43 protein-coding genes, 2 tRNA genes, 1 other RNA gene and 2 pseudogenes are annotated in these 48,934 nt (G+C 38.7%); 19 read left to right on the top strand and 29 right to left on the bottom strand.

Going from position 1 to position 48,934, the window contains the following annotated elements:
* Positions 1-526 (bottom strand): annotated as a pseudogene (locus QQK09_RS17070) (signal recognition particle-docking protein FtsY); the annotation flags it as partial.
* A 97-nt stretch (positions 527-623) separates the two neighbouring features.
* Between QQK09_RS17070 and rsmD the strand changes: the two are divergent.
* On the top strand, positions 624-1,229 hold the full coding sequence (gene rsmD / locus QQK09_RS17075; protein ID WP_284205378.1) for a 16S rRNA (guanine(966)-N(2))-methyltransferase RsmD: 606 nt from the start codon (positions 624-626) through the stop codon (positions 1,227-1,229).
* A 2-nt stretch (positions 1,230-1,231) separates the two neighbouring features.
* Entirely contained in the window at positions 1,232-1,495 is a 264-nt protein-coding gene (locus tag QQK09_RS17080) for a DUF1145 domain-containing protein (RefSeq protein WP_284205379.1), read from the top strand.
* Positions 1,496-1,547: 52 nt separating this feature from the next.
* Here QQK09_RS17080 and QQK09_RS17085 read toward each other — a convergent pair whose 3' ends face one another.
* The 14 genes from QQK09_RS17085 to QQK09_RS17150 all read right to left on the bottom strand — a co-directional run bounded on the left by QQK09_RS17085 (position 1,548) and on the right by QQK09_RS17150 (position 14,574).
* Positions 1,548-1,784, bottom strand: coding sequence for a YecH family metal-binding protein (locus tag QQK09_RS17085; protein ID WP_284205380.1), 237 nt, complete (start codon positions 1,782-1,784; stop codon positions 1,548-1,550).
* Positions 1,785-2,974: 1,190 nt separating this feature from the next.
* A complete protein-coding gene (locus tag QQK09_RS17090) occupies positions 2,975-3,289 on the bottom strand; it encodes a YdbL family probable chaperone protein (protein WP_284205381.1) in 315 nt (104 codons plus the stop codon).
* 83 nt (positions 3,290-3,372) lie between these two features.
* Positions 3,373-3,546, bottom strand: coding sequence for a YnbE family lipoprotein (locus QQK09_RS17095; protein ID WP_284205425.1), 174 nt, complete (start codon positions 3,544-3,546; stop codon positions 3,373-3,375).
* Positions 3,547-3,578: 32 nt separating this feature from the next.
* Complete coding sequence (locus tag QQK09_RS17100; protein ID WP_284205382.1) at positions 3,579-5,576, bottom strand: intermembrane phospholipid transport YdbH family protein; 1,998 nt, start codon at positions 5,574-5,576, stop codon at positions 3,579-3,581.
* A gap of 6 nt (positions 5,577-5,582) precedes the next feature.
* The gene (locus tag QQK09_RS17105; protein ID WP_284205383.1) at positions 5,583-6,542 is read right to left on the bottom strand and encodes a KpsF/GutQ family sugar-phosphate isomerase; all 960 of its coding nucleotides are present in this window, start codon (positions 6,540-6,542) and stop codon (positions 5,583-5,585) included.
* Between the two features lie 250 nt (positions 6,543-6,792).
* Positions 6,793-7,413, bottom strand: a complete 621-nt coding sequence (locus QQK09_RS19330; protein ID WP_348532718.1) for a DUF6515 family protein — start codon at positions 7,411-7,413, stop codon at positions 6,793-6,795.
* A gap of 470 nt (positions 7,414-7,883) precedes the next feature.
* Positions 7,884-7,960: transfer RNA gene (locus tag QQK09_RS17115), tRNA-Pro, on the bottom strand.
* Positions 7,961-8,042: 82 nt separating this feature from the next.
* Positions 8,043-8,396 carry a DUF5329 domain-containing protein gene (locus tag QQK09_RS17120; RefSeq protein ID WP_284205385.1) on the bottom strand — a complete coding sequence of 118 codons (354 nt, stop codon included), beginning with the start codon at positions 8,394-8,396 and terminating at the stop codon, positions 8,043-8,045.
* Positions 8,393-8,761, bottom strand: coding sequence for a hypothetical protein (locus QQK09_RS17125; protein ID WP_284205386.1), 369 nt, complete (start codon positions 8,759-8,761; stop codon positions 8,393-8,395). Before QQK09_RS17125 ends, QQK09_RS17120 begins: the two co-directional genes overlap by 4 nt.
* 201 nt (positions 8,762-8,962) lie before the next feature.
* Positions 8,963-10,165: an enoyl-ACP reductase FabV gene (gene fabV, locus QQK09_RS17130; protein ID WP_284205387.1), complete on the bottom strand. Its 1,203-nt coding sequence runs from the start codon at positions 10,163-10,165 to the stop codon at positions 8,963-8,965.
* 71 nt (positions 10,166-10,236) lie between these two features.
* Positions 10,237-11,442 carry an FAD-dependent monooxygenase gene (locus QQK09_RS17135; RefSeq protein ID WP_284205388.1) on the bottom strand — a complete coding sequence of 402 codons (1,206 nt, stop codon included), beginning with the start codon at positions 11,440-11,442 and terminating at the stop codon, positions 10,237-10,239.
* Positions 11,439-12,680, bottom strand: a complete 1,242-nt coding sequence (gene ubiH / locus QQK09_RS17140) for a 2-octaprenyl-6-methoxyphenyl hydroxylase (RefSeq protein ID WP_284205389.1) — start codon at positions 12,678-12,680, stop codon at positions 11,439-11,441. Before ubiH ends, QQK09_RS17135 begins: the two co-directional genes overlap by 4 nt.
* Positions 12,673-13,989 (bottom strand): Xaa-Pro aminopeptidase, encoded by a 1,317-nt coding sequence (gene pepP, locus QQK09_RS17145; RefSeq protein WP_284205390.1) that lies wholly within the window; start codon positions 13,987-13,989, stop codon positions 12,673-12,675. The genes ubiH and pepP overlap by 8 nt, the downstream gene beginning before the upstream one ends.
* Positions 13,990-14,004: 15 nt before the next feature.
* On the bottom strand, positions 14,005-14,574 hold the full coding sequence (locus tag QQK09_RS17150; RefSeq protein WP_284205391.1) for a UPF0149 family protein: 570 nt from the start codon (positions 14,572-14,574) through the stop codon (positions 14,005-14,007).
* Positions 14,575-14,716: 142 nt separating this feature from the next.
* Here QQK09_RS17150 and QQK09_RS17155 point away from each other — a divergent pair, with 142 nt between their 5' ends.
* The 7 genes from QQK09_RS17155 to hemB all read left to right on the top strand — a co-directional run bounded on the left by QQK09_RS17155 (position 14,717) and on the right by hemB (position 20,461).
* Positions 14,717-15,019 carry a cell division protein ZapA gene (locus QQK09_RS17155; RefSeq protein WP_284205392.1) on the top strand — a complete coding sequence of 101 codons (303 nt, stop codon included), beginning with the start codon at positions 14,717-14,719 and terminating at the stop codon, positions 15,017-15,019.
* Positions 15,020-15,129: 110 nt separating this feature from the next.
* A non-coding RNA gene (gene ssrS, locus QQK09_RS17160) (6S RNA) lies at positions 15,130-15,313 on the top strand.
* A gap of 162 nt (positions 15,314-15,475) precedes the next feature.
* Positions 15,476-16,078, top strand: a complete 603-nt coding sequence (locus QQK09_RS17165; RefSeq protein ID WP_284205393.1) for a 5-formyltetrahydrofolate cyclo-ligase — start codon at positions 15,476-15,478, stop codon at positions 16,076-16,078.
* 75 nt (positions 16,079-16,153) lie between these two features.
* The gene (gene rpiA, locus QQK09_RS17170) at positions 16,154-16,810 is read left to right on the top strand and encodes a ribose-5-phosphate isomerase RpiA (RefSeq protein ID WP_284205394.1); all 657 of its coding nucleotides are present in this window, start codon (positions 16,154-16,156) and stop codon (positions 16,808-16,810) included.
* 400 nt (positions 16,811-17,210) lie between these two features.
* Positions 17,211-18,440 (top strand): phosphoglycerate dehydrogenase, encoded by a 1,230-nt coding sequence (gene serA / locus QQK09_RS17175; RefSeq protein ID WP_284205395.1) that lies wholly within the window; start codon positions 17,211-17,213, stop codon positions 18,438-18,440.
* A gap of 190 nt (positions 18,441-18,630) precedes the next feature.
* Entirely contained in the window at positions 18,631-19,410 is a 780-nt protein-coding gene (locus tag QQK09_RS17180; protein WP_284205396.1) for a TatD family hydrolase, read from the top strand.
* Between the two features lie 31 nt (positions 19,411-19,441).
* A complete protein-coding gene (hemB, locus tag QQK09_RS17185) occupies positions 19,442-20,461 on the top strand; it encodes a porphobilinogen synthase (RefSeq protein WP_284205397.1) in 1,020 nt (339 codons plus the stop codon).
* A gap of 98 nt (positions 20,462-20,559) precedes the next feature.
* Here hemB and QQK09_RS17190 read toward each other — a convergent pair whose 3' ends face one another.
* Positions 20,560-21,708, bottom strand: a complete 1,149-nt coding sequence (locus QQK09_RS17190; RefSeq protein WP_284205398.1) for a Wzz/FepE/Etk N-terminal domain-containing protein — start codon at positions 21,706-21,708, stop codon at positions 20,560-20,562.
* Positions 21,709-21,762: 54 nt separating this feature from the next.
* Positions 21,763-22,782 (bottom strand): tRNA (adenosine(37)-N6)-threonylcarbamoyltransferase complex transferase subunit TsaD, encoded by a 1,020-nt coding sequence (gene tsaD / locus QQK09_RS17195; RefSeq protein WP_284205399.1) that lies wholly within the window; start codon positions 22,780-22,782, stop codon positions 21,763-21,765.
* Between the two features lie 207 nt (positions 22,783-22,989).
* Here tsaD and rpsU point away from each other — a divergent pair, with 207 nt between their 5' ends.
* From rpsU to epd, 7 genes are all read left to right on the top strand, one after another.
* Positions 22,990-23,205 carry a 30S ribosomal protein S21 gene (rpsU, locus tag QQK09_RS17200; RefSeq protein WP_015464331.1) on the top strand — a complete coding sequence of 72 codons (216 nt, stop codon included), beginning with the start codon at positions 22,990-22,992 and terminating at the stop codon, positions 23,203-23,205.
* A 24-nt stretch (positions 23,206-23,229) separates the two neighbouring features.
* Positions 23,230-23,673, top strand: a complete 444-nt coding sequence (locus QQK09_RS17205) for a GatB/YqeY domain-containing protein (RefSeq protein WP_284205401.1) — start codon at positions 23,230-23,232, stop codon at positions 23,671-23,673.
* A 242-nt stretch (positions 23,674-23,915) separates the two neighbouring features.
* Positions 23,916-25,667, top strand: a complete 1,752-nt coding sequence (dnaG, locus tag QQK09_RS17210) for a DNA primase (protein WP_284205402.1) — start codon at positions 23,916-23,918, stop codon at positions 25,665-25,667.
* A gap of 84 nt (positions 25,668-25,751) precedes the next feature.
* A complete protein-coding gene (rpoD, locus tag QQK09_RS17215; protein WP_284205403.1) occupies positions 25,752-27,605 on the top strand; it encodes an RNA polymerase sigma factor RpoD in 1,854 nt (617 codons plus the stop codon).
* Between the two features lie 407 nt (positions 27,606-28,012).
* A tRNA-Ile gene (locus tag QQK09_RS17220) sits at positions 28,013-28,089 on the top strand.
* Positions 28,090-28,422: 333 nt separating this feature from the next.
* Positions 28,423-29,277: an SDR family oxidoreductase gene (locus QQK09_RS17225; protein ID WP_284205404.1), complete on the top strand. Its 855-nt coding sequence runs from the start codon at positions 28,423-28,425 to the stop codon at positions 29,275-29,277.
* 235 nt (positions 29,278-29,512) lie between these two features.
* Positions 29,513-30,529, top strand: a complete 1,017-nt coding sequence (gene epd, locus QQK09_RS17230) for an erythrose-4-phosphate dehydrogenase (protein WP_284205405.1) — start codon at positions 29,513-29,515, stop codon at positions 30,527-30,529.
* A gap of 265 nt (positions 30,530-30,794) precedes the next feature.
* On the opposite strand, the gene QQK09_RS17235 is transcribed toward epd, so the two are convergent.
* The 4 genes from QQK09_RS17235 to QQK09_RS17250 form a co-directional block, all read right to left on the bottom strand.
* The gene (locus QQK09_RS17235; protein ID WP_284205406.1) at positions 30,795-31,037 is read right to left on the bottom strand and encodes an HP1242/YdcH family protein; all 243 of its coding nucleotides are present in this window, start codon (positions 31,035-31,037) and stop codon (positions 30,795-30,797) included.
* A 334-nt stretch (positions 31,038-31,371) separates the two neighbouring features.
* Positions 31,372-32,790 carry a siroheme synthase CysG gene (gene cysG / locus QQK09_RS17240; protein ID WP_284205407.1) on the bottom strand — a complete coding sequence of 473 codons (1,419 nt, stop codon included), beginning with the start codon at positions 32,788-32,790 and terminating at the stop codon, positions 31,372-31,374.
* Between the two features lie 189 nt (positions 32,791-32,979).
* The gene (mdh, locus tag QQK09_RS17245) at positions 32,980-33,921 is read right to left on the bottom strand and encodes a malate dehydrogenase (protein WP_284205408.1); all 942 of its coding nucleotides are present in this window, start codon (positions 33,919-33,921) and stop codon (positions 32,980-32,982) included.
* A 182-nt stretch (positions 33,922-34,103) separates the two neighbouring features.
* Positions 34,104-34,868, bottom strand: coding sequence for a transporter substrate-binding domain-containing protein (locus tag QQK09_RS17250; RefSeq protein ID WP_284205409.1), 765 nt, complete (start codon positions 34,866-34,868; stop codon positions 34,104-34,106).
* A 159-nt stretch (positions 34,869-35,027) separates the two neighbouring features.
* Between QQK09_RS17250 and argR the strand changes: the two genes are divergently transcribed.
* Together argR and QQK09_RS17260 are read left to right on the top strand one after the other, a co-directional pair.
* Complete coding sequence (gene argR / locus QQK09_RS17255) at positions 35,028-35,480, top strand: transcriptional regulator ArgR (protein WP_284205410.1); 453 nt, start codon at positions 35,028-35,030, stop codon at positions 35,478-35,480.
* A gap of 108 nt (positions 35,481-35,588) precedes the next feature.
* Positions 35,589-35,960, top strand: coding sequence for a type IV pilin protein (locus tag QQK09_RS17260; RefSeq protein WP_284205411.1), 372 nt, complete (start codon positions 35,589-35,591; stop codon positions 35,958-35,960).
* A 56-nt stretch (positions 35,961-36,016) separates the two neighbouring features.
* Here the strand turns inward: QQK09_RS17260 and QQK09_RS17265 are convergent, their stop codons facing one another.
* From QQK09_RS17265 to QQK09_RS17285, 5 genes and pseudogenes are all read right to left on the bottom strand, one after another.
* Positions 36,017-37,939 (bottom strand): transglycosylase SLT domain-containing protein, encoded by a 1,923-nt coding sequence (locus tag QQK09_RS17265; RefSeq protein ID WP_284205412.1) that lies wholly within the window; start codon positions 37,937-37,939, stop codon positions 36,017-36,019.
* A gap of 48 nt (positions 37,940-37,987) precedes the next feature.
* Complete coding sequence (locus tag QQK09_RS17270) at positions 37,988-39,574, bottom strand: ABC transporter ATP-binding protein (protein WP_284205413.1); 1,587 nt, start codon at positions 39,572-39,574, stop codon at positions 37,988-37,990.
* Positions 39,571-40,620 carry an ABC transporter permease gene (locus QQK09_RS17275; RefSeq protein WP_284205414.1) on the bottom strand — a complete coding sequence of 350 codons (1,050 nt, stop codon included), beginning with the start codon at positions 40,618-40,620 and terminating at the stop codon, positions 39,571-39,573. The genes QQK09_RS17270 and QQK09_RS17275 overlap by 4 nt, the downstream gene beginning before the upstream one ends.
* Position 40,621: 1 nt before the next feature.
* Positions 40,622-41,701 (bottom strand): microcin C ABC transporter permease YejB, encoded by a 1,080-nt coding sequence (locus tag QQK09_RS17280; RefSeq protein WP_284205415.1) that lies wholly within the window; start codon positions 41,699-41,701, stop codon positions 40,622-40,624.
* Positions 41,698-43,505, bottom strand: a pseudogene (locus QQK09_RS17285) (extracellular solute-binding protein). Before QQK09_RS17285 ends, QQK09_RS17280 begins: the two are co-directional and overlap by 4 nt.
* A 295-nt stretch (positions 43,506-43,800) precedes the next feature.
* On the opposite strand from QQK09_RS17285, the gene hpf reads away from it, so the two are divergent.
* A complete protein-coding gene (gene hpf / locus QQK09_RS17290) occupies positions 43,801-44,211 on the top strand; it encodes a ribosome hibernation-promoting factor, HPF/YfiA family (RefSeq protein ID WP_284205416.1) in 411 nt (136 codons plus the stop codon).
* Positions 44,212-44,312: 101 nt separating this feature from the next.
* Here hpf and tyrA read toward each other — a convergent pair whose 3' ends face one another.
* From tyrA to QQK09_RS17305, 3 genes are all read right to left on the bottom strand, one after another.
* Entirely contained in the window at positions 44,313-45,440 is a 1,128-nt protein-coding gene (gene tyrA / locus QQK09_RS17295) for a bifunctional chorismate mutase/prephenate dehydrogenase (protein ID WP_284205417.1), read from the bottom strand.
* A gap of 10 nt (positions 45,441-45,450) precedes the next feature.
* A complete protein-coding gene (locus tag QQK09_RS17300; protein ID WP_284205418.1) occupies positions 45,451-46,518 on the bottom strand; it encodes a 3-deoxy-7-phosphoheptulonate synthase in 1,068 nt (355 codons plus the stop codon).
* A gap of 776 nt (positions 46,519-47,294) precedes the next feature.
* Positions 47,295-48,318 (bottom strand): IS630 family transposase gene (locus QQK09_RS17305; RefSeq protein ID WP_284205419.1). Its coding sequence is split into 2 segments (ribosomal slippage): positions 47,295-47,865 and positions 47,864-48,318, totalling 1,026 coding nucleotides; the frame shifts between segments, so codons are not numbered across the junction.
* Between the last annotated feature and the right edge of the window lie 616 nt (positions 48,319-48,934).

Raw genomic sequence — 48,934 nt, forward strand, 5'->3', positions numbered from 1 at the left:
CTTCTAATTTTTCTGCTTCTAAACGTTCAGCTTCCGCTTTCTCCGCAGCTAGTTTCTCAGCCTCTAATTTTTCTGCCTCTAAACGTTCAGCTTCCGCTTTCTCCGCAGCTAGTTTCTCAGCTTCTAACTTTTCTGCTTCTAAACGTTCAACTTCTGCTCTCTCTGCAGCTAGTTTCTCAGCCTCTAATTTTTCTGCTTCTAAACGTTCAGCTTCTGCTTTCTCTGCAGCTAGTTTCTCAGCTTCTAATTTTTCTGCTTCTAAACGTTCAACTTCTACTTTCTCTGCAGCTAGTTTCTCAGCTTCTAATTTTTCTGCTTCTAAACGTTCAGCTTCCGCTTTCTCTACAGCTAGCTTTTCAGCTTCTATTCGTTCTGCTTCTAACCTTTCAATTTCTAGCTTTTCATTAGCTAGTTTTTCTGTCTCTAAATTCTGAGCCGCTAGCTTTTCAGACTCAACGGTTTCCTCTGTCTTTTCTGCAACTGATTTTTTTCCAAACCAGGAAAAGAAGCCTTTTTTCTTTGTCATTAATTAAAAACCTTACTCACGACTACCTGACCTGCTAAAATAGCAAACCTTAAAATTGTTCACTATATTAACATCATATCCTCGGACTAAAAATTATATGAGTCGAAATCAGCACACTAAATCTAATGAAAAAAGCAGAAAATCGATCAAAGGCGGATTTATTCGACTGATCTCAGGAAAATGGCGCGGAAAAAAACTACCCGTCAAAGATATTGAGGGATTACGCCCAACGACAGATCGTACTAAAGAGACACTTTTTAACTGGTTAATGCATGATATTAATGATGCATCTTGTTTGGACTGCTTTAGTGGCAGCGGTAGTTTAGCATTCGAAGCTTTATCGCGTTTTGCACAAAAAGTGACGTTACTTGAAATGGATAAAACCGTTGTTAAACAATTACGGGAAAATATTACTGCTTTAAATGCGGATAATGCGAGCATTATTGAGGGAGACTCCCTTCGCTATCTCAGCCAAGTAGCAACAGAGCAATTCAATATTGTCTTTATTGATCCTCCTTTTAACAAAGGGTTAGTTCAACCTTGTTGCGATGCGTTACAAGCAAATAGTTATCTTGCACCTGATGCGCTGATTTATATTGAATGTGAAGTTGAATTAAAGGACTTAAACCTTCCAACCTCTTGGCAGCTTTTAAAACAGAAAAGTACTGGTCAAGTAACGTACCAATTGTATCGCCAAGGATAAACATGAACTACTTTATTACTTTTGCGAAAGCATTAATGATTGTTATATGGGCACTATTACTGAGTAATCTGTTTTTTCCTTTTCCAGGTAAAGCAGAAATAGTATTTTATCTATTGCTCGGATTTGTTATTTTTATGCATTTAATTCAGCTGCTAATGATCTATGGAGCTTTTTCAGAAAAGTTAAAATTGACTAAGTTAGAAGCGGGTCAGATTTTTATTTTTGGCGTATTTAAGCTGTGGCAGATAAAAGGACGATTGCTGTAATAATAGATGTGTAACGGCTTAAACCGTTGCACATAGATATAAATAGAGGTGCTTAGCAGAGATGCTCTTCTGGCATACTAACGCCCTCTTCAGACTCAACAAATTTTCCCTTCGACGATAAGAACTCAATAAGGTCGTCAGCAGTTAAATCACTACCCATACAAGTATGAAAACGAGCATCTTCGCCGAATTTAGTTGCGATCTCCGCTTTCAGTGCAAGCTTAGTGTACGTTTTTTCTGATGTAGCCATCATTTCCATCACTTGATGACCGTGAATTGATTCACTCATTTTATACCTCTCTATTGTTAATTAGCCTCACTATAACCTAGTGAAATAGTAGGGTATTGACTTAAAACAAATAATGCCCTTGTGTAATAATATTCTGGTGGCGTTTATTGATAATACCAAGTCCATTAATTTAGTGTTCAAATATTGCGCCGGAAAAAGACGTTAGTTCAAGGCGCAAGTTGCGGCTAATGGTTATTCCCTTGGCAAAACTTGTAACGTAGAAATAACGTCTTTTAACCAGCAAGATTGACCAGATAATTAATGGATTTGGTATAACCAATGATTAAGGAAAAACCATGATAAAACAGAAAATAATGCGGATTGATAATGCAGTTTGTTATAAACAATATAAATGAAAAAAGGCGAAAACCGTTAGGTATTCGCCTTTTTATTAGTCTTAATATTCATTCCCTTGAGAGTATCCACGCCCTTGTGGTTCCTTGACAATTGCTAATCTAAGCAGTTTCCCATTTCTTGTTCCCTGAGAGTGTCCTTGATCCCTATTAACAATCCTATTGCAGCCGCTTCTACCTTGAAGGTGTCCCTAATCTAATCCTTTAGATTGTCCATTCATCTCTATCAGCAATATTCTATTGCATCTTTCTTACCGTCAATGGTTGAGAAAGTATCCTTGATTATTGCTCCAAGCATTTCCTAACCCATTCCTTCTGGGCTTCCTTAATCCGTTGTGTAATTGAATCTATTACACTGCTTTTATCCTAAAGCATCCCTAAAACAGCTCCGAGCTTCAACCCCTTTACCAATCCCTCTGGTATTCCTGCTATCCATAATACAATCTCTATTGTATTCCCTCTTCTGAGGAGATCCTTAATGCGCTTATCCTAAACCCGTTAACGCTGGCTTCCATTTAATTCTAAAGCGCTTTATCCCTTAACTTGTGAACAATTATATAGGGCGATTACAGAAGCAGAGGCTATATATTGAATTCACTATTTGAGAAGTGTAAATATTATAGGAAGGAAGATATTTTAAATAAATAAAATCAAATAGATAAGAGTTTATTATTTTTCTTTGTTAGTGATAACAAACAATATAAAAAGGGAAAGTCTTACTGGAAAATAGTCAATCTCTTACAAATAGCACTATTTTTTGTATGGATAAATGAGAATGTAATAAAAGAGTGCCCAATGACACTCCTTTATTGTGATTATATTTGAAAAAATAACAGGTTATTTAACTACCCATTGCCCTGAAGCGTTTTGAATATATTGCCCTGCCGCGGTTTTTTTAATGGTCTTTTCACCAGCAAGCAATGAAACTTGATCTAGGGTCATGCCATTTTTTTCTGCTATCTGTGAGTATTTAGCAAGACGACGCAGATTTATCTCTTTCACTAACGTTTCTACTTCTACAGAGCTTTCAACGACACCTAATAAACCATTCGTTTGTTCACCAATTAATCCCAGCTCTTTGGCATCTGGTAACTCAATTGCAACACTGGAAAAACTTAATATTAGGGTAAATAAGATTAATAATTTTTTCATTTCTAGATCTCTCTTTTATCTTTATGTAATTTGTAGAATTTACCTACCGAGCATATTTATCGCTAACGACAAATTTATAACCTTTAAAATAATCCACTCTCGTCATCAAATAGATCATCTAACTCTTTATCTACTTTGACACGTATTTCATGATCTATTTTTACATTTAGGTTAATTGTAATGGGCTCACTGGGCATTGCTAATTCGACACGAGGGGTACATGCAGATAACAAGAATAACCCTGTTAATATCGACATTGTTGATAAATAAGTTTTTCTTTTAACTGGCACTAATATCTCTCCTTTATATCGCGCACTAACTGCTCATTAAAACGTAAGCTTTGTAATAGTTTTAGAATATTCTCTTTGTGTGAGTAGTTAAAGTTGACCGGCTGGGTTCCGCTGACTGTTGGACTTATGCCTTTAATCTCAATATCTAAATCACTCTCACCATCATCAGTATAACCGATTCTTCCTTGCATGGTATCAAACTGAAAATTTGATAATAACTGCATGGTAAATGAAAAGGCAGGGTTACCACGCCCCATCGCTTTAATTACGGTATTTTCAGGTACCTTAATATATCCACCTGGTGCACGGGCAAAAATTATTCCATCATTAATTTCAATACCGGCTTCCGTTAACTTTAATGGCAACATTCCATCAACTATCGCCTTGCTTTCTATTTCAGGATAAGCGCTGTATTTGATCACTTCAGGCAGACTAATACCGGATAGATTTAGTATTGTTTGGCTAGGAGCAATAAGCTTAAAATCATCTAGATCTAAACGCCCGCCTAGTAACCGTGCTTTAAAATGATGCACTATTGGCTGTCCAGCATTCAATTGAGCATCAACCGTTAATGCTTGAATAGGGATGCCAACAAACAAGTTATTAATATCAAGCCGTTGTGTATCTTCAATAATAGTGACTTTATGAGATGCATCTATACGATAGTGTAAATGGCTATTCAGCTTGACTCCATCAAATAAAAGTAGCTCTTTTTTTCCTGAGATATCATCAGAAATTAATCGGCTTTCGACAGATAGCAGCGCATGTCGCCTATTATACTGAGCAGATAAATCAATTATCACCTCTCCGGTCTCAATTTCTACTAATGCTAAAGCATCTAGGTAGTTCTTTGACGCATCAGATAATTGCTTTAGGTTAATACTATTTTTTGTAATTTGTAAGTTAGCGACCGCTTCACTTAACAGCAAGCTTCCACGCAGTTTCTGGCTTAACAGCGTGATAACCCAATCTACTTGTAAATTACTGCCGTCGTTCTCTGCATCTAATTGCATTAACAGAGGGGGCAATTTTTGTTTGTCGATGCGTATTCGTTTACTTTTACCACGTTCAACACTAGTCAAAATATGGCTACTGCCAATGCGAATATCTACCGGTAAAGATACAACTTCCGAAGTAGAATAATCAAACATTATAGGGCCACTATTTTTCAGTTTAATATAACCAACCTTCCAGACTTTCTTGTCAGAAATAGGTAATGCAACTTGCTGTGCATTCAACGCCAAATTTGAGAGTGTTAATTGGGTGTTTGCTAGGTCAAGATCACCATCTATGGATAATGAAGTTGTCTCTGATAAATCTTGAGCTAGCCCTTTCCATTCAAGATTAAACTGACCTTTTTGCCACTGTTTAAGCGAACTTTGATAGTGCACTATCAATTTCCCACTTAAGTGACGACTTTGAGTAGCGCTGAACTGGATATAGTAAGGTAGTTTTGAAACATTAACCGTTGCGTCTAAAGTGAGTACTTTACTTTTAAAATCAAACTTTAATTCACCACTAAACAGATCACTATTAACTATTACAGAGAGGTTTGAGTCATTATTTTTAATCGCCAATGAGGCTGAAAACATTGATTTAAGATGTTTTGAAAATAGCCTAATGCTATCGAGTTGCAATTCAAAATTGGGGAGCATTGAAAATTGCTTTAGCAACTGTGTTAGCTGTTTATCTGTCTCCTTCGGATTAGTTGGAGCAGACGCTTTACTCACTTCCCCCGATGTACAATCTAAGTCCCAATTAAGCAATCCAATTCGGCTGTTTATTAAATTGCCTGCTTTGCTCACCTGCAGGTCATTAATTTTATTTTGAGGGCAGCCTTTGTCTGGCTGTAAGCTTTTCATATTCGCCGATAACAACGGCAACCAAGCCAAGCTTTGGATCGAACCAGTATTACTATTTGACTGTACAGAATAGCTTGATAGCAACACCACTAAAAAAACAATAAAAAAGGCAACTCCTTTGCCTGTATTAATCATTTGAGGTTATTGTCCCCACTCAATAATACCGTCAATCTGTTTGCCATCGTCACTGACGATCAACCATTTGATATGCTTTTCACGCATCAACTCTTCCGCTTCTGATAGGCGTGTATGAGAAGAGATAAAGCAAGGGTTTTTATTCATCAAGTCACTCGCAAGTGTATCATTGATCGTTTGTCCCGATATCAAGAAGCGACGTAGGTCACCATCGGTTACAACGCCCTGTAATACGCCATTATCCATCACTAAAGCAAGTCCCGTGCGTGTTTCGGTCATCACGAGTAACGCATCCGTTAAAGAGGTATCAGTATTAACGAAGGGTAAATTTTCGCTACGCATCTCATTTTTCACGAAAGTCAGCAGACGTCGCCCTAAACTACCGCCAGGGTGAAAGCGTGCAAACTCCATCGGTGTAAAGCCTTTCTCTACCGTCGATACAGATGCAAGAGCATCACCGATCACTAAAGTTAGCGTAGTCGAAGTAGTAGGTGCTAAGTTATTAGGGCAGGTCTCTTTTTCAACACTCGCATCTAACACTACATCCGAATTTTTTGCTAATGAGGAATTAACCCCACCCGTAATAGAGATAATTTTATTACCAAAACTTTGCAGTGAAGGGATGATTTTCAACAACTCATCGGTTTCACCACTGTATGAGATAAGCACCATCAAATCTTGCGGTGTCACCATGCCTAAATCACCATGAAATGCTTCACCGGGGTGTAAGAAAAAAGAGGGAGTCCCTAATGATGCTAAGCTCGCTGATATTTTTTTACCAATATGCCCTGATTTTCCCATACCGCAAATAATCACTCGCCCTGTGCAGTTTTTAATCAACGCCAATGCTTGAAGGTATTCATCACCTAACGCTTTACTATGTGCCGAGATAGCAGCGCTTTGCACATCAAATACAGTGCGAACTTCAGCCAATAATTGTTCATTCGAAAGAGAGAATTGAGTCATAAAAATTCCTTAAAGTCAGTACACCTAAGTTTACTGATCTTTATTTTTTTGAAAAGAGATAAAGGGGATTTTATAGAAATAGGTAGGCAATAGGTAATTAATTGCTCGTGATAAGGGTAATAGTTAATATTACCCTTTGGCATAAGTTTCTGATCTATCTTGTTAGTTACAATAGTAGATAGCGATGATCTATTCAAAAAGAAATAATTAGGAAGAATAAACTCCCTAATATCAATAAATTCAATGACTTTTAGACTTGCGGTGCAACAATAACAAACTGATTTGTATTCGCGATTGGTGCGTACCAATCTCCGTTATAAACATAGTAAGTTGTACCTGCAATCACTACTGTTTGTGCATTCTGAGGCACAGCATTCACGACAGAGCCCTGATTAGCCCCCACCTGATTTGTAACAACAATAGGTGGTTGTACATAATCATAAGTATCATTATTACGCTTGTAGTATACATTGTCTATCAACGCATAACTTATGCCAGCAATCATCATAAGTTTTGCAGCTTTAGGAAGGCGATGGCGGTTATATGAATGGTGTGAAGGCTTATGCACTATAACAACTGGCTTATGGTTAGGCCTGTGAGATGGTTTATGAATCACAGTGGCTGGCCTGTGGTTAGGCTTGTGAGATGGTTTATGGATCACAGTGGGAGGCCTATGGTTAGGCTTGTGAGATGGTTTACTAGACGGCCTATGTCCTGATTGGTGCTGACTTGCATACGTAGGCGCAGATAGTGTAATGAATAAGGCGAAGCTTACTGCATATTGTAATTTTTTTGTAAGTGTTTTTTTTGTAAGTGTTTTGTTTTTAAATAACATGCTTTCAATCCAATTGCGCAGGAATAAAAACAACATTACCCAACCAGTCTAGATCGTATAATTAGCTTTACTCCTACTTTAATTTAATAAAATCAAAGAAAGCCCTAACAATACTCTTCCTATAAGTTCAACTGGCTGACCGCGTCATTTTACTACACATATTGTATTATTAATAGTCAGATTAATATCACGTTTTTGAGTGAAAATATAAAATAATAAAACGCAAGAAGGCGAAAATAAAAAGTATGCTAAATACTAGAAAGGTTGAAAGTAAAAATAAAGGTTTTAACTGAAGACTGATAGCTAACCGCTGACAGCTTAAAAAGAGATGGTCTGTATGACAGAATTTAAACCTAGTGAATAGCCCCAGGGTTCTTAAAATAGACGCTACATTAGCGCTTGTAGAAAAAAGGAAATGTGGTCGGTATGACAGGATTCGAACCTAGTAAATAGCCCCAGGGTTCTTAAAATAGACGCTACATTAGCGCTTGTAGAAAAAGAAAATGTGGTCGGTATGACAGGATTCGAACCTGTGACCCCTGCTCCCCCAGAGCAGTGCGCTACCAAGCTGCGCTACATACCGATTTGATAGCTATTTTAATAACTTATAAAAAGGATGCAACAAAAATAATGCCTTTAACATCACTTTATTGCACCTTAATCCGTTATTTTTCAATTAACTGCGTTCGATATTTAAGCAATTCTTGATTTAACCAATCAGCGCTAAACTGTGGAGCTTCATCGCCGCAAATAATGGTGTATCTTTTTCCACTCATCATGCTTTTGGTTGCTGAGTATTTAATAAAATCTTCGGCACTTTTTATCTTGTTATCATAATAATCATATTTATTCTGAATATGATCTCGTGCATCGACACCATTGTAAGCCGTGCCATTACGATGATAACTACAATCTGTTGTTTCTACAAAATTAAGAAGGTGGTTGATCTCTTGTACTGTATTCGCAAATACCGCTGTACTTGAAAACAGCAGTACTAATGAAAGTAAAAGCTTATTCATTCCTGACAATCACTTACAGAGTAACCTGAACCATTTTCGGTTTTCAATGTAGCCACATCTTCAAAACCTAAAGCCTGTGCATAAGCCACTTTATCGGTTGGAATCGCATGCACATTAATATCTACCGTTGCACCACCACATACAGAAGCAACACCAACATCAGTTAGTTGCCCACACTGTGTTTTACTCACATCAATATTATTATCAGTGAGTAATCTTGCCGTTTGTACACCTGTTTGCCCTTCTAATTCACACTGAATAGCACCAGTGTTAATGTATACCATTGATTCTGGTTGTTTCTCTGTTGTCGTTGAGCAAGCTGAAATTAATAGTGCGCTTGATGCTAATAATAATATTTTTTTCATTGTTTTTTCCTTTCGAAATATAAAGTAAACCCAATCGATTAATAGATAGAGTTAGTTCTAATAGTTTGGTCATTTATTATTTTACTACTGATAAATGAATATTATAGTGTGCATCCTGCACTTAGTTTTTTAGTTTAGTGCCTTAGAAACAAAAATACCCACGTAAGCGCAGGTATTTTTTAGGTTTAATTCAAGCGTAATCTAAACGCTTAAACAATCAAACTCAACTAATGTATCTACATCCGCTTCATAATCAACACCGTCGATACCAAAACCGAACAGTTGTAAAAACTCATCTTTGTAATCTTGATAATCAGTTAATTCAAATAGGTTTTCTGTTGTGATTGTTGGCCACAATTCTGTACATGCTTGTTGAACTTCATCACGAAGTTCCCAATCATCAAGACGTAAACGGCGAGCTTCATCTGTTGTTGCAACGCTGCCATCTTCTTTATAAAGTTGCGTAGTAAATAGACGGTGAATCTGTTCCATACAACCTTCATGTAAGCCTTTCTCTTTCATAATTCTAAATACCATAGAAAGATATAAAGGCATGACTGGAATAGCCGAACTTGCTTGTGTTACAACACTCTTTTGAACTGAAACGTAAGCTTCACCATTTAATGGAGCAAGTTGTGCTTGAATTGCTGTAGATGCACGATCTAAATCTAATTTTGCTTTACCTAGCGCACCATCCCAGTAGATAGGCCATGTAAGTTCAGTACCAATGTATGAGTAAGCAACCGTTTTAACACCTTCCGCTAATACACCCGCTTCACCTAAGGCACTTAGCCAAATTTCCCAATCTTGACCACCCATAACAGTAACCGTATTTGCGATCTCTTCATCACTAGCAGGTTCAACTGACGCTTCAATAATGACATCTTTATTAGTATCGATAGCCGTTGATACATAGGTGTTACCAATTGGTTTTAGTGCAGAACGAATCACTTCACCTGTATCTGGCATTTTACGTACTGGTGCCGCAACTGAATATATAATCGCATCAATTTGACCTAAGTCTTCTTTGATTAACTCAATCACTTTTGCTTTGGTTTCGTGTGAGAATGCATCAGCGTTAATACTTTTTGCATAAAGGCCATCAGCTTTTGCTTGTTTTTCAAAAGCAGCACTGTTGTACCAACCCGCAGAACCAGGTTTACGCTCTGTAGCAGGCTTTTCAAAGAAGATACCAATTGTTGAAGCATCCGAACCGTATGCAGCTGCGATACGTGAAGACATACCGTAACCAGCAGAAGAACCAATTACTAATACACGTTTAGGACCATTGTTGATTTTGCCCTGCTGTTTAGTGTATTCAATTTGCGCTTGTATGTTTTTTTCACAGCCAACAGGATGTGTAGTTGTACAGATAAAGCCACGAATCTTTGGTTTAATGATCATAATTTAATCTCTTCTTTTTGAATAATTTTTATAAGGCACGTATATAAGTGCGTGTAATATACACTGTTTTATTAATGGTTCAAAATAGCAGGTAACTCACCGCTTAATCCCATCGCCTGTTTGATAAACTGTTTTTTCAGTGGGCTAATATTATCGGCAAATAATAGTGCTAAATCACGTACGGTTTTTTGTACTGGATTATCGCCATGAAAGAGCTGTTTTAATAGTTCCATTGAGGCAACCATCTGAGCAGCTTCTGTTTTACGCCAACGCTCAAATTGACGCAGGTTTGTATATAAACCGATATCTTTCTCTGCAGCACGATTTTCCATAATAGATTGCGCCAAACTTACTGCATCTAATAACCCAAGGTTGACCCCCTGTCCCGCAAGAGGGTGGATGGTATGAGCGGCATCACCAATTAGTGCAATGCGATGTTTGGCAAAGTCGCGCGCATAACGCATGGTCAATGGAAAGCTATGACGCTCGCTCTGTAATTCACAAAAACCTAAGCGATTATCAAAAGTGCGAGTCAGCTGTTTATTAAATTCACTTTCCGATAATGCCTTTAATAATGTCGCCTTTTCCGGAGAAACTGACCAAACAATTGAGCAAAGGTTTTCTTCAAACAGTGGCAAAAATGCTAATGGTCCATCGGGGGTAAATACTTGTCGCGCACAGTGTTCATGGGCTAAATCGGTTTTGATGGTTGCCACCAGCGCATGATGGTTATAATCCCAATGGGTAAGTGGAATATCTACTTTATTACGCAACCATGAGTTGGCACCATCAGCACCAACCACTAGTTTAGTAGTGATATTTTTGCCGCTGTCTAATGTCAGCCAAGCTTCTCCATCGCCCATTGCAACATTAGTTAACTTATCAGGTGCATAAAAAGTCACGTTATGTTGTGCTTTGACAACATTTAATAACGCGTGCTGGATCTGCTCATTTTCAATAATGTAACCCAACTCAGTTGCATCAACCTGTTGTGCATCGAATTCAATTTTACCAAAACTGTCTTTTTCCCAGACATACATGCTGCTGTAAGGGGTAATACGTTTAGCATTGATATGTGGCCACGCCCCATTTTGTTCAAAAATAGTTTTACTCGCAGCACTAATCGCACTAACACGAGATGCAGGTAATTCGCTTAATTCCGATGCTTCACTATTTTCAATAATGGCAATATTAACATCACTTTTAGCGAGCGAGGCAGCAAGCGTAAGCCCAACCATTCCACCACCAATAATGGTTAGATCATAGGATAACATCATGATTTTTTGTTCTCACTTATAAATAGGTTAAATTGCCCTTTCGCTTGTTTGACGATCGGAGTGCCAAGGCTCGGGAATAGAGAGATAGCTTGCAGTGCAATCGTGCGCCCTAATACTAAAGGCCAATCATTATTACTAAAGATACGTACAATACTGTCGGTCATAGTAATGGTTGTATTATGGTCGCGCTGACGAGCAAGCCAATAACGATCTAACATAGAAAATTCGCCAAGCTGTTTGATATCATCTAATTGTGCAATCACCCCCGCTAATACACTTAAATCGCGCATACCAAGGTTAAAACCTTGCCCCATCACGGGATGTAAACAGTGTGCAGCATTACCAATAGCAACACCACGATGGGTAATCGGCCTATCTGCTTTACTGAGTTTTAATGGATAACTATCACGTCTGCCCGCTTTCATGAATATACCAGCACGAAAACCAAACGCCTGCTGAAGCTTATCCAGAAAACCTTGTTCATCGAGTTCAAGCAACGCATTAAGGTCACTGTTTTTTATCGACCAGACTAATGAGTAACGGTTATCAGAAAGCGGTAATAGTGCTAAAGGCCCCGCTTCGGTAAAACGTTCATAGGCGCGGTTTTGATGAGTCTTATTAACGCTAATATTAGCGATAACAGCTGAACAGCCATAATCCGATTGTGTACTATGAATCGAAAGTAACTGATTGGTGTGACTATTTGCGCCATCTGCTGCAATACATAGTTTCGTTTTTATATATTGTTGCGTAGATCGATCACCTGATAATTCACAAACAATATGATCTACCTGCTTCGTGGTATTAATGAGCGCACTATTATAGAAACGTTTAATTTGTGGATACAAGGCTAACTGTTGTTGCAGCGCCATGCCGACGTTTTGTAACTCAACTACATACCCAAAGGGTTGCCCCGATTGTGGCGGCTCAAGATCAACAATACCCAAGCGGTGTCGATCAGAAATATGAATATCGTCGATAGGTTGTGCACTTTGGGCAATAGCAGACCACAAACCAAGTTGTTCTAATAATTGACAACTGCCAGCACTTAGCGCAATGCTGCGCGCATCAAACCCTGGGTGAGCCCCCTTTTGTAGTTGCTCCGGATTATTATCGATTAATATGATCTCTATTGTTGGCGACTTTTTAGCAATCGCTAACGCTTGTAAGCAACCCGCCATGCCAGCGCCTACAATAATGATATCCGTCTCAAGATATTGCTCAGTCGTTTTAGACATGTTGTTTTGCACCCGCCATTAATGCCTCAATCTCATCAATTGTTTTAGGTACATCTGCACTTAATACATCCGCACCATGTTCAGTGACAATTAAATCATCCTCGATTCGAATACCAATGCCTTTCCAGCAATCATCTACATCAGCATCTTGGCTAATATACACACCCGGCTCAATCGTGATTGCCATGCCAGGTACTAACAAACGCGGTGATTGTAGCGAACCATATTCGCCAACATCATGCACATCAAGACCTAAATAGTGGCCAATGCCATGCATATAGAATGCCTTATAACTTTCATCTGCAATGAGGGTTTCACGCTCACCGGCTAATATTCTCAACTCCAATAACCCATCTACTAACTGTTCAACCACTTTTTTATTGATATCACTCATCGCAACACCAGGTTTGACTTGGTTGATCGCAGAGATCTGTATGTCTAATATTAACTGATAAAGCTGCGCTTGTTGCTCACTAAACTTGCCATTAACAGGAAATGTTCGGGTAATATCTCCCGCATAACCTTGATATTCGGCCCCCGCATCAATCAACACTAAATCACCATCCCGAAGCTGTTGGTCATTCTCTGTATAATGCAAAATACAGGCATTATCCCCCCCGGCAACGATACTGTTATAAGCCACTTCTCGTGTGCCTTGAAGTGCAAACTCATGCCTAAGCTCAGCTTCTAATTGATATTCCCACATACCTGGGTAACAACACTGCATCGCACGGCTATGTCCCGCAGCAGATATCTCGGCTGCATCCGCTAATAATTGTGCTTCAGCCTCTGATTTGATTAAACGCATCTCATGCAATATAGGCAAGCAATCGACATAACATTTAGGCGCTTTTAATCCTCGTCGTTCACCTGTTCGTAATTTATTGATCACGGTTTTTAGGCTTTTTTCTAATGGTTCAGAATTAAACATAGGGTAATAAAGCGTATCGATACCATTAAGCAGTTCACCGAGGTGATGCTCAAACTGATCGATGATATAAGCTTCATCCATGCCTAACTTAGCAACGGCTCCACTTTGCCCTAAGCGATAGCCATGCCAAATTTCTGCATTTTTATCTTTTTCACGGTTAAATAAGATAGCTAATTCAACATTGGCTTTTTTAATTAACACTAACAACGCATCGGGCTCATTGAAACCGGTAAGATAAAGAAAATCACTGTTTTGTCGAAAAGGGAATTCACAATCATTGTTACGGATAAGATCGTGGGAAGCAGCAAAAATAGCGAGACTATTATCCTGCATTTTTTCGATAAATTGTGTTCTTCGTAACTGGAATTGGCTGATCATAAATATACGTCTAATTTAGTGAATAGTTTTAGAGGTAGGCGTACTCGGCTTACGTGAAAATTGATTGAAACAAAGCATTGCACCGATACGTAAATACTCCACAATCTCAGCATACGCAATTTCAAACTCTTCATCTTCTTGTTCGAAATCAAGACTGACTTGCGATATATCACGAATATCTTTAATTAACTCTTTTATCTCTTCCGTTGATTGGTCTAATGCCTGTTGAACCATACCAAAACCAACCAAAAACCCTTGTGACCATTGCGACATAGCATCACAGCGATCATCAAGTGGTTTATCATCATCGGGTAGTAATAGTGAAAAACCTAACCCATCATCAGTGACCTGATTGACTACTTGCGCATGAATCGCTTTAGCAACGTTTTTTGCTTTAGGTGGTAACCCCATCCCTTCATTGATCACATCATTTAAATGGGTAAGCCAACTTTTGGAGTCAAGCTCAATACCACCACAGATAAAACCAGATAATATACCGTGAAGTTCTGAAGCGCTGGTAAACAGCTCTGCTTCTTCTAAAATTTCAGTTATTTGGGAAAAACTTGGCAAAGGCTCGATACTCATCAGCATTACTCTATAATTGTTAATAATGAACAGAATACTACTATTCCGCGGCTATTGTCGCTAGTAATTACTTGAAAGTTGCTAGCTAGCTAGCTATATTAGTCTCTATTTTTTAAGACTTATTTTCTTATACGGGTTGGTTATGACACATCTTGATATTTCTATTTTAGGACAACAATACAAAATGGGTTGTCCTGATGGTGAAGAGGAGAACTTAGAAAGATCTGTTTTACAGTTTAATGACAAACTGAAAAGCATGAAACAGGCTGCACCAAGCCGTCGTAATGAACAATTAATAGTCATGGCTGCACTAAACTACTGCCATGAGTTGAACGTTGAAAAAATGAAAAATGCGCAGTACACCCGAGAATTAAATGAGCGTATCCAACTATTGCAAGAGACCATTGAACAAGCTTTACTGCCAATTACAACGAATAAAGAGTAAATTTAATACACTAAAATTATTTTAGTAAAACTCTTCTCAACGTCAAATCAACACCTGTGTAAAATAACAAAAAAGACTTTTCAAAGCAGAAAAATAAGCGTAAAGTTATTTCAACCCTCGGGTATACGCTGATCTTGACTAAGTCCCTGAGCCGATAAGCAATACCCCGGTGACTCGGCATGAATGCTATTGAGCAAGCTCGGCTTGTATCGAGAAGCCTACGGCAAACACTGAGACACCACCCTTGACCTTCGGGTTCAAGGTCCAAGTCAATAACGATACCCTTGGGTTACTCTACACATAAGCTATTAGCGGTCAGCTAGTAGTTATCAGTTAAAAGCAAATACTTCTCCCTCAACTATTTATATAAAACTTCATATTCGCGTCGTCAAACTATTCATTCGTTTATATTGTTCGTGTTACTCTTTTATTTTGTATTCGCAAATAAGCATTAAGATGAATAATACTTTTAATCGTGATCAAATTCGCCAACAGGTTCGTGCTGCAAGGCGGGCATTGTCTGTTCAACAACAAATGATGGAGGCTGAAAAATTATTAGTGCGTTTGATTAAATTAGAAAAAGTGCAGCGTGCGAGTAGCATAGCAATCTCATTAGCTTTTGATGGTGAAATCGATACACGCCCATTTATAAACTGGTGCTGGGAAAACAATAAACAGGTTTATCTGCCCGTCGTTGATCCTTTTAATAAAGGCCATCTGCTATTTTTGCATTACACAGTAAATACTGAGATGGTGTCTAATAAATATGGTATTTCAGAGCCTAAATTAAACCAGTTGCAAATTTGCCCTATTTCTCAGCTAGATATCATTTTCACACCATTAGTTGCCTTTGATAAACAAGGCAACCGGATTGGTATGGGTGGAGGTTATTACGATCGCATGCTTGCACCTTGGTTTGACAATAAAACCGGGCCCTACCCAATTGGATTAGCACACGACTGCCAATTAATAGACGCACTTCCGATCGAACCTTGGGATGTACCACTTCCGGAAATAATAACACCGTCAAATAAGCACCTTTTCATTACAAAAAATTAACATAATTATTGTGCGGGTTGAATCTTTCCGCGTTATAATATTGCCACTTTTAGCTCCCACTTCAGGATTCAAACCATGACGCAAGATGATAAGAAAAAAGCAGCTGCTTATGCCGCATTAGAGTATGTAGAAAAAGACAGTATTGTTGGTGTTGGCACGGGCTCAACGGTTAATCATTTTATTGATGCACTTGCGACAATGAAAAATGAGATTGAAGGTGCGGTTTCAAGCTCAGAAGCTTCGACTCAAAAACTAAAAGAATACGGTATTGAAGTTTTTGATCTTAACTCTGTTTCTGAACTTAGCGTGTATGTTGATGGTGCCGATGAAATTAATCCGTACAACCATATGATCAAAGGTGGTGGTGCTGCACTAACACGTGAAAAGATCGTTTCTGCCGTTGCTGATAAATTTATCTGTATTGTTGATGATACAAAGAATGTAGATATTCTTGGCGACTTCCCACTGCCTGTTGAAGTGATTCCAATGGCGCGTAGTTACGTCGCTCGTGAATTAGTAAAACTGGGCGGTGACCCTGTTTACCGTGAAGGTGTGGTGACAGATAACGGCAATATCATCCTAGACGTACATAACATGAAAATTGCAGAGCCAATTAAACTTGAAACACAAATCAATGCGATTGTTGGTGTAGTAACAAACGGTCTATTCGCTAGTCGTGCTGCTGATGTGGTTTTAGTTGGTAGTGCTGATGGTGTAAAAACACTTAAATAACCGTGTTTATTTAATCAAAAAAGCCTTAGCAAACGAAGTATTGTTAGGGCTTTAAATATTGCTACGTTATTTATTCGACAAGCAATATTTCCTCTTATTAATGATCTGACTTTGCGATACTTGTATAAAATCATCTCCAACAGAAAAACGCCCTCTATAAAGAAAGCATTTCATATCAATTCAAATACTTAGCAATGAAACAGTTTAAATAGTTACTATTTTTTTATATTGCATAGTAAAAAGTATAAGTTGTACCAATTTTTTCTATGTGAATGAGCTCACATAAGTTTCCAATTGCGACTAATTTTGCTATTTTAAGCCTACAAAAATTTTTCACCCTACTTTTACATTATTGTTTGTCTATTTACTCTGTTTTTTTACAGGGATCAAGGAACTAGAAATGACTCAATTTTCACTCAACAAAGATAAAATCAAAATCCTTCTTTTAGAAGGCTTACACCAAAGCTCAGTTGATACTTTCACGCAAGCGGGTTACACCAATATCGAAAGCATCAAAACATCCCTAAGCGAAGAAGATCTAATTGAGAAAATTAAAGATGTTCATTTTGTTGGTATCCGTAGTCGTTCTAATTTAAACGCAAAAGTAATAGCAGCAGCTGAAAAATTAGTGGGTATTGGTTGTTTCTGTATTGGGACTAACCAAGTAGATCTAGATGCAGCACAAGCAAAAGGTGTTGCAGTATTCAACGCGCCTTTCTCAAATACACGTAGTGTTGCAGAGTTAGTATTAGGCCAAGCACTGTTATTATTACGTGGCGTGCCAGAGCGTAACGCTAAAGCACACCGTGGTGAGTGGGATAAATCAGCAAATGGTTCATACGAAGCACGTGGCAAGAACCTAGGTATTATCGGTTACGGTCATATCGGCACACAGTTTGGCATTTTGGCTGAAAACTTAGGTTTCCGCGTATCTTTCTACGATATCGAAAATAAACTAACACTCGGTAATGCAACACAAATTGCATCAATGGAAGAGTTATTAGCACAGTCAGATGTCGTTAGCTTACACGTACCTGAGCTTGCTTCTACTAAAAACATGATGGGTGCAAAAGAGTTCGCGCAAATGAAAGATGGTGCCATCTTTATGAATGCTGCTCGCGGAACCGTTGTTGATATTCCAGCACTTTGTGAAGCCCTTGAAAGTAAAAAACTTTCTGGTGCGGCGGTTGATGTATTCCCAACTGAGCCGAAATCAAACAATGAAGAGTTTGAATCACCACTGCGTAAATTTGATAATGTAATTTTAACCCCGCATGTCGGTGGTAGCACGCAAGAAGCACAAGAAAACATCGGTTACGAAGTTGCAGGTAAACTGGTTAAGTATTCTGATAATGGTTCAACATTATCATCTAAAAACTTCCCAGAAGTTTCACTACCAGGCCATGCAAACGCAAGTCGTTTATTGCATATCCATCAAAACCAACCAGGTATCTTAACTAAGATTAACTTGGCATTTGCAGAAGCAAACATCAACATTGCAGCACAATACCTACAGACAAATGAAAATATCGGTTATGTTGTTATTGATGTAACCAGTGAAGATGCAGATTCTGCACTGCTTAAATTAAAAGCGATTGAAGGTACTATTCGAGCACGTTTACTTAACTAAGGATCTACTTCAAAACGACTTGAACTTTTGTTTTCAAAATAACCAGTCGGTTAAGTTTTTTGGGAAATAATTTAGAACAAGTTATTCTGTAACGATTCCTAAGCATTAATGCTTAAAATAAAAGGGGTAAATAGTTAATCTATTTACCCCTTTTTTGTCTTTACTTGTTATTAAAAATAGATGGAAAATTATGATCGATATCGGCATCAACCTCACTAATCAGCGCTTCCATGAAGATCTTGAACTGGTGATTGAAAATGCAAAATTAAGTGGCGTCAATGCATTAATGGTAACTGGCACATCAATCGAAGAGAGCCAGCAAGCGCTAGCGCTTTGCTTACAGCACCCTGATTATCTTTATTGCACAGCGGGTATCCATCCTCATGATGCAAAAACCTTTGATGATAAAAGCCTGGAGTCCTTGCGTAAGCTAGCAGTAAATAAACAGGTTAAAGCGATTGGCGAGTGTGGTTTGGACTTTAATCGTAATTTTTCTACACCTGCAGAGCAAGAATTTTCATTTGTGCAACAACTTGAGCTCGCTGTTGAACTGCAATTACCGGTATTTATGCATGAACGTGATGCTAATGAGCGCTTCATTGAATTGTTAAAACCTTATATCAAGCAACTTCCTAATGCAGTATTGCACTGTTTTACAGGTTCACAAGCAGACTTAGAACGCTGTTTAGCCTTAGACCTGCATATTGGTATAACCGGTTGGATTTGCGATGAACGTCGTGGTGGCGAACTTATTGACCTGGTTAAATTAATTCCACAAGATCGCTTAATGATTGAAACCGATGGGCCTTATCTATTACCAAGATCTATGCGCCCTAAACCTAAATCTAGTCGTAATGAACCAAAATATCTGCCTTATATCGCGCAAGCTGTTGCAAATGCGCGAGGCGAATCACTGAAACAATTAGTGCAACAAACAGAGCAAAACAGTAAACTATTTTTTAAACTTTAATCTTTGATTTAAAAACAATAAAGGATCAGCCATGAGCACTCCGAAAGGTTCACAAAGCTTTCCAGCACGTCGCTTACGTCGTTTACGTAAACATCATTTCTCACGCCGCTTAGTTGCTGAAAACCAGTTATCAGTAAATGATTTAATCTACCCAATGTTTGTTTTAGAAGGTAAAAATCGCCGTGAAGCGATTCCTTCAATGCCAGGTATTGAGCGTCTTTCATTGGATTTATTAGTAACAGAGTGTATCGAACTTGAAGCATTAGGTATCCCCGCTGTAGCTTTATTCCCAGTAACGCCAGATGAGATAAAAACTGAGATGGCAGAAGAAGCTTACAATGCAGATGGACTTGCCCAACGTGCGGTAATGCGCATTAAAGAAGCTTGCCCTGAATTAGGCGTGATCACCGATGTTGCACTCGACCCTTTTACCACACATGGTCAAGATGGGATTATTGACGCAGAGGGTTACGTATTAAATGATATAACCACGGAAATACTCGTCAAACAAGCCCTCTCACACGCGCAGGCAGGGGCAGACATAGTCGCACCATCAGACATGATGGATGGACGTATTGGCGCGATACGCGAAGCCTTAGAGAATGCAGGTTATATCAATACGCAAATCATGGCCTACAGTGCAAAATACGCTTCTAATTATTACGGTCCTTTCCGTGATGCCGTCGGCAGTGCAAGTAATCTGAAGGGAGGTAATAAATCGACCTATCAAATGGATCCTGCCAACAGTGATGAAGCGATTCATGAAGTCGCACTTGATATTGAAGAGGGTGCAGATATGGTGATGGTAAAACCAGGCATGCCCTACCTTGATATTGTTCGCCGTGTAAAAACTGAACTACAAGTGCCAACATTTGCATATCAAGTAAGTGGTGAGTATGCGATGCATAAAGCAGCCATTGATAATGGTTGGCTGAAAGAGAAAGAGTGTGTAATGGAGTCATTACTTTGCTTTAAACGCGCAGGTGCAAATGGTGTTTTAACCTACTTTGCTAAGCAAGTCGCAATTTGGCTAAAAGAAGAACAACGATAATTTTTATTGAACTAATTTATTTAATTCACTTTCCCTGCAAATAAAAAACCCGCAAAATTGCGGGTTTTTCAAACTACCAATATCAATAACAGACTATTTTAATTCTCTTTTTTAGTTAAAAAGTAGTGTACAAGCGCAATAAAAATAGACAGCATACCCGCGAGTAAAGTGGCTAAAATAACAATCAAAGCACGTTTAGGCTCTGCGCGAGAAAACGGTGGCTCGACAACCTCTAAATAACGAAAAGGTACAAATGACTGGTTATCGATAAGCTTTAGGTTATTTAACGCATCTAAAGTAATCTGCTTTTGTAAAATACTCGGGTCTAAAATACTAAAATCAGTAAGAGATTTTAGTACAGTTACTTTGGCTTTTAACGCTTTTTCACCTAAATTAATCTCGAATAACTCCGCATCAGGATTACGGCTTGTTTGGTATTCAGATAGATCTGCCTGTGATGCAATTTGATAAGCATACTCAGTTTTTTTCAGCATAACCGCAAGCTCTTGCTCAACACGTTTTTTAGTAATTTCGAGAGAAACAGAGAGCTCCTGCTTTGCTGAATTAACAAACAACACAAATTTTTCAGATTGATTCAATTTCACCTTTTCACTAACAAAATCTATATATTGGTTTAATAATAAAGCAGATGAGTCTTTTCTATCCGTTCGAAAAGAGAGCGATACCTCGCCATTTTTGGGGTCATGTGATGCTTTTATCTGAGACATCCAATTGTTGAGTTCTTTTCTGAAAGACTCTCGTATTAATTCGTTTTCTGCTGTTAATTCAGCACTTGGGATCTTTATGCCTTGGTTAGTTAAATATTGCTGAAAGAAACTATTATTTTCCAGAAATAGTTTTTTATTTAATGATGAATTAAATGAAATGATAAAAGTGTTAAATAATGTATTGGGTTCAAAAAGGCCCATTAATTCCCGCACATCACTTTTATCGGCCGTTGCATTAGACGCATTTATAATTGCACCTACGTTCTTACTCTGAGAGTAAAGTACTCCAACATCATTTAATTGAGGCTTTACCACTTTCCCCTTAGCAACCCACCACTCTTGTGCATTCAAAGCATAAAAAACAGAGCCTGCAATTGCGACCGCACACATTGCAACGGTTAACCATTTATAATTCCATATAACTTTAACTAACTCACGGAGGTCTATTTCATCGTCTTGATAAGCCTCAAAGTCATTTACATTGATTTGATTTTTAGTGTTTTTTTTGTCAAGTGTCATTATTCAAACTCTTTAAAAGTAAAAGCAAAAAGTGACACTTATTATATCAATTTTTTAGGTTGAAGTACTAACTAAAGTTTCCAATGGCCAACGTGGTTTTGCTTTAATCGCTAATGGCTCAAACTGCCCCGCTTTTAGACGTTGCATACCCGCATAAGCGATCATGGCACCGTTATCGGTACAGAATTCATTACGCGGATAAAACGCTTCCCCACCATTGTTTTTCATTAAAATAGCAAGCTGCTCACGTAATGATGTATTAGCACTCACGCCACCGGCAACAACAAGACGTTTTAAACCCGTCTGCTTGAGTGCACGCTTGCATTTTATTGCGATTGTATCAATCACAGCATCTTGAAAAGCACGTGCGATATCAGCTTGCGTTTGCGCATCATCACCTTCTTTAGCAATCGTAATCGCAGCCGCGGTTTTTAAGCCACTAAAACTAAAGTCAAGACCGGGTTTATTGGTCATCGGGCGAGGAAATACAAAACGCCCCTCTACGCCATTCTCAGCCATTTTAGCCAATCGTGGCCCACCAGGGTAATCAAGCCCTAAAAGCTTCGCAGTTTTATCGAATGCTTCTCCTGCTGCATCATCTATGCTTTCACCTAACACTGTGTACTCGCCGATATTATCAACTTGCACCATCAACGTATGTCCACCAGAAACAAGCAACGCTAAAAATGGAAATTCAGGTTTATTTTCTTCCAACATTGGCGCAAGAAGATGCCCTTCCATATGGTGTACTGCAATCGCAGGTTTATCCCACGCAAAAGCTAAACTACGCCCTATGCAAGACCCCACGAGCAATGCACCAACAAGCCCAGGGCCCGCAGTAAACGCGATCGCATCAATATCATCCTTAGTGCAATTAGCTGCCGCTAATGCCTCTTTTATTAAAGGAATAGTTTTACGCACATGGTCACGAGAAGCCAGTTCTGGCACAACACCACCATAGTCTGCATGCACCGCAACTTGGCTGTAAAGTTGGTGTGAAAGCAAGCCTAATTGATCATCATAAATCGCGATGCCGGTTTCATCACAAGATGTTTCAATGCCTAAAATTCGCATAGCGGGCGTATCCCTAGTATTATTTATAAAAAGACGCGTAGTTTACCTGTTTTTTTGGATCAATTAAGGGTTTACAATAACTTTTATTCTATTTGTGTAAATTAAGTTCGGTAATCCTTTACTTTTCACCCTAAATAGGATTAAAATCTCGCACCATTTTAAATGCATTGGTCGCTTTACGACCGTAACTATAAAGGTAATAGGCACATGCCAGTAATTAAACTTCGTGAAAACGAACCATTTGACGTAGCACTTCGTCGTTTTAAACGTTCTTGTGAAAAAGCAGGTATCTTGGCTGAGACTCGTAAACGTGAGTACTTTGAGAAACCGACTACAGTACGTAAACGCGCTAAAGCAGCAGCAGTTAAACGTCACCTGAAAAAACTTTCTCGTGAAAACGCACGCCGCGTTCGCCTTTACTAATCAACTGATTTATAAAGGTTAATTATGTCTTTGAAAGTAAGATTAAAAGAGCAACAAATACTCGCTATGCGAGCGAAGGATAAGACCCGTTTGGGAACTATCCGTATGTTGTTTGCCGCGATCAAACAAATTGAAATTGATGAACGCATTGAACTAGATGATGACGCAGTGACGGCTGTTGTGATCAAATCGGTGAAGCAGCGTAAAGATTCAATTTCTCAGTTTGAAAAAGCAGATCGAGCTGATCTTGCTGATATAGAGAAGACAGAACTTGCTATATTGCAAGAGTTTCTGCCCCAACCACTGACCTCTGAAGAAGTGAAAGCTTTAATCGAGCAGGCTATCGCGTCAACAGGAGCAAGTGGCATGCAAGACATGGGTAAAGTTATGGGCGTGCTCAAAAAAGATATTTCAGGAAAAGCGGATATGGGAGAAGTAAGTGCACTCGTAAGAGCGGGCTTAGTTTAAACCGACGTTATCTTGAATAAAAAAAGCCTCATACTTAGCAATAAGTTTGAGGCTTTTTTGTTTATAATGACCATACTAATTTAATATTACCATTACGTATAATATTGTATTCAGAGCTTGTTGAAGAAAATGAATGATAAGCAAAACGCATTCAATTATTTTAACCAACAAAATATGATACAAATTGGTATAAGACACCTCACTTCCCCTAGATACTAAGTATTAATTTTTAAGGTTTTTTCATGGCTGGACGTATTCCAAGACACTTTATTGATGAATTAATTGCACGTACCGATATCGTTGACTTTATTGATAGCCGCGTAAAACTGAAGAAAAAAGGTGGAGGGTATCGCGCACGTTGTCCTTTCCATAATGGTAATAATGACAGCAGTTTCTCTGTAAATGATAAGCAACAGTTTTACCACTGCTTTAATTGCGGTGCGAGTGGCAATGTACTTACTTTTGCAATGGAATATGAAGGGCTAGAGTTTGTTGATGCCGTTGATACCCTCTCCTCTCAATTAGGTCTTGAAGTTCCTCGAGAAGAGTCGACACACACAGGCGGACAACCAACTCCTTACGTTGATCGCAAAGATATGTATATCCTGATGGGGGATATTGCAAAATATTATCAGCAGCAACTTTCTCAACATAAAAACAGTGAAAAAGTGATCAATTATGTGAAAGGTCGCGGCCTTTCTGGTCAAACAGTTAAGCACTTTCAAATCGGTTACGCCCCAGAAGGCTGGGATAATGTTTACAAGCGTTTTTCTAACTCCGCTGAAATAGAAAAACAACTGCTTGAAGCAGGTATGATAAAAAACCGTGAAACGGGTGGTAGTTACGACTTCTTTAATGATCGTTTAATGTTCCCTATTTTAGATCGACGTGGTCGTGTTGTTGGTTTTGGCGGACGTGTTTTTGACAACCAAGAACCCAAATACCTTAACTCTCCTGAAACACCGCTTTTCCACAAAGGAAAAGAGCTTTACGGTTTATACCAAGTCAAACAAGCCCATAAAGATATTAAGCGTATTTTAGTCGTTGAAGGTTATATGGATGTCGTTGCTTTAGCACAGTACGGTATCGACTATGCGGTTGCTTCACTTGGTACAGCGACAACACCGGATCACATCCACACACTTTTCCGTAATACTAGCGAAATTGTGTGCTGCTTTGATGGTGATAAAGCGGGTCGAGCAGCTGCTTGGCGTGCGTTAGAAAACGCCCTCCCGTATATTCAAGATGGTCGCACACTTCGCTTTATGTTTTTAGCTGATGGTGAAGATCCTGATAGCTTTGTGCAAAAAGAGGGTAAAGATAATTTTGAATCTTTAATCAGCCAATCATTGCCCCTATCAGACTTTTTATTTCAGCAACTGTTAGCCCAAGTTGATATGACCAGTAGTGACAGCAAATCAAAACTGGCACAACTCGCGATCCCACTGATTGGTCGACTCAATGAGTCTATCTTTAGACAGATGATGGAAGAGCGTTTAACTAAATTACTAGGCATTGAATTAGAAGGCTTACAAAAGCTGCTGCCTAAAGAAGAAAACCAGCAGAAAAAAACGGTTAAAAATAAAACTACTCCAATGCGTTTGGCGATCTCTATTTTATTACAGCACCCAAATATCGCTTATGGATTACCCGAATTCCCTGAATTTAAAGAAATTCAACTACCAGGGTTAAATTTATTAAACTCACTCCTTGATATTTGCAGAGTGAGTCCCAATATAACTACAGGTCAGTTGCTTGAACATTGGCGTGAAACGCCACAAAGCAAACAATTGAACCAATTAGCCGTTTGGCAAAACAATATAAAAGAAGATAAATATGAAGATCAGTTTCTAGATACATTAGAAAAATTTCTTAATCTTCATCTAAATAATAAAATTGAATATTTAAAACAAAAAGCGCGCTCAAGTGAAGCATTAACAACAGAAGAAACACAACAACTTGCAATACTGTTGAGCGAACAAAAACAAAATTAATCAAACTGGAAAAAATTACTTTTAAGGCGTATAATCTGTCGCTTGCAATTTTTCTATTACATCTCTCTATTTTGGACGGTATCTATGGCTCAAACACCTCAGTCACAGCTCAAAGAGCTTATAATTAAAGGTAAAGAAAAAGGATTTTTAACCTACGCCGAAGTTAACGATCACTTACCACAAGACATTTTTGAGCCTGAACAAATTGAAGATATCATCCAGATGATCGGAGATATGGGCATTAAGGTTTATGAGACTGTTCCTGACGCTGACGAAATTAGTCTAGGCGAAGAAAGTAGTGATACTGCCGATGAAGATGCAGTTGAAGCGGCGGCACAAGTTTTAGCAACGGTAGAATCAGAAATTGGTCGTACAACCGATCCAGTACGTATGTATATGCGTGAAATGGGTACCGTAGAACTGCTTACACGTGAAGGCGAAATTGTTATCGCTAAACGTATCGAAGAAGGGATTAAAGAGGTACAAAATTCAGTATCTGAATACCCTGCAACGATCACTGGCTTATTAGATAACTGGGATAGCTACGAAGCTGAAGAGATGAAACTAACTGATATGATCAGTGGTTTTGTTGATCCTAACGATGAGATGACGCAAGCAGTTAGTGCAACACATATCGGTTCAGAGCTTACTGATACCCAACTTAAAGAAGAAGATCAAGTTGATGGCGTAGTCGCTGAAGCAGAAGAAGAGGAAGAGGGTCCTAAGGGTCCTTGTCCTGAAGAGTCTGCAGAAAAATTTGCTGAACTACGTAAATTAAATACTGTCGTTGAAGCCTCAATTGCTAAAAATGGCCGTGGTCATGCTGAAACGCGTAAAGCGATCAATGAGCAAGCAGAGTTCTTCCAACAGTTTAAATTAATACCAAAACAGTTTGACCGTATGGTTAAATCAATTCGTACTTCAATGAACACTGTACGTACTCAAGAACGTTTAGTATTAAAAATCTGTGTTGAACAGAATAAAATGCCTAAAAAAGCATTCATCAGCCTATTCAAAGGCAACGAAACAAATGATGCTTGGTTAAATGCAATTTATGCGATTGAGTCTGACTATGCGGTACGCATTAAAGAATTCGATGAAGATCTACGCCGTTGTATTCGTAAAATGCTGCAAGTAGAAGCGGAAACTGCGTTAACAATTGCTAACTTGAAAGAAATTTCTCGTAATATGAGCATCGGCGAAGCAAAAGCACGTCGCGCTAAAAAAGAGATGGTAGAAGCTAATTTACGTCTGGTTATCTCTATTGCTAAAAAATACACTAACCGTGGTTTACAGTTCTTAGATCTTATCCAAGAGGGTAATATCGGTCTAATGAAAGCGGTAGATAAATTTGAATACCGTCGTGGGTACAAGTTCTCTACTTACGCAACGTGGTGGATCCGTCAAGCAATTACTCGTTCAATCGCTGACCAAGCACGTACTATCCGTATTCCTGTACACATGATTGAAACGATTAATAAACTTAACCGTATCTCTCGTCAAATGTTACAAGAGATGGGTCGTGAGCCACAACCAGAAGAACTTGCTGAACGCATGATGATGCCTGAAGATAAAATTCGTAAGGTATTAAAAATTGCTAAAGAGCCAATCTCAATGGAAACACCAATCGGTGATGATGAAGATTCTCACTTAGGTGACTTTATCGAAGATACTACGATTGCGCTTCCGGTTGATTGTGCAACAAGCGAAAGCTTGAAAAATGCGACAAACGACGTATTAGAAGGCTTAACAGCACGTGAAGCGAAAGTACTTCGTATGCGTTTTGGTATCGATATGAACACTGACCACACGTTAGAAGAAGTGGGTAAGCAGTTCGACGTGACGCGTGAACGTATTCGTCAAATCGAAGCTAAAGCACTACGTAAACTTCGTCACCCAAGCCGTAGTGAGCAACTACGTAGCTTCCTAGACGAGTAACCTCTCGGTTATTTATCTAGTTAAAAATCCTGCTACGGCAGGATTTTTTGTTTCTGGAATATAATAGACATCAGCAGATAACAGTTCGAACTAGACCTAATGCCCCACGGGAACGACTCCGTCAAATCGAAGCTAAAGCGCTACGTAGCTTCTTAGACGAGTAATATTTTCAAAAGTATTTTTTGTTTCTAGGCTATTGCAACTTATTCACAATAAACATCAAAAGATAACAATTTTACCTATACCCCACCTCCCCCTTTCAGCGAATTACCCATAAAAAAAATAACGACTGCAATGTTTTTTGTTTTTAATGACTTATTTTGCGAACTATGCTGAATAAACAAGCAAACAGCAAGCCATACACTAGACAGAAAAATTACTACCTTATATAATCGCCATACTTATTAGGCCCCTTAGCTCAGTTGGTTAGAGCATACGACTCATAATCGTCAGGTCCCCCGTTCAAGTCGGGGAGGGGCCACCACATTCTAGAAGCCGTAATAGATTAATTTCTATTACGGCTTTTTTATGCCTGCCTATTTCTGGTCTGAACCGGAACTCAAACTAGCCTTACTTTTTATTAAACCTATCAAAAATTAATTATTTGTTGTAACACTTTTCTATTCAACCGCTAGTTAAGCCATATTGACTTAATTCACTCATACTATTTTATTTACACTAAAGGAAATAACCACATCAGTTAATGACTCCTTAGCATTAACTCTTAAAAATAAATCAGAGCGTAGATTTTAGTGGACAGTGGTGACATCGGATAACCTCTCCTACACTAACAAGTTAATACTCACTGGAGAGCAAAATGAAAATAGCCGTTACCGCTGCAAGTGGAGAGTTAGGCGCAAAAATCGTTCACGCGCTACTCAAGGTCTGCAATAAAGAAGATATTATCGCACTAGCCAGAACAGAGAAAAAAGCACAATCATTAGGCGTAAAGGTACGTTCAGGTGATTATGATGCACCTGAGAAACTACAGGACTCACTACAAGGCATTGATACGTTGCTTTTGGTATCTGGTAAAGAAGCACCCGAATTACGCATACAGCAGCATAGGAACGTATTGCAAGCAGCTAAAATTGCAGGTGTAAGTAAAATCGTTTATACCAGTATTCAAGGAGCGGATGAAGGTACCGCTTTTTCACCCGTTGTACAAAGTAATCGTCAGACAGAAGAAGATGTAAAAACATCTGGTATGCAATGGGTGATTGGTCGTAACGGTATCTATATTGAGCCCGATGTTGAATATATCGAGACCTACAAAAAGGCTGGTTTTATTTCAAACTGCGCAGGGGATGGAAAATGTGGTTACGTAACCCGCAATGAGCTAGCTTATGCTTACGCACGTATGCTGCTAGAAGAGAAGCATAACGGGCAAACCTACAATCTGCATGGCCAATCCATCACACAACAACAACTGACTGACCATCTCAGTCGTACTTTTTCGACAAACCTACGTTATACACCGTTAAGTGTTGCAGCATATCGCCAAGATCGAATCGATGAGTTGGGGGAGTTTATGGGCATCATTATCGCCGGTATTTACCAAGGCATATATGAAGGTAAATCAGATAATGAGAGTCAATTTCACCTTGCCGCGGGAAGAGAGCACCAGTCTTGGACTGATTATTTTGATAGCCTAATAACAACAAGCAACTAAAATGTCTTTCTACTACCTCAATGGTTATTTTTATGAAGAAATAATCACTGATTGAATTGACGCGGCTTATCTTTTACCCGATAGCAATGACCCCCCTATCAGCCTTTTTTGTGCATTATCGGCGCTCACCTCAGAAATTGAGGCACAAATAGATAACTTCCCTCCTGCGTAAGCACATTACATATGGTTGATTTTCTTTTACAATGTGTTTCTTTTACTTAAGTAAAGATCAATTATGCCAATCAAAATTGCTATTAATGGTTACGGCCGTATCGGACGCAGTATGCTGCGCGCATTGTATGAGAGTAACCGTCAAGGTGAGATCCAAATCGTTGTGATTAACGAGCTTGCGGATCCACAATCAATTGCACATTTAACCCAATATGATTCTACACATGGACGTTTTCCATTTTCGGTACAGCTAACTGATAATAGTTTAAAAATTGAAGATGATTGCATTGATTTAGTACGTCATCAAAAAATAGAAGATTTACCCTGGGCGCAATACGACATTGATATCGTATTCGATTGCACTGGGATATACGGAAGTAAAAGTGATGCACAAGCACATATTCAAGCAGGGGCGAAAAAAGTAATTTTCTCTCATCCTGCCGATAATGATGTTGATGCGACGGTTGTTTATGGTGTTAATCACCAACAGTTAAGCGGTGATGAAACGTTCATCTCTGGTGCTTCTTGTACCACTAATTGTATCGTCCCCGTAATCGATGCTCTAGATAGCGCATTTACAATAAAATGTGGCACCATCACGACTATCCATTCAGCAATGAATGACCAACCCGTTATTGACTCTTACCATGCCGATTTACGACGCACACGCGCAGCAAGCCAATCTATTATTCCAGTTGATACAAAGCTAGCAGCAGGTATTGGCCGAATTTTACCTAAGTTTGCGAATAAGTTTGAAGCGATTGCAGTACGTGTTCCCACTATTAACGTCACCGCAATGGATCTTAGCATTACGGTTAATCGCTACGTCACCATTGAAGATATTAATCATTGTTTGAAAATGGCTTCAGAGGGCAAGTTACAAGGAATTCTGGGTTATACCGAAGCACCACTGGTGTCGATAGACTTTAACCACGATCCACGCTCTTGCATTATTGATGGCACACAAACACGTGTCAGCGATGGTCACTTAGTTAAAATGTTAGTGTGGTGTGATAATGAATGGGGCTTTGCTAATCGTTTATTAGATATTAGCCAACACTTAGCGAGTTTGACTAAATAAAGGCGGTAGAGTGTTAACGTGAGTTAGTCTTTGTTTAAGTAACTTATGTAGGGCTAACATCACCGTAAACATCAATAGTGATGTCCTCTTTTTTTACTGTAGGTAATACAAAGCACGAATATCTCCGTGCTTTAATTAACTAAAAGAGTGATAACGATGCAAGTCAGCGATACAAAAAATGAGTACCAAATCACCTTAAAATCCACCGTGCTGCTAGCGGATATTTTAGCTAACAATAATACTCACCTTTTTAATTAATTGGTCATTAACGAGCTGCAATTAAGCGTTGATATAAGGAATCTTTTAAAGATGCTCTATCAAGTTTCATTTGATGTAATGGATCATCTTCAATCGGGGCATTTTTTAGCTCAAGTTTGCGAATTTCAGTATCTAACTGATGATAACTTTTGGCATCTACCGCAAATGATTTATCACTTGTATTTAACGAGATGATTTTTTCTTTATGATTAGGAAATTCATTTAACAGAGAGTGGTCTTCACCTAGCATAATAACTCCTTAATATATTAATCAAAGCCGAATAAGGGCTAACTATTTATTAACAATTATCTTAGCTAACTAGCACTATTCCCCTGCCTAATCGAGAGCAGATTTGCATAAGTTAGCTTGTTTAAGATAATAAACCTTTAGTGTAGATTAAAAAGTGACCAAGGACTTATATCGTTGCTGCTAAAATAGAAAATAGCATCCAAGGCGCCTTTCTTATAGCTTGGCTAAAATTATTATTAAGAAGTCAAACAAGGGAGAAAATATTTTGACAGGGGACATGAAGCGCTAAAGCAAACAAAATGAGCTCACTTTAACGCTTATATTACAGGCGCTGTTAGGCCAAATTAACCAAAAAAGGGTCACGAGTAAGTTTATGGCTATGCTCAGGGTTATACCAAGCTAATTTGTCCGCTAAACTCACTACCTCACCAATAATCATCAACGTAGGGCCTTTTAAACCACCACCCAATTGAGTTAGTTCAGAGAGTTTACCAATCACAACATGTTGGTCAGAGGTCGTGCCTTTATTAATCAGTGCAACAGGCGTATCTTCACCACGACCATACTGTAGTAACTGTGCTTGTATCTCTTCTGCCTGTATGAGTCCCATATAAACGACTAAAGTCTGATTTTTACTCGCTAATGCCTGCCAGTTAAGCTCTTTACCATCCTGTTTTCGATGCCCTGTTACAAAGGTCACTGATTGCGCATAATCACGATGTGTTAACGGAATACCTGCATAAGCACTACAACCTGATGCCGCCGTAATACCCGGTACCACTTGAAAATCCACATTCGATTCAACCAACTCTTCCAGCTCTTCACCACCACGACCAAAGATAAACGAATCACCACCTTTTAAACGCACCACTTTTTTGCCTTGCTGTGCAAATTCCACCAGCATTTGGTTGGTACGCGACTGCGCAACTTCATGATTGCCTGCCTCTTTACCGACGGAAATAAGGTCAGCATCGCGACGTACAAGGTCTAAAATTTCAGAGGAAACTAGGCGATCATATAACACTACATCTGCCTGTTGCATAAGTTGTAGTGCTTTTAATGTTAATAATGAAGGGTCACCAGGGCCTGCGCCCACTAGAGCTACATCACCTTTCGTTACCTCTTCAGTCAAACTACGTTCCATTAAAGCAATCGCATCTTGTGTCTGACCTTTTTGTAACAGTCGTCCTAGCTGCCCATTACCAAAAAGTTTTTCCCAATAACGACGGCGCAAAGAGACACTTTTAATCGCTTTTTTTACATGGTGACGAAACTCACCAGAGATTGTTGCTAAACGACCAATATGCATTGGTAATAATGCTTCTAACCTTTCACGAATTAAACGCGCTAAAACAGGTGCTTTACCACCACTTGAGATGGCAACGATAATAGGAGAGCGATCCACGATAGAGGGCATAATAAAGCTTGAAAGCGTTGGGTCATCCACCACATTTACCATCTGTTGGCGGCTATTTGCACTTTCAGCAACTTGCTTGTTGACGTCTTTTTGGTTTGTTGCAGCAATCACTAACCACTTATCGTCTAATAATGACTCGCTAAAGCTACCTTGTATTATTTTGATCTGTCCTACATCAGCTTTTTCCTGCAGCTTGGCATGGAATGCCAGTGAACAAACCGTGACATTTGCACCCGCTTTTAATAAAAGATGCACTTTACGAAGCGCAATCTCTCCACCACCAATAACAAGACAAGGGCGGTTTTCTAGTTTGGTAAAAATAGGTAAATAATCCATATTGACGCCTAATTAATATTGAGAGCGGACACTATAAAGAAATATGGAAAGGAGTTAAAACACTAAAATTTATTTTCTGTTAATTTTTTTTCGCCATATCACCTAATTATTTATAACAATCTACTCATAAAATATAGACCTAAAAAAACCAGCCTAAGCTGGTTTTTAAATGGAGGGTAAAATTATTGACTAGTTGTTGGCTACAAAATCAATACCTAGCTGTATATCATTATGTAAAACCTCTAACATTTCCTCTTTTTTCTTCTCTTCGAATTCACTCAATTCACCAAAAGGTAAGACACGTTCAATACCATTTATCCCCAATAAAAGAGGCTGAGTGAAGAAAGGTGAACATGAGTTACCGCCATCTACATAAGCATTTTGTATAATGCCTTGTTTACCTAATAATGCTTGTACTAAACGAACACCAAAAACTGACGCAGCACGAGCCATTGAGAGTGTTGCTGATCCTCCACCGGCTTTTGCGTTTACTACTTCAGTACCTGCATTTTGAATACGTTCAGTAAGGTCAATCACCTCTTGATCAGTAAATGCAACACCCTGGACCTGTGAAAGAACAGGAAGAATCGTTGTCCCACTATGACCACCGATTACATTTACGCGAACATGCTCTGCAGGTAACCCTTTCAGGTCAGCAATAAACTCTTCAGCGCGAATAACATCAAGTGTCGTAATACCAAACAGTTTATTTTTGTTGTAAACACCGGCAGCTTTTAACACTTCCGCTGCAATTGCAACAGTGGTATTGACCGGGTTAGTAATAATACCAATACAAGCTTCTGGCGCTACTTTTGCAACAACCCCAACTAAGTTCTTGATGATGCCAGCATTAATATTGAAAAGATCACTACGGTCCATACCTGGTTTACGAGCCACACCAGCAGAAATTAGTACCACATCGGCACCTTCAAGTGCAGGTGTTGCATCATCACCACCGAAGCCAGTTACTTTAACGCTCGTTGGAATGTGACTAAGATCTTTTGCGACACCCGGCGTAACAGGTGCTACGTCATATAGTGATAACTCTGAGTTTTCAGGAAGATCTAATTTTAATAATAGAGCTAGGGCTTGACCAATACCACCAGCGGCACCAAGAACTGCAACTTTCATAACACACTCCGAAATAGTTATTTAACATGACAATAAGACAACATGAAAATATCTTAATCTAAATTAAAAACATGTGTAAAAAATGTTAAATAAATGTGATCGATGTTGAGGGTGCTAATAAATTAGTATGAGTAAGATCGACTTGTATCGTGTGCTATCATTTTGTGTATGCTGCTAGGGGATTAATCACTAAAATATTGGCTAAATATTTGTTGATAGGTCCCCTCTTTATGTATCGTTTCTAAACCATAATTAAGACGCTCTAATAATGCAGTATTACCTTTTTTAACTGCAATACCATACCCCTCAGAAAAAGCGTCTAAAAATACAGTTTCAGTTTGTTTCACTGAAAATTTAAAGCTGTTTTTTTCCTGCAATAAAAAATCCTCAACCACAGCTTGGTCCGCAAATACAACATCTATTTTCCCATGACTTAAATCTAAAAAGGCTTCAGATGAAGAGGCGTAAGCGATAATAAAGCTATCTATTTTTGCGTGCTTAATTAAATAGTCATGATTTGAAGAGTCTGATTGAACACCAATAAATTTTCCAGAGATAGAAAACTGCTCTTTTGATTTTATTGCACTTAAAAAAACCGGGGGAGATTGATAATAACTGTCCGAAAAATCAACTTTCTCTTTACGCTCAGCAGTGATATCAAGCGCGGCAATCGCCGCATCAAATCGCCCGAACTGCAATGTCAGCAACAGGCTATCGAAACTTTGATTGTGAAATTTACAGGTTAAATTTGCAACACGGCATACTGCATTGGCGACATCAATATCAAAGCCTTGCATCTCACTTGCATCATCTAAATATTCAAAAGGGTAATAATTTGCCTCAGTAACAAAGTTTACCGACATATTTTCACTGGTATCGACAGCAGATGAATGCTGAGAACAAACCAACAATAATGCAATACTGCCACTTCGAAAAAATATCTTCATCTCACTACCTATAGAATAACTATAACGTTGATAATTGACTGACAAAAAAGGTGCTTTATATAAAAATGAATAGTTATGCATTTGTTTTGCAAATTAACCTATTGTAAATAAGATAAGATTAATTATGATAAGCATAATTACTTTACAGAGTTATATTATATGAAACATTCGACTGATTTGATGGATTTTTTTAAAACCTTATTAAAAAAAGAGCGCTTAAGCTCACAAGGTGAAATAGTTGATGCCTTGCAAGAGGCTGGTTTTCATAATATTAACCAATCTAAAGTCTCACGCATGCTAAGTAAATCGGGCGCAGTGAGAACACGTAACGCAAAACGTGAGATGGTTTATTGTTTACCAGCAGAACTAGGTATCCCGACAACAAGTAGCCCGCTTAAAAATCTTGTTGTTGATATCGACTGTAACGATAGCTTAATTGTTATCCGAACGAGTCCAGGTGCAGCGCAGTTAATTGCTCGTATGCTTGACTCAATTGGAAAAACTGAAGGTATTTTAGGTACTATCGCAGGTGATGACACTATTTTTATCACTCCCACCGATTGCCAGCAAATCGATAAAACGTTACAAGTAGTACAGCAACTTTTTAGCTAACCTTCCTGATAACCCGAGACTAATTGCAGATAAACCGCTCGATAAAAACTTGGTGAGATTGGTATAAAAAACTACACTCAAATTAGAATGAGTCTATTAAGGTTTTTTATGAAAAGAACAACTGCTTTTACATTAGTTGAACTGCTCGTTGCCATCGCTATTATCGGAGTGATAAGCAGTATTGCTTACCCATCGTATCAATCTTACATGCTTGATACACGTCGCGCTGAAGCAAAAACAGAACTTATCAAGGCACAGCTAAAACAAACCAGCTTGCATATATTAAACCCAAGCTACTCCAACAGTGAAATTGAGCTTGGGTTTGCTAATAGTGAGTATTATACATTCACTGTTATTTCAGCAGGCACTACCACCTATTCATTACAAGCAGTTGCCAAAGGAAGCCAGCTTAACGATAGTGGCTGCACCACCTTAACAACCGATCAAGACAGCAACTTCACCCCATCCTCTTGCTGGTAACTTAAATAACCTTAATAATGGATAAGCAAAACCCAGAACTAAGGTTAAATAGATAGTTAATAATAAGCCTGTAACTCTTTTTCATTGAAAAATTGCATCGGTTTTTTCAATACATGCTGATAGATAACGTTATAAGCAAGCACATTTTTAACATAGCGTCTGGTTTCTTTATAAGGAATAGCCTCAACCCAGCTATCCATGCTTAGGGCTTTACTAGCACGTCCTTTACCATCCTTTTTCCAACGGTCAACACGATGAGGTCCTGCGTTATAAGCTGCTGTTGCTAAAATACGGTTACCCTCATAACGTTTTAATAACCCATTAAAGTACGCAGTGCCTAACTGTACGTTAATCTCTCCCTCAGTTAGTTGCGCTTTTTCCTTATAATTAACCAAGCCTATCTTATGTGCAGTCTCTTTCGCCGTTGCAGGCATTAATTGCATATACCCCGTAGCACCAACCGGAGAGTTTGCAAATTGATCAAAAGCACTCTCTTGCCTTGTAATAGCATAAATATAACTAGAAGGAAGTTGATACTTAGAAGCGTTTGCCGCAAATAGTTCAGGTTTTACTTCTGGAAAACGAATATTAATTGCACTCCAACTTTTTGAGCGAATACTCGCAAGCACAGAGAAATGAGCCCAGCCCTTATCGTAAGCATACAAACCAATCTGACGTTGCAAATCACGATCACGCCCTTTCAATAACGCTTCCCACTCAGATTTTGCTAAACGTGTATATTGATGAAAATTAAGCTCTTCAATATGATCCAGACGTGTTTGAAGTGACGTTAAACTTGCTGGTTTAGGCATTACAATTTGTGCATTTAATTGGTAAGAAAGGCCTAATTTTTGTGCTGCCAAGAAACTATAATATTTTCGCTCCCCAGATATTTCTTTATATAACTTATTGGCCTCTTTGAATTTTTTATTTTCCTCTAAAACACGTGCTTGCCAATACTGCCAGGTAGTATCTTGAGATACCTCATGCGGTAATTGGGTTATCCAATATTCAATATCAGGCCAATTATTATATTTAATAGCATGGCGGATGCGCTGCTCCATTAACTTAACATCAGATAATTTAAGTAACGCTTTATCAGACCAAGGTAATAACTCCTGCTCATTATTGATTAAAATTCGATATACAAAATATTTTTTAAGTGCGATTTCATCAGCCTTTGAAAAGGCAATTTTTTGATCGTAAAAATCATAGGTTTGTATTGCTAATTGAATATCACGACGCGCTAAACGTTTTAATAATACCGGTAAAAACGAGTAACTTGTCTGTGATCGTGCACTAAATAATTTACTCTGCTCAAGTGATTCAGGCTTTACATTCAAATCATATAATTGCTGCGCAAGTTGCTTTTTATTGTCAGGCATCATATTCATTAAGTATTTCATTAATGGTTTTTTATTGGTCTGATAAGCCAGTTCAAAGCGTTGCCAAATTAATGATTCAGAGATCATCTGTTGATCTAAATAATAATCAAAAACAGCATCACAAGCATTGGGTTGTGAGCGCCCATTTAGCCAAACTTTTTTGACCTCTGGAAAAATAGATTGCTGTTTCCCTTGCGACATTTTTGCTTGAAAATAGAAGCATTTGAGTTTGGTACTGCGAGGCATTTTTGGATAAAAATCGAGAAACTCTTCCCAAGCTTGATCATTCGCGAGGTAGTAGAGGTATTCACGCTGTAGGCTATAACTTGTATTATAGTCTTTATTTTTTTCAATAAAATCATTTACCTGACTCGGATTATATTGCGAAAAATCGGCTCTTATTTTTTGGTACTCAAGTAAATAGTTAAGAGGATAAACCGGGATAGAAGCTAGCTTTTTACTTGCTTCATCCCAAAGTTCCTGACCTTGTAATGATTGCGCTTCACTATAAATCACCCGCTGTTGATTTAAGGATAAGGAAAGGGCTGTTGACGAGAATAAAATGGAGCTTACTATTAAAATAATTTTCTTCATAAAACCAACTTTTAGTCAATATAATGTATAGCAGAAAGTTATAATACGCTATAACAACGCGGAAGATAATAATATTTGTGTATATTCTTGTTGCGCCTTATTAAAGATCTCATCTGTTGTTCCCTGCTCAATTATTTCACCTGATTTCATCACTAATACACGGTGGCTAATCGCACGTACGACGGAGAGATCATGACTAATAAAGAGGTAACTTAGCGAACGTTCTTCCTGTAAAGAGAGCAGTAAAGCTAAAATTTGCTTTTGAATACTTCTATCTAATGCAGATGTAGGTTCATCTAAAACAATAAGCTCTGGATTTAAAATAAGTGCGCGTGCAATCGATATCCTTTGACGCTGTCCACCAGAAAATTGGTGTGGATAACGAGATGCACTGTGTTTATCTAAGCCAACACGTTCTAGCGTTGCCATTACTTTATCTTGTACTTGTTGCGGTGTTAAATCAGGCTGATGTACTTCTATCCCTTCTGCAATAATATCTCCGACACAGAGTCGAGGGCTAAGGCTAGCAAAAGGGTCTTGAAATACAATTTGTAACTTGGCACGTAACTTTTGTAAACGAGCATGATCAATCGCGTCAATCTGTTCACCTAAAAACACCACTTTTCCACGACTTTTAGTGAGCTGCAAAATAGCTTGTGCTAGCGTACTTTTCCCAGAGCCACTTTCGCCAACAATAGCCAATGTTTCACCTTTATGAACCTGTAAGCTAACATTTTTGACGGCATCTAAAGAGTGCGAGACTTTACCAAAAAAATTCTTTCTCAGCGGAAAAGAAACATTAATGTTGCTAGCCGTTAATAATAGCTCAGGTTCCTCAAGTGGCAACATCTCCCCCGTAGGAATAGCATCCAATAGCAGTTTAGTGTAATCCTGCTTAGGGGTATCAAACAAAGCTTGTTTAGCTTGATACTCAACAATCTCTCCATCACGCATGACGAGTACGTCATCAGCAATACTCTTAACGATGTGAAGATCATGTGTGATTAATAAGATGCCCATATTAAGACGTTGCTGTAGTGATTTTAGCAATGCTAAAATCTGTTTTTGAATAGTGACATCTAATGCGGTTGTGGGTTCATCAGCAATTAATAGTTCTGGGTCATTCGCTAGTGCCATCGCAATCATAATGCGTTGACGCTGCCCGCCAGAGAGCTCATGAGGATAAGCTGATAGACGAGTTTCTGGTGAATCAATTCCTACTAACGTTAATAATTCTAAGGTACGCTGCATCGCTTGTTTACCGACCATGCCCTTGTGGATCAATAGTGTTTCTGCAATCTGTTTTTGTACCGTATGTAATGGGTTTAGTGAGGTCATCGGCTCTTGAAAGATCATGCCTACTTTATTGCCACGAATTGCTTCTAGAACAGCATCACCTTTACCAACCAGTGCTTCGCCACCAAGGGTTATTTCACCCGTCGGATGATGCGCATGTGGATAGGGTAATAATTGTAAAATTGATTGTGCTAAGAGGGATTTTCCCGCTCCACTTTCACCAACAATAGCCAACGTTTTACCACGTTCGAGTTGGAAACTAATATTTTTAACAATATGGTTATCTGCAAAACTAATACTTAAATTATCTACCGTTAGTAATGGGATTTCTTTGGTCATGGATTTTTCCTTGGATCAAATGCATCACGCGTCGCTTCACCAATGAAAACGAGTAATACTAAAATGGTAGATAATGAAATAAACGCGGTAATTGCAAGCCAAGGAGCGTGTAAGTTATCTTTCCCTTGAGCAACCATCTCCCCTAGTGATGCAGAGCCGAGGGGTAAACCAAACCCTAAAAAGTCTAATGAAGTTAATGTCGTTAAAGCGCCAGTGAACAGGTATGGCATAAAAGTAAGCGTCGCAATCATCGCATTGGGTAGAATATGCTTAAACATAATTTTACTGTCTTTTACGCCTAACGCATTAGCCGCTTTAACATACTCTAAGTGACGCCCACGTAAGAATTCAGCACGCACTACACTCACTAGACTTGGCCAACTAAATAAGATCATCAACCCTAATAACCAGCTAAAGGTAGGCTCAACAAAACTGGCTAAAATGATCAGCATAAACAGCATCGGCAGCCCTTCCCATATCTCTAAGATGCGTTGTCCGAAAAGATCTATTTTACCGCCGTAATAACCTTGAATAGCGCCAATAATAATGCCAATCACTGAACTCACTAGCGTTAAGGTCAGCGCAAATAAAACCGAAATTCGAAACCCATAAACTAACCGAGCAAGTAAGTCTCTTCCCTGATCATCGGTGCCTAAATAATTAATATGGTTAGGCGGTGATGGTGCAGATTCTGTCAGTTCAAAATTGATACTGTCATAATAAAAAGGCACCAATGGCCAAATGATCCAGCCCTCTTTTTCTATCTGCTTTACCATATAAGGGTCACGATAATCAGTGACAATATCAAAGTCACCACCGAGCCTATCTTCGGTAATATCTTCTACTATTGGAAAATACCAATTTTGCTGATAGGAAACCATAATTGGCTTGTCGTTGATCCACAGTTCCCCTATTAAGCTTAATAAAAATAGAATAGAGAAAATCCAAAGAGACCAATAACCACGTTTATTATTTTTAAATTGCATCCAACGATCTGCATTAACAGGGTTACGGCGCATTCTTTGCCAATTTAACAGTAGTGACATATTAACGCCCCTCGAAAGTAATGCGTGGATCAATCAAGGTATAGGTAACATCACTAATCAGTTTGAGCACTAATCCCACTAAAGTGAAAATATACAATGATGCAAAAATAACAGGGTAATCACGATTTATCACCGACTCAAAACTTAACAACCCCAAACCATCCAATGAAAAAATAACCTCAATCAACATCGAACCGGTAAAGAAGATACCAATCAATGCTGCGGGTAAACCAGCTAACACCAATAACATCGCATTACGAAAGATATGTCCATACAAAATACGGTTTTGAGAACAGCCTTTAGCACGCGCCGTGATCACATACTGCTTGTGAATCTCATCTAAAAAGGAGTTTTTAGTGAGCATGGTCAAGGTAGCAAAGCTAGCTAAAACCGATGCAGAGATAGGTAGTGCTAAATGCCAAAAATAGTCTTTTATTTGTCCCCATAAGCTTAACGAATCAAAATTATCCGAGACTAAACCTCGCAGTGGAAACCAGTCATAATAAGAGCCACCTGCAAACAGTACAATCAGCATAATCGCGATGATAAAAGCGGGAACCGCATAAGCAACTGTGACGATCGTACTCGTCCAGATGTCAAAACGACTGCCATGTGAGGTCGCTTTTTTTATCCCTAGAGGAATCGAAATGAGATAAGCCAATAATGTTGTCCATAAACCCAGTGAAATCGATACCGGCATTTTATCGATGATTAATTGGGTTACTTTTTCATTACGATAAAAGCTATCGCCAAAATCGAATTTAGCATAGCGCCACAACATAGAAAAATAACGCTCAACGATTGGTTTATCAAAGCCATATAATTTTTCAAGGGCGGCAATATATTCAGGATCCACGCCCTGAGCACCACGGTATTGACTATCACCGCTGGTACTTTTAATTTCACTATTGGTACCCGATGCAATACGACTGCTGTTTCCGCCTTCAATGCCTTGATATTGAGCAATCGCTTGCTCAACGGGTCCACCCGGCGCTATCTGAACAATAAAAAAATTGATGGTCATAATCCCTAACAAAGTTGGAATAATGAGTAACAAACGCTTTAATATATAACTATTCATAACGCTTGCTCCGCTTCAGTTGACCACCACGTTGATAACCCTAACTCATAAACAGGTGATATCTCTGGTCGTGAGTATTTATCCCAATAAGCGATACGATAAGCAGGCAGATACCACTGAGGTATCACCATAAACTCATTAAGTAATACTCTATCAATCGCTTTAGTTGTATTAACGAGCTGCTCACGTGAGTGGCTGGTTATTAACTGCTGTACAAGCTGATCGAGAACCGGAGAACAGATCCCTGACCAATTTGATGTACCCGGCTCCATCGCACTGTCACACCCCCAGAAACTAAGCTGCTCATTACCAGGCGAGATAGACTGCCCTTTACGTAAAGAAACTAAGTCAAAATCAAAATTATTAAGACGATTAACAAACTGAGAAACGTCAACCAGACGAATTGAAGTTTTAATTCCAATACGCTTTAAATTTTGCCTAAACGGGTGGACGACACGCTCAAAGTCTTTACTGTAAAGTAAAAACTCAAACTCAAACTGTTCACCATTTTTATCCTGCATTTTGCTGTCTTTTAACTGGTAGCCAGCTTGTTCGAATAGCTTTACCGCTTGGCGCATCTGATCGCGCACATCACCATCAGCATTGGTCACAGGGAAAGAAACTGGCTCAAACACACTTGCAGATAGTTGTGATTGATAAGGTAATAACAATGCCTTTTCCGCTTGAGTAATCACCCTACCCGTTGCTAATTCAGAACCTGAATAGAAACTATTAATGCGTGTATATGCACCATAGAATAGTGTCTTGTTAGCCCATTCAAAATCAAATAACAGACTAATCGCCTCCCTTACATGTTTATCTTTAAATTTATCTTTACGCAGGTTAAACCAGAAGCCTTGCATCCCCTGCGGGTTTTGATCAGCGATTTTTTCAGTAATAACTTTACCTGAATTAAATAGATCACCTTGGTAACCGGTCGCCCAACGTTTAGAGGAACTCTCTAAACGATAATCAAAAGCGCCAGACTTGAAAGCTTCAAAGCAACCCCATCATCGCGGTAATAATCGAAAATCATCTTTTCAAAATTATAAAGGCCTTTGTTAACGGGCAGATCTTTTGCCCAGTAATCACTTACAAGCTCATAGGTAATGCGTTTCCCCGCTTTGAAAGATTGAATACGATATGCACCCGATCCCGTTGGAATAATTAAATCTGTTTTAGAGAAATCCTTATCGGACCAAAAGTGCTCAGGGAGAATTGGCAACTGTCCGATAATTAACGGCAGTTCGCGGTTACCTATTTCGGTAAAATGAAAAGTAACTTGAGATGAACTATCAATAACCACCTCTTTCACACCAGCATAATAAGATCGAAAATGTGGGGCTCCTTTTTCAATAAGCAGATCGAAACTAAATTTCACATCACTTGCTTCGATTTTAACTCCATCATGAAAGATTGCTTGAGGATTAATATTAAAACTGACCGATGAAAAATCATCAGCGACTTTCACTGAAGAAGCAATTAATCCATAACCTGTAAAAGGTTCATCACTAGATTGTTTAAGCAACGAATCATAAATCATACCAATACCTGTAGCAGCATTTCCTTTTACAATAAATGGGTTAAGAGAATCAAAGCTGCCAATGGTTGCTTGTTTAAAAGTCCCCCCTTTAGGTGCATTAGGGTTCGCATACTGAAAATGAGTAAAATCTTTAGTGTATTTAAAGTCACCATACATACTTAATGCATGCGACCAAGAAGATGCAACACTGGAAATACTGAAGGATGTAAAGGTGCAAAACAATAAAACGGGTATAAACTTAACAGTGTATTCAAAACGCATGAGTCAATCACTATCTATAAAGAGGAGTTGTAACGATAACAAAACAGAGAGTGAAAAAAAGTAGTTTAACAAAAAAAAGAGATATAACGAGGGAACTTATCCATTCAAGAATGGACTAATTATTTAGATTGAACAAGCAATCTTTTTTTTAATTTTACAAAAATAGTCTTAGGTCATAAATAATTTTACCAAGTGATCAACCGAAAGAAAGTGTGATCTAGATCACTTTAAAATTAACCGAAAAAGCCTAATCTATTTATGAACACAATAAGTGTATAACCTAAAGGTGTCTTATATGAGAATTGAAATTACTAGCAAACAAATTACTATCACTGACACAATGCGCACCAAAGTAGAGGAACGTTTTCAAAAGCTTGAAAAGCTACAAATCCCACTGATTAAGCCACACTGCATCATCACTAAAGAGCCTAAAGGCGTTAAGATTGAAGCAACAATCGGTGTACCGAATGGCAAGGTATTCGCTCATGCAGAACATGATGATCTTTATATCGCCATTGGTCAATTATTCCAGAAAATCGAACGCCAATTAAATAAACATTTACACAAATCTGAAGCGAGTCGCGCTAAAAATCACGGTAAAGATATGTGTCGTAACGGCGAAATCTCAGGACAACCTATCGAAGAGCCAGAAGTAGAAGTTTTATCTGATGCTGAAATTAAAATGAACAAAGAGTTCGTAGCATAATAACTCAATATATGAGGACATAAAAAAGGAGCTATTTAGCTCCTTTTTGGTTTTTAGTGATTTAAAAAAGTAATGGCATATAGCCACTACTCTTAATACACCTATTTATCTTCATAATGACGTTTATCGTGCGCTTGTTGCAGCATCACACGGCTTTCATCTAAAAATAACTGCGAGTAATCACCCATCCAATCTGTAACAGACTCAAAGCGCTTAATAAACTCATCACGGTCAGCATTTTCTAACATCTCAATCGCATCAGCAAAATGTTGATGGTAGCGCTTAATCATCTCTAAGTTGCCTTTTTGTGATAAGATAATATCAGCATATAAAGCAGGCTCCTGTGCAAACAAGCGGCCTACCATTGCTAGCTCTAAACGATAAATTGGTGAACTCAAATCAAGAAGCTGCTCCAAATCAGCATCTACACCTTGTAGATGCACGCCATATACAAAACTAGTAAAGTGGCGTAATGCTTGAATCAAGGTCATCGACTCATCATGTGTTGGTGCTTGCACATTATAAAGATGTGAACCCCAAATTTTCATCTGTTCAATTAACCAAACATATTTATCTTCACCACGACCATCACAGTAAACAATAACTTGCTTAGCAAAGCTAGAAATATCAGGACCAAACATCGGGTGTAATCCAACAACAGGACCTTTATGAGCCATTAACATCGCTTGTAATGGACCATCTTTAACACTGGTAATATCAGCTAAAATACAATCTTCAGGCAAGTAGGTCAGTTGGCTAATAATATCCTCGGTCACATCAATTGGAGAACCAACAATGACTAGACCCGCTTTACTACAAATCTGTTCAGCTTGATCCCAATTTGCACGACCTAAAATATCTACTTGATAACCAGAAAGCTCAAACATTTCAACAAAACGCTTACCTAATAACCCGTTACCACCAATGATAACAATTCGTTTCATCTCCGGATTAATCGTTTTAAAGCCTGTTTCGTTTTCACTTGCGTAAGACTCACGCATAGTACGACGCAAAATATCTTCAATCAAATCAGCAGGAACACCTTTTGATTCAGCTTCAGCACGGCGTTTAGCAAGCATAGCCGCTTCACGCTCGGGTACATAAATAGGTAACCCGTGCTCAGTTTTAACTTCACCCACTTCACCGACTAACTTTAAACGCTCTGCTAGCAGGTCAATTATTTGCTGATCTACTGCATCAATTTTGTCGCGCAATTTACTTAATGGCATAAAATCCTTCTTATCTCTTTTGTAAGCTAACAGCTAATGATTCAACGGCATCAGCAAGTAATGTCTCTGTTGTAGCCCAATCGATGCAAGCATCTGTCACTGATACACCATACTTAAGATCAGCAGCAGGAAGATCAGCAGATTGATTACCCGCATTAATGTTACTTTCTAACATAATACCTACAATTGAGGTATTACCTTCAACAACTTGGTGGAATACATCTTTAGCCACAAGAGGTTGTAGTTCATGATTTTTATTAGAATTTTCATGGCTGCAATCGACAATTAAAATTTCTTCAATCTTAGCTTTTTGTAAAGCTTGCTGAGCAAGTGAAACATTCAATGAATCATAGTTCGGTTTACCGCCGCCACCACGTAAAATCACGTGGCCATCTTTGTTACCGTTTGTTTGTAACAAAGCACTTTGACCTTTTTGATTAATACCCATAAAACGATGTGGATGAGATGCAGACTGCATCGCATTTACTGCCGTTGATAAACTACCATCAGTACCATTCTTAAAACCAACAGGCATTGAAAGACCACTCGCCATTTCACGATGGGTTTGAGATTCAGTCGTACGCGCACCAATAGCAGCCCAGCTAAACAGATCACCGATATATTGTGGGCTGATTGGGTCTAATGCTTCAGTTGCAATAGGTAGACCTAATTCAGAGATAAATAGTAATAATTCACGTGCACGTTTCAGACCCGTTTCAATATCAAAAGAATCATCCATATGCGGGTCATTGATTAAACCTTTCCAACCAACGGTTGTACGTGGCTTTTCAAAATAAACACGCATAACAATAAATAATGTATCTTTATATTGATCGTGTAATGCTTTTAATTTATATGCATACTCTTTCGCTGCTTCGATATCATGGATAGAACAAGGACCACAAATCACTAAAAAGCGAGGATCTTTTTTATGCACAATATTGGAAACAATTTCACGAGACTCATTAATAAATCGATACACATTATCAGACGCAGGTAGTTGCTTTTTAAGTTCTTCAGGAGTAATTAGAACAGTTTCTGATTGAATGTGGATATTTTCATTTTGTAGCGTAGTCATAATAGTCTCGTTAAATGTTAATAGTGAATCTATCATACCATAGCGAATTAATAGGGGAATTGTTAACAGGATGATATTGAGATAATTTAGTGATATTGAATAGTAGTTAATAGATGAATTAGGATAGATGAAATAAAGATCAGCATTTATAAAAATGAGAGTAGCTCAATTCAACTTTAGCAAAGCTTAAAAATACAACGGTGAGTTGTTTTTTAGGACATCAATTGGATAAAGTACGATATCAACTTTCTCTTTAGGGGGGATTGATACGCTGAAGTGCTTGGCGATGGATGGACATTGCTCATAAACTATCGCTTCAAAGTCCCAAAAGAAAAAGGTGCAACTGCGGTTCGGTCTTTAGGCCGACAATTTGGCGAAGCCCAATATGTATTTTATCTTCAGGAGATTTATTGATACGCAGAGGCGCTTGGCGATGGGTGAACATTGCTCATGAACCTTTGCTGTCGCACAATTAGCACCATACGTATTGGCCAGTCGAAACGTTGAAGTATCTCAGAATGATGATTAATCATTTCTTGCTGCCCCATATAGTGGGCCAATGTCGTCTAAGCGGGTAAAACGCAAAAATAAGGTACCGCTGTAGGTCGGTCTTTAGGCCGTCAATTGTGCGAAGCGCGATATGAACTTTATTTTTAGGAGATTTATTGATACGCAGAGGCGATGGGTGAACATTGTTCGTAAACCTTGCCTGTCGGTAAACTCGCTATACGCATTGGCCACTCGTCACCTTGAATATCTCATACCAATTCCATTAATTAATTGGTCAGATTAGTCCACGATCTTGAACATAATGAAATAACTCTATTGATGTCACTTCTGAAATGATTCCAAGCATTAGCGCATTTTTCTACAATATCGTCATAATCTCTGAAAACTCGATTAGCAATTTCATTTTGTCGCATCCATGACCAGACTTGCTCAATTGGATTTAATTCTGGAGAGTATGGCGGGATGTGGATAATACTTAAATTGGGGAATGCGTCGCCTAAGTATTCTTGATGCCAGCTAGCACCATCCATTATCACTACAGCATGTCGGCCAACCTCAGTTGCGTTTGCAATGAGTGCTAGATGTTCTTTCATTATTTCCATATTACTAAACGGTGCAATAATGGCTTCTGTTTTACCATTGGTCGGGCAAACAGCACCAAACAGGTAGGCATAAGTGTATTGTTGTTGCTGAACGACACGTGGTCTCGTGCCTTTTTCAGCCCATATTTTAGTGTTTGTATTCTGTTGCCCGAACCGAGCCTCATCTTGAAACCAGATATCCACACGATCTAAAGCCACATGACCAGGGATCTTAAGGATCGTTTTTATTTGGAATTTTTTTAAAACTTTCCTGTGCGTCAATTGATTGTTTAGGATGCTTTGAGCGCGTCGTGATCCAACTAAGATTTAGTTCGTGTAGCAGGTTGTAAATATTGGATTTTTTATACTCTATGCCAAACTCTGTCAAAACATAACACTGGACATCTTTCCCTTGTAGCCTGCCACCATCAGCCTTTACAGCTGATGAAACAACAAATTCTTTTAGTTGAGAGAGCTGTTCTACGCTTAACCCCTTTGGACGACCTGTATGCTTTTTCTCTTTTAGCCCTGAATCCCCCTGTATTAAATAGGTTTGTATCCAGCTATTAACACTCGTTCGGCTTACTTTTAAGTATTCAGATATTTGAGTTCTATTTTTACCATCGAGGAAGTGAGAAACCGCTAATAAGCGAAGCTTTAGTCTCGCATCTGATGTTGAGCTAATGATTTTAGATAATTCTTGAGTCATATTCAGCACCTTTAAATTGTACCTTATTAGATCACAAAATTAATGGAATTGGTATAAACAATCAGGTACAGCTGTAGGTCGGTCTTTAGGCCGACAATTGGGCGAAGCCCGATATGAACTTTCTATTTAGGAGATTTATTGATACGCAGAGGCGATGGGTGAACATTGCTCGTTACCCTTGCCTGTCGACAAACTCGACCTACCCTCGAATAGGTCAACATAAATCAACACAATTAAAAAAGCCCCACCGGAACTAACCAGTGAAGTGACCCCGTAAAGTTGGCTATTTTAAATTAGGTACTTGGCGATGGATGGACATTGCTCATGAACCAGTGTTGTCGCACAATTCGCCCTACTATCCCATGATTTGATACTGCCTATGGCAGGCTATTAACCTTCCCCATGCGAGAGTAGGCCTCATTTATCAAGTGGCTAAAACGAAAAAATCCCTGCTGACGTGAGTCAACAGGGATGTTTCGTATTAGGCGCTTGGCGATGGGTGAACATTGCTCGTTACCCTTGCCTGTCGGCAAACTCGCCCTACTATCGAGTAGGTCAACATAAATCAACACAATTAAAAAGCCCCACTGGAACTAACCAGTGGGGCTATTTTAAA

This window comes from Psychromonas marina, assembly GCF_030161115.1.
Taxonomy (GTDB): Bacteria; Pseudomonadota; Gammaproteobacteria; order Enterobacterales; family Psychromonadaceae; genus Psychromonas; species Psychromonas marina.

What these genes read in the sequence shown, in the direction of transcription:
- QQK09_RS17135 (WP_284205388.1), bottom strand. Translation starts at nt 11,442, where the DNA reads ATGATGTTATCCTATGATCTAACCATTATTGGTGGTGGAATGGTTGGG.
- QQK09_RS17300 (WP_284205418.1), bottom strand. Translation starts at nt 46,518, where the DNA reads ATGACTACGCTACAAAATGAAAATATCCACATTCAATCAGAAACTGTT.
- QQK09_RS17155 (WP_284205392.1), top strand. Translation starts at nt 14,717, where the DNA reads ATGACACATCTTGATATTTCTATTTTAGGACAACAATACAAAATGGGT.
- QQK09_RS17260 (WP_284205411.1), top strand. Translation starts at nt 35,589, where the DNA reads ATGAAAAGAACAACTGCTTTTACATTAGTTGAACTGCTCGTTGCCATC.
- QQK09_RS17105 (WP_284205383.1), bottom strand. Translation starts at nt 6,542, where the DNA reads ATGACTCAATTCTCTCTTTCGAATGAACAATTATTGGCTGAAGTTCGC.
- QQK09_RS17205 (WP_284205401.1), top strand. Translation starts at nt 23,230, where the DNA reads ATGTCTTTGAAAGTAAGATTAAAAGAGCAACAAATACTCGCTATGCGA.
- hemB (WP_284205397.1), top strand. Translation starts at nt 19,442, where the DNA reads ATGAGCACTCCGAAAGGTTCACAAAGCTTTCCAGCACGTCGCTTACGT.
- QQK09_RS17280 (WP_284205415.1), bottom strand. Translation starts at nt 41,701, where the DNA reads ATGAATAGTTATATATTAAAGCGTTTGTTACTCATTATTCCAACTTTG.
- mdh (WP_284205408.1), bottom strand. Translation starts at nt 33,921, where the DNA reads ATGAAAGTTGCAGTTCTTGGTGCCGCTGGTGGTATTGGTCAAGCCCTA.
- QQK09_RS17275 (WP_284205414.1), bottom strand. Translation starts at nt 40,620, where the DNA reads ATGTCACTACTGTTAAATTGGCAAAGAATGCGCCGTAACCCTGTTAAT.
- QQK09_RS17165 (WP_284205393.1), top strand. Translation starts at nt 15,476, where the DNA reads ATGAATAATACTTTTAATCGTGATCAAATTCGCCAACAGGTTCGTGCT.
- QQK09_RS17100 (WP_284205382.1), bottom strand. Translation starts at nt 5,576, where the DNA reads ATGATTAATACAGGCAAAGGAGTTGCCTTTTTTATTGTTTTTTTAGTG.
- rpiA (WP_284205394.1), top strand. Translation starts at nt 16,154, where the DNA reads ATGACGCAAGATGATAAGAAAAAAGCAGCTGCTTATGCCGCATTAGAG.
- QQK09_RS17270 (WP_284205413.1), bottom strand. Translation starts at nt 39,574, where the DNA reads ATGACCAAAGAAATCCCATTACTAACGGTAGATAATTTAAGTATTAGT.
- QQK09_RS17085 (WP_284205380.1), bottom strand. Translation starts at nt 1,784, where the DNA reads ATGAGTGAATCAATTCACGGTCATCAAGTGATGGAAATGATGGCTACA.
- QQK09_RS17180 (WP_284205396.1), top strand. Translation starts at nt 18,631, where the DNA reads ATGATCGATATCGGCATCAACCTCACTAATCAGCGCTTCCATGAAGAT.
- dnaG (WP_284205402.1), top strand. Translation starts at nt 23,916, where the DNA reads ATGGCTGGACGTATTCCAAGACACTTTATTGATGAATTAATTGCACGT.
- QQK09_RS17250 (WP_284205409.1), bottom strand. Translation starts at nt 34,868, where the DNA reads ATGAAGATATTTTTTCGAAGTGGCAGTATTGCATTATTGTTGGTTTGT.
- QQK09_RS17265 (WP_284205412.1), bottom strand. Translation starts at nt 37,939, where the DNA reads ATGAAGAAAATTATTTTAATAGTAAGCTCCATTTTATTCTCGTCAACA.
- QQK09_RS17120 (WP_284205385.1), bottom strand. Translation starts at nt 8,396, where the DNA reads ATGAATAAGCTTTTACTTTCATTAGTACTGCTGTTTTCAAGTACAGCG.
- serA (WP_284205395.1), top strand. Translation starts at nt 17,211, where the DNA reads ATGACTCAATTTTCACTCAACAAAGATAAAATCAAAATCCTTCTTTTA.
- argR (WP_284205410.1), top strand. Translation starts at nt 35,028, where the DNA reads ATGAAACATTCGACTGATTTGATGGATTTTTTTAAAACCTTATTAAAA.
- rpoD (WP_284205403.1), top strand. Translation starts at nt 25,752, where the DNA reads ATGGCTCAAACACCTCAGTCACAGCTCAAAGAGCTTATAATTAAAGGT.
- epd (WP_284205405.1), top strand. Translation starts at nt 29,513, where the DNA reads ATGCCAATCAAAATTGCTATTAATGGTTACGGCCGTATCGGACGCAGT.
- hpf (WP_284205416.1), top strand. Translation starts at nt 43,801, where the DNA reads ATGAGAATTGAAATTACTAGCAAACAAATTACTATCACTGACACAATG.
- QQK09_RS17235 (WP_284205406.1), bottom strand. Translation starts at nt 31,037, where the DNA reads ATGCTAGGTGAAGACCACTCTCTGTTAAATGAATTTCCTAATCATAAA.
- tsaD (WP_284205399.1), bottom strand. Translation starts at nt 22,782, where the DNA reads ATGCGAATTTTAGGCATTGAAACATCTTGTGATGAAACCGGCATCGCG.
- QQK09_RS17090 (WP_284205381.1), bottom strand. Translation starts at nt 3,289, where the DNA reads ATGAAAAAATTATTAATCTTATTTACCCTAATATTAAGTTTTTCCAGT.
- tyrA (WP_284205417.1), bottom strand. Translation starts at nt 45,440, where the DNA reads ATGCCATTAAGTAAATTGCGCGACAAAATTGATGCAGTAGATCAGCAA.
- fabV (WP_284205387.1), bottom strand. Translation starts at nt 10,165, where the DNA reads ATGATCATTAAACCAAAGATTCGTGGCTTTATCTGTACAACTACACAT.
- QQK09_RS17150 (WP_284205391.1), bottom strand. Translation starts at nt 14,574, where the DNA reads ATGAGTATCGAGCCTTTGCCAAGTTTTTCCCAAATAACTGAAATTTTA.
- QQK09_RS17095 (WP_284205425.1), bottom strand. Translation starts at nt 3,546, where the DNA reads ATGTCGATATTAACAGGGTTATTCTTGTTATCTGCATGTACCCCTCGT.
- QQK09_RS17080 (WP_284205379.1), top strand. Translation starts at nt 1,232, where the DNA reads ATGAACTACTTTATTACTTTTGCGAAAGCATTAATGATTGTTATATGG.
- QQK09_RS17125 (WP_284205386.1), bottom strand. Translation starts at nt 8,761, where the DNA reads ATGAAAAAAATATTATTATTAGCATCAAGCGCACTATTAATTTCAGCT.
- QQK09_RS17225 (WP_284205404.1), top strand. Translation starts at nt 28,423, where the DNA reads ATGAAAATAGCCGTTACCGCTGCAAGTGGAGAGTTAGGCGCAAAAATC.
- QQK09_RS17190 (WP_284205398.1), bottom strand. Translation starts at nt 21,708, where the DNA reads ATGACACTTGACAAAAAAAACACTAAAAATCAAATCAATGTAAATGAC.
- ubiH (WP_284205389.1), bottom strand. Translation starts at nt 12,680, where the DNA reads ATGTCTAAAACGACTGAGCAATATCTTGAGACGGATATCATTATTGTA.
- cysG (WP_284205407.1), bottom strand. Translation starts at nt 32,790, where the DNA reads ATGGATTATTTACCTATTTTTACCAAACTAGAAAACCGCCCTTGTCTT.
- QQK09_RS19330 (WP_348532718.1), bottom strand. Translation starts at nt 7,413, where the DNA reads ATGTTGTTTTTATTCCTGCGCAATTGGATTGAAAGCATGTTATTTAAA.
- rsmD (WP_284205378.1), top strand. Translation starts at nt 624, where the DNA reads ATGAGTCGAAATCAGCACACTAAATCTAATGAAAAAAGCAGAAAATCG.
- pepP (WP_284205390.1), bottom strand. Translation starts at nt 13,989, where the DNA reads ATGATCAGCCAATTCCAGTTACGAAGAACACAATTTATCGAAAAAATG.
- rpsU (WP_015464331.1), top strand. Translation starts at nt 22,990, where the DNA reads ATGCCAGTAATTAAACTTCGTGAAAACGAACCATTTGACGTAGCACTT.